Annotated in this window: 51 protein-coding genes (2 of these 51 running past the window's edge); 28 read left to right on the top strand and 23 right to left on the bottom strand. The window is 72.0% G+C overall.

Translation table 11 applies throughout. The features are described 5' to 3' along the window. Positions 1-196: the 3' end of a VOC family protein gene (locus KY5_RS32260; RefSeq protein WP_098245517.1), read on the top strand. The gene continues 257 nt to the left of window position 1, outside the view; only the last 196 of its 453 coding nucleotides appear in the window; its start codon lies off the left edge, out of view; it ends in the stop codon at positions 194-196. Here the strand turns inward: KY5_RS32260 and KY5_RS32255 are convergent. Together KY5_RS32255 and KY5_RS32250 are read right to left on the bottom strand one after the other, a co-directional pair. Beyond that, positions 152-907, bottom strand: coding sequence for a DUF6597 domain-containing transcriptional factor (locus KY5_RS32255; protein ID WP_098247600.1), 756 nt, complete (start codon positions 905-907; stop codon positions 152-154). The genes KY5_RS32260 and KY5_RS32255 overlap by 45 nt on opposite strands. A gap of 10 nt (positions 908-917) precedes the next feature. Continuing rightward, on the bottom strand, positions 918-1,856 hold the full coding sequence (locus KY5_RS32250; protein ID WP_098245516.1) for an AraC family transcriptional regulator: 939 nt from the start codon (positions 1,854-1,856) through the stop codon (positions 918-920). Between the two features lie 80 nt (positions 1,857-1,936). Between KY5_RS32250 and KY5_RS32245 the strand changes: the two genes are divergently transcribed. Further along, positions 1,937-2,785, top strand: a complete 849-nt coding sequence (locus KY5_RS32245; protein WP_098247599.1) for an NAD(P)H-binding protein — start codon at positions 1,937-1,939, stop codon at positions 2,783-2,785. A 61-nt stretch (positions 2,786-2,846) separates the two neighbouring features. Here the strand turns inward: KY5_RS32245 and KY5_RS32240 are convergent, their stop codons facing one another. Next, positions 2,847-3,995 (bottom strand): YihY/virulence factor BrkB family protein, encoded by a 1,149-nt coding sequence (locus KY5_RS32240; protein ID WP_098245515.1) that lies wholly within the window; start codon positions 3,993-3,995, stop codon positions 2,847-2,849. A gap of 17 nt (positions 3,996-4,012) precedes the next feature. Between KY5_RS32240 and KY5_RS32235 the strand changes: the two genes are divergently transcribed. The 16 genes from KY5_RS32235 (at position 4,013) to KY5_RS32165 (ending at position 19,034) form a co-directional block, all read left to right on the top strand. Beyond that, a complete protein-coding gene (locus tag KY5_RS32235) occupies positions 4,013-5,647 on the top strand; it encodes an acyl-CoA dehydrogenase family protein (RefSeq protein WP_098245514.1) in 1,635 nt (544 codons plus the stop codon). A 327-nt stretch (positions 5,648-5,974) separates the two neighbouring features. Beyond that, entirely contained in the window at positions 5,975-7,231 is a 1,257-nt protein-coding gene (locus KY5_RS32230; RefSeq protein ID WP_098247598.1) for a GAF domain-containing protein, read from the top strand. Positions 7,232-7,313: 82 nt separating this feature from the next. Continuing rightward, positions 7,314-7,901 carry a GNAT family N-acetyltransferase gene (locus KY5_RS32225; protein ID WP_098245513.1) on the top strand — a complete coding sequence of 196 codons (588 nt, stop codon included), beginning with the start codon at positions 7,314-7,316 and terminating at the stop codon, positions 7,899-7,901. Positions 7,902-8,013: 112 nt separating this feature from the next. Continuing rightward, positions 8,014-8,097, top strand: a complete 84-nt coding sequence (locus tag KY5_RS43120; RefSeq protein WP_324965836.1) for a putative leader peptide — start codon at positions 8,014-8,016, stop codon at positions 8,095-8,097. 137 nt (positions 8,098-8,234) lie between these two features. After that, positions 8,235-9,932 (top strand): nitrite/sulfite reductase, encoded by a 1,698-nt coding sequence (locus KY5_RS32220; protein ID WP_098245512.1) that lies wholly within the window; start codon positions 8,235-8,237, stop codon positions 9,930-9,932. After that, the gene (locus KY5_RS32215; RefSeq protein WP_098245511.1) at positions 9,929-10,108 is read left to right on the top strand and encodes a hypothetical protein; all 180 of its coding nucleotides are present in this window, start codon (positions 9,929-9,931) and stop codon (positions 10,106-10,108) included. The genes KY5_RS32220 and KY5_RS32215 overlap by 4 nt, the downstream gene beginning before the upstream one ends. Next, complete coding sequence (locus tag KY5_RS32210; protein WP_098245510.1) at positions 10,105-10,818, top strand: phosphoadenylyl-sulfate reductase; 714 nt, start codon at positions 10,105-10,107, stop codon at positions 10,816-10,818. Before KY5_RS32215 ends, KY5_RS32210 begins: the two co-directional genes overlap by 4 nt. Then, positions 10,818-11,390 carry an adenylyl-sulfate kinase gene (gene cysC / locus KY5_RS32205; protein ID WP_098245509.1) on the top strand — a complete coding sequence of 191 codons (573 nt, stop codon included), beginning with the start codon at positions 10,818-10,820 and terminating at the stop codon, positions 11,388-11,390. The genes KY5_RS32210 and cysC overlap by 1 nt, the downstream gene beginning before the upstream one ends. Further along, positions 11,387-12,322, top strand: coding sequence for a sulfate adenylyltransferase subunit CysD (gene cysD, locus KY5_RS32200; RefSeq protein ID WP_098245508.1), 936 nt, complete (start codon positions 11,387-11,389; stop codon positions 12,320-12,322). The genes cysC and cysD overlap by 4 nt, the downstream gene beginning before the upstream one ends. Positions 12,323-12,324: 2 nt before the next feature. Next, the gene (locus KY5_RS32195) at positions 12,325-13,701 is read left to right on the top strand and encodes a sulfate adenylyltransferase subunit 1 (RefSeq protein WP_098245507.1); all 1,377 of its coding nucleotides are present in this window, start codon (positions 12,325-12,327) and stop codon (positions 13,699-13,701) included. Positions 13,702-13,928: 227 nt separating this feature from the next. Next, entirely contained in the window at positions 13,929-15,032 is a 1,104-nt protein-coding gene (locus KY5_RS32190; protein ID WP_098245506.1) for an aliphatic sulfonate ABC transporter substrate-binding protein, read from the top strand. 36 nt (positions 15,033-15,068) lie between these two features. After that, positions 15,069-15,860 carry an ABC transporter ATP-binding protein gene (locus KY5_RS32185; protein ID WP_098245505.1) on the top strand — a complete coding sequence of 264 codons (792 nt, stop codon included), beginning with the start codon at positions 15,069-15,071 and terminating at the stop codon, positions 15,858-15,860. Then, positions 15,847-16,764, top strand: a complete 918-nt coding sequence (locus KY5_RS32180) for an ABC transporter permease (RefSeq protein WP_098245504.1) — start codon at positions 15,847-15,849, stop codon at positions 16,762-16,764. Before KY5_RS32185 ends, KY5_RS32180 begins: the two co-directional genes overlap by 14 nt. 6 nt (positions 16,765-16,770) lie before the next feature. Further along, the gene (locus KY5_RS32175) at positions 16,771-17,559 is read left to right on the top strand and encodes a sirohydrochlorin chelatase (protein WP_098245503.1); all 789 of its coding nucleotides are present in this window, start codon (positions 16,771-16,773) and stop codon (positions 17,557-17,559) included. An 11-nt stretch (positions 17,560-17,570) separates the two neighbouring features. Next, positions 17,571-18,428 (top strand): SCO6745 family protein, encoded by an 858-nt coding sequence (locus KY5_RS32170; protein WP_098245502.1) that lies wholly within the window; start codon positions 17,571-17,573, stop codon positions 18,426-18,428. 78 nt (positions 18,429-18,506) lie between these two features. Then, positions 18,507-19,034 carry a GNAT family N-acetyltransferase gene (locus KY5_RS32165; protein ID WP_098245501.1) on the top strand — a complete coding sequence of 176 codons (528 nt, stop codon included), beginning with the start codon at positions 18,507-18,509 and terminating at the stop codon, positions 19,032-19,034. 21 nt (positions 19,035-19,055) lie between these two features. On the opposite strand, the gene KY5_RS32160 is transcribed toward KY5_RS32165, so the two are convergent. The 4 genes from KY5_RS32160 to KY5_RS32145 form a co-directional block, all read right to left on the bottom strand. Then, entirely contained in the window at positions 19,056-19,706 is a 651-nt protein-coding gene (locus KY5_RS32160) for a DsbA family protein (RefSeq protein WP_098245500.1), read from the bottom strand. Between the two features lie 79 nt (positions 19,707-19,785). Beyond that, complete coding sequence (locus KY5_RS32155; RefSeq protein WP_098245499.1) at positions 19,786-20,157, bottom strand: DUF4440 domain-containing protein; 372 nt, start codon at positions 20,155-20,157, stop codon at positions 19,786-19,788. Continuing rightward, positions 20,150-20,698 (bottom strand): DUF1697 domain-containing protein, encoded by a 549-nt coding sequence (locus tag KY5_RS32150; protein WP_098245498.1) that lies wholly within the window; start codon positions 20,696-20,698, stop codon positions 20,150-20,152. Before KY5_RS32150 ends, KY5_RS32155 begins: the two co-directional genes overlap by 8 nt. Positions 20,699-20,771: 73 nt before the next feature. After that, a complete protein-coding gene (locus tag KY5_RS32145) occupies positions 20,772-21,980 on the bottom strand; it encodes a S8 family peptidase (RefSeq protein ID WP_098245497.1) in 1,209 nt (402 codons plus the stop codon). A 409-nt stretch (positions 21,981-22,389) separates the two neighbouring features. Here KY5_RS32145 and KY5_RS32140 point away from each other — a divergent pair, with 409 nt between their 5' ends. Next, the gene (locus KY5_RS32140; protein WP_098245496.1) at positions 22,390-24,642 is read left to right on the top strand and encodes an MMPL family transporter; all 2,253 of its coding nucleotides are present in this window, start codon (positions 22,390-22,392) and stop codon (positions 24,640-24,642) included. Between the two features lie 71 nt (positions 24,643-24,713). Here KY5_RS32140 and KY5_RS32135 read toward each other — a convergent pair whose 3' ends face one another. The 3 genes from KY5_RS32135 to KY5_RS32125 all read right to left on the bottom strand — a co-directional run bounded on the left by KY5_RS32135 (position 24,714) and on the right by KY5_RS32125 (position 27,734). After that, the gene (locus tag KY5_RS32135; protein ID WP_098245495.1) at positions 24,714-25,721 is read right to left on the bottom strand and encodes a CDP-alcohol phosphatidyltransferase family protein; all 1,008 of its coding nucleotides are present in this window, start codon (positions 25,719-25,721) and stop codon (positions 24,714-24,716) included. A gap of 250 nt (positions 25,722-25,971) precedes the next feature. Continuing rightward, positions 25,972-27,189: a macrolide-inactivating glycosyltransferase gene (mgt, locus tag KY5_RS32130; RefSeq protein ID WP_098245494.1), complete on the bottom strand. Its 1,218-nt coding sequence runs from the start codon at positions 27,187-27,189 to the stop codon at positions 25,972-25,974. A gap of 59 nt (positions 27,190-27,248) precedes the next feature. Beyond that, positions 27,249-27,734 (bottom strand): MarR family transcriptional regulator, encoded by a 486-nt coding sequence (locus KY5_RS32125; protein WP_098245493.1) that lies wholly within the window; start codon positions 27,732-27,734, stop codon positions 27,249-27,251. Between the two features lie 55 nt (positions 27,735-27,789). On the opposite strand from KY5_RS32125, the gene KY5_RS32120 reads away from it, so the two are divergent. Beyond that, complete coding sequence (locus KY5_RS32120) at positions 27,790-28,833, top strand: hypothetical protein (RefSeq protein ID WP_199843340.1); 1,044 nt, start codon at positions 27,790-27,792, stop codon at positions 28,831-28,833. A gap of 122 nt (positions 28,834-28,955) precedes the next feature. Here KY5_RS32120 and KY5_RS32115 read toward each other — a convergent pair whose 3' ends face one another. Continuing rightward, positions 28,956-30,341, bottom strand: a complete 1,386-nt coding sequence (locus KY5_RS32115) for an MFS transporter (RefSeq protein ID WP_098245492.1) — start codon at positions 30,339-30,341, stop codon at positions 28,956-28,958. A 129-nt stretch (positions 30,342-30,470) separates the two neighbouring features. Between KY5_RS32115 and KY5_RS32110 the strand changes: the two genes are divergently transcribed. Beyond that, positions 30,471-31,328 carry a helix-turn-helix domain-containing protein gene (locus KY5_RS32110; RefSeq protein WP_098245491.1) on the top strand — a complete coding sequence of 286 codons (858 nt, stop codon included), beginning with the start codon at positions 30,471-30,473 and terminating at the stop codon, positions 31,326-31,328. Here KY5_RS32110 and KY5_RS32105 read toward each other — a convergent pair. Both KY5_RS32105 and KY5_RS32100 read right to left on the bottom strand, forming a co-directional pair. Then, the gene (locus tag KY5_RS32105) at positions 31,325-32,947 is read right to left on the bottom strand and encodes an alpha/beta hydrolase (RefSeq protein ID WP_098245490.1); all 1,623 of its coding nucleotides are present in this window, start codon (positions 32,945-32,947) and stop codon (positions 31,325-31,327) included. The genes KY5_RS32110 and KY5_RS32105 overlap by 4 nt on opposite strands. 59 nt (positions 32,948-33,006) lie before the next feature. Beyond that, positions 33,007-35,232, bottom strand: coding sequence for an MMPL family transporter (locus tag KY5_RS32100; RefSeq protein ID WP_098245489.1), 2,226 nt, complete (start codon positions 35,230-35,232; stop codon positions 33,007-33,009). Positions 35,233-35,460: 228 nt separating this feature from the next. Here KY5_RS32100 and KY5_RS32095 point away from each other — a divergent pair, with 228 nt between their 5' ends. Continuing rightward, complete coding sequence (locus KY5_RS32095; RefSeq protein WP_098245488.1) at positions 35,461-36,780, top strand: sensor histidine kinase; 1,320 nt, start codon at positions 35,461-35,463, stop codon at positions 36,778-36,780. Continuing rightward, entirely contained in the window at positions 36,777-37,508 is a 732-nt protein-coding gene (locus tag KY5_RS32090; protein ID WP_098245487.1) for a response regulator, read from the top strand. Before KY5_RS32095 ends, KY5_RS32090 begins: the two co-directional genes overlap by 4 nt. Before the next feature lie 85 nt (positions 37,509-37,593). Here KY5_RS32090 and KY5_RS32085 read toward each other — a convergent pair whose 3' ends face one another. From KY5_RS32085 to KY5_RS32075, 3 genes are read right to left on the bottom strand one after another with little or no spacing between them, the layout of a single operon-like run. Beyond that, positions 37,594-38,907, bottom strand: coding sequence for an ABC transporter substrate-binding protein (locus tag KY5_RS32085; RefSeq protein WP_098245486.1), 1,314 nt, complete (start codon positions 38,905-38,907; stop codon positions 37,594-37,596). Continuing rightward, positions 38,907-39,743, bottom strand: a complete 837-nt coding sequence (locus KY5_RS32080) for a carbohydrate ABC transporter permease (RefSeq protein ID WP_098245485.1) — start codon at positions 39,741-39,743, stop codon at positions 38,907-38,909. The genes KY5_RS32085 and KY5_RS32080 overlap by 1 nt, the downstream gene beginning before the upstream one ends. After that, positions 39,740-40,663 (bottom strand): carbohydrate ABC transporter permease, encoded by a 924-nt coding sequence (locus KY5_RS32075; RefSeq protein ID WP_098245484.1) that lies wholly within the window; start codon positions 40,661-40,663, stop codon positions 39,740-39,742. Before KY5_RS32075 ends, KY5_RS32080 begins: the two co-directional genes overlap by 4 nt. Before the next feature lie 183 nt (positions 40,664-40,846). Here KY5_RS32075 and KY5_RS32070 point away from each other — a divergent pair, with 183 nt between their 5' ends. After that, positions 40,847-41,710 carry a phosphotransferase enzyme family protein gene (locus tag KY5_RS32070; RefSeq protein ID WP_098245483.1) on the top strand — a complete coding sequence of 288 codons (864 nt, stop codon included), beginning with the start codon at positions 40,847-40,849 and terminating at the stop codon, positions 41,708-41,710. 162 nt (positions 41,711-41,872) lie between these two features. Here KY5_RS32070 and KY5_RS32065 read toward each other — a convergent pair whose 3' ends face one another. The 4 genes from KY5_RS32065 to KY5_RS32050 all read right to left on the bottom strand — a co-directional run bounded on the left by KY5_RS32065 (position 41,873) and on the right by KY5_RS32050 (position 46,175). Continuing rightward, on the bottom strand, positions 41,873-42,583 hold the full coding sequence (locus KY5_RS32065) for a 3'-5' exonuclease (protein WP_098245482.1): 711 nt from the start codon (positions 42,581-42,583) through the stop codon (positions 41,873-41,875). Between the two features lie 78 nt (positions 42,584-42,661). Further along, the gene (locus tag KY5_RS32060; RefSeq protein ID WP_098245481.1) at positions 42,662-43,903 is read right to left on the bottom strand and encodes an SAV2148 family HEPN domain-containing protein; all 1,242 of its coding nucleotides are present in this window, start codon (positions 43,901-43,903) and stop codon (positions 42,662-42,664) included. Positions 43,904-44,006: 103 nt separating this feature from the next. Then, the gene (locus KY5_RS32055) at positions 44,007-45,326 is read right to left on the bottom strand and encodes a copper amine oxidase (RefSeq protein WP_098245480.1); all 1,320 of its coding nucleotides are present in this window, start codon (positions 45,324-45,326) and stop codon (positions 44,007-44,009) included. A gap of 63 nt (positions 45,327-45,389) precedes the next feature. Continuing rightward, on the bottom strand, positions 45,390-46,175 hold the full coding sequence (locus KY5_RS32050) for a Tat pathway signal sequence domain protein (RefSeq protein WP_199843338.1): 786 nt from the start codon (positions 46,173-46,175) through the stop codon (positions 45,390-45,392). A 158-nt stretch (positions 46,176-46,333) separates the two neighbouring features. On the opposite strand from KY5_RS32050, the gene glgX reads away from it, so the two are divergent. Continuing rightward, entirely contained in the window at positions 46,334-48,442 is a 2,109-nt protein-coding gene (glgX, locus tag KY5_RS32045) for a glycogen debranching protein GlgX (protein WP_098245478.1), read from the top strand. On the opposite strand, the gene KY5_RS32040 is transcribed toward glgX, so the two are convergent. Further along, positions 48,417-49,694, bottom strand: a complete 1,278-nt coding sequence (locus KY5_RS32040; RefSeq protein WP_098245477.1) for an MFS transporter — start codon at positions 49,692-49,694, stop codon at positions 48,417-48,419. The two genes, glgX and KY5_RS32040, sit on opposite strands and share 26 nt — an antisense overlap. Positions 49,695-49,775: 81 nt before the next feature. Here KY5_RS32040 and treY point away from each other — a divergent pair, with 81 nt between their 5' ends. After that, positions 49,776-52,208 carry a malto-oligosyltrehalose synthase gene (gene treY / locus KY5_RS32035; protein ID WP_098245476.1) on the top strand — a complete coding sequence of 811 codons (2,433 nt, stop codon included), beginning with the start codon at positions 49,776-49,778 and terminating at the stop codon, positions 52,206-52,208. A 21-nt stretch (positions 52,209-52,229) separates the two neighbouring features. On the opposite strand, the gene KY5_RS32030 is transcribed toward treY, so the two are convergent. Beyond that, entirely contained in the window at positions 52,230-53,408 is a 1,179-nt protein-coding gene (locus KY5_RS32030; RefSeq protein ID WP_234362959.1) for a cytochrome P450, read from the bottom strand. Between the two features lie 363 nt (positions 53,409-53,771). Between KY5_RS32030 and KY5_RS32025 the strand changes: the two genes are divergently transcribed. Next, positions 53,772-55,043, top strand: a complete 1,272-nt coding sequence (locus KY5_RS32025; RefSeq protein ID WP_418952833.1) for a M14 family zinc carboxypeptidase — start codon at positions 53,772-53,774, stop codon at positions 55,041-55,043. Between the two features lie 31 nt (positions 55,044-55,074). On the opposite strand, the gene KY5_RS32020 is transcribed toward KY5_RS32025, so the two are convergent. Then, the gene (locus tag KY5_RS32020; RefSeq protein ID WP_098245475.1) at positions 55,075-55,626 is read right to left on the bottom strand and encodes a DUF1707 and FHA domain-containing protein; all 552 of its coding nucleotides are present in this window, start codon (positions 55,624-55,626) and stop codon (positions 55,075-55,077) included. Positions 55,627-55,770: 144 nt separating this feature from the next. Between KY5_RS32020 and treZ the strand changes: the two genes are divergently transcribed. After that, on the top strand, positions 55,771-56,119 hold the start of the coding sequence (gene treZ / locus KY5_RS32015; RefSeq protein WP_098245474.1) for a malto-oligosyltrehalose trehalohydrolase. The gene runs 1,397 nt beyond the window's last position; 349 of the gene's 1,746 nt are visible here — the first part of the coding sequence; its start codon is at positions 55,771-55,773; the stop codon falls past the right edge of the window.

Below are 56,119 nucleotides of genomic sequence, written 5' to 3'. Positions count from 1 at the left end.
CTGCGACACGGCCGCCGGGGTCGACGCGGTCCACACCGCGCTGGTGGACGCCGGACACAAGAGCGAGCTGGCCCCGTGGGACGCGCCCTGGGGCCAGCGGTACGCCGTCGTGCTCGACCCGGACGGGAACGGCGTCGACCTCTTCGCCCCGCTAGCTCCCGGAGCCCCCGGAGCCCCCGGAGCCCCCGCCGAGTAGCGCGGTCAGCGGCAGCCCGGTCAGCTCCTTGACGTCGCGGGCGAGATGGGCCTGGTCGGCGAAGCCCGCGGCGGCGGCCGTGGCCGCGTACGGCGTGCCCGCGCGGGCGAGCGCGAGCGCCCGCTGCAACCGCAGGACGCGACCGAGCGTCTTGGGCCCGTAGCCGAAGGCGGGCAGTGAACGCCGGTGCAGCAGCCGGGCGTTGACGCCCGCGGCGGCCGCGGTCGCGGCGACCGAGCGGCCCGCCGCGAGGGATCTGACGACGTGCGCGATGAGCGGGTCGGGCGCCTGCACGCCCGAAGCACGCTCGGCGGCGAGCGACTCCAGGGCGGCCATCGGGTCGGGCGCGGCGTCCACCCGCTCGACCAGCCGCCGCGCCTCGGCGCCGGTCCACAGGTCGGCGAGCTCCACGCGCCGGTCGCGCAGCTCGTCGGCGGGCACGCCGAGGAAGGCGGGCGCGGTGCCGGGGTAGAAACGGACGCCCACGTACCGCCCCGATGCGCCGCCGGGATCGTACGCATGGGTGTCCGGACCCGCGACGAACAGCCTGCCCTCGGTCCACAGGAGGTCCATGCAGCCGTCCGGCAGCACGGGTCGGGCGTCGACCGGGCCGTCCGTCGCCAGCCGGGTCCACACGACCGCGCCGGGCAGCAGGGGTGAAGGCCGCTCCCGGTAGGCCACGGCGTCACCGGACGCGCTCTCCTCGGTCACGGTCAAAAGGCTACGCCGCGCGCGTGCGATGCTCCTGCGGGCTGACGCCGTAGACCCGTTTGAAGGCGCTGGACAGGGCGAACGAACTGCCGTAACCGACCCTGCGGGCTATCGAGCCGATCGTCAGCTCGCTGTCGCGCAGCAGGTCGGCGGCGAGCGCGAGCCGCCAGTTCGTCAGGTACGTCATCGGGGGCTCCCCCACGAGGTCCGCGAACCTGCGGGCCAGCGCGGCCCGCGAGACGCCCGACTTCGCGGCGAGGCCGGCGATGGTCCAGGGGTGCGCGGGGTCGTCCTGGAGCAGGCGCAGGGCGTGGCCGACGACCGGGTCGCCCATCGCCCGGTACCAGGCGGGGGCGGCCGCCTCGGGGCGGGAGAACCACGCGCGCAGCGCGGCGATGAGCAGCAGGTCGAGCAGGCGGTCGAGCACGACCTCCTGGCCCGGCTCGTCCCTGTTCATCTCGTCGGCGAGCAGCGGGGTCAGCGGGCAGTCCCACACCCGCGTGGGCAGCACGAGCAGCGCGGGCAGCGCGTCGAGCAGTCGGCCCGTGAGCTCGCCCTGCATCTGGTAGGTGCCGATCAGCATCTCCACGGAACTGCCGGTCGACTCGCCCCAGGCGCGCACGCCGAGCTCCTGGTACCTGGCCACCGGCGCGCCGTCCAGCGGTACGCAGCGCTGGCCCGGCCGGACCTCGGCGAACGGGGCGGTGCCCACGTCGTCGGCGCAGGTGTAGTGGTCGGGCCCGCGCGCGATGGCGAGGTCGCCGGGGCCGATGAGCTGGGGCCGGGTGCCGTCCTCGGGGACGATCCAGGCGCTGCCGCGCACCATGATCATGACCGACAGGGGCGCCTCGTCCGCGATGCGGACGGACCAGGGCGGCTCGAAGAGCGCGCGGATCATGAAGGCTCCCCGCGCGCGGGGGCCCTCCAGGAGTCCTGCGAGTACGTCCATGACGGCAGCGTAGACGCACGCACATGCCCCTGAGCTCCTCGGCGATGGCTCCCGTGCTCGCCCGGCAGTTCACTGAAGTCATGACAACGAACGCAGTGAACATGACGGTGTTGGTGACGGGCGCGACCGGCCGGGTGGGCCGCAGGGTCGTGGAATCAGCCGAGGCGGCCGGGCTCACGGTGCGGGCGGCCTCGCGCTCCGGCGCGGTGCGGTTCGACTGGGCGGACAGGTCGACCTGGGCGGACGCCCTGCGGGGCGCGGACGCGGCGCACATCGCCTACCTGCCGGACGTCGGCGCCCCCGGCGCGGCCGAAACGGTCGGCGCCTTCGCGCGGCAGGCGGTCGAACTCGGCGTACGGCGCCTCACCCTGCTCTCGGCGCGCGGCGAGCACCAGGCACACGCCACGGAGCAGGCGGTACGGGACGCGGGCGCCGAGTGGACCGTGGTGCGGGCCAGCTGGTTCGCCCAGAACCTCAGCGAGGGGCCGTTCCTGGAGGGGATGCTGGACGGCGAACTCGTCTTCCCCGGCGGTGAGGTGCTCGAACCGTTCATCGACGCTCGGGACATCGCGGACGTGGTGGTCGCGGCGCTGACCGGCGGCGACCGCCTCACAGGCCGCACCCTCGACCTCACGGGCCCCCGCCTCCTCACCTTCCGGCAGGCCGTCGCGGAGGTCTCCAAGGCGGCGGGCAGGGACATCGCGTACCTCCCGGTGACCGCCCGCGAATACGGGGCCGCGCTCGCCGAGTTCGGCATCCCTGCCGAGGAGGTGGAGTTCCTGATCGAACTGTTCGAGACGAACCTCGACGGGCGCAACGCGAAGCTCTCCGACGGGGTGCGGGAGGTACTCGGCCGCGAGCCGAGGGACTTCGCCGACTTCGCCCGTGAGTGCGCCGAGGAGGGCGTTTTCAACCCTGCCACCGCATGAGGGGGCAATGTCAGCCCCTCCGGCGTTTGAGGAGCGGGGTCCGGGGCGGAGCCCCGAGACCTCACTCCGGAGGGGTCTCACCATTCGCATGACGCTTGGCGTGTGTCCGTAGCCGCGAGGTCACGTCGTCCGGCGGCAGGAACCGCGACCAGCGTTCGGGGAATTCGGACGGCATCTCGGGGTCGTCCGGATCGTCCGGATCCGCCGGCACCTCGCGGGCGGCGGCCGCGCGGGCGACCACCTCGGCGGCCTGCGCGGTCCTTATGCGGTCGTTCGCCGCGCGCGCCGCCGCCGTCGCGACGGACGGCCAGACCCGGTCGATCGCCGCGTTCACCGCGGCGCCGACCAGGACGGCGAACGCCGATACGCCGATCCAGAGCAGGACGGCGACCGGCGCGGCGAGCGAACCGTAGATGGTGGGGCCCTCCACCGTGCTGGTCAGGTAGATGCGCAGCAGGAAGCTGCCGAGCACCCACATGGCGAGCGCGATGAGGGCGCCCGGCATGTCCTCGACCCACGGCGAACGCACCGGCACGGACACGTGGTAGAGCGTGGTCAGGAAGACCACGGAGAGGATCACGACGACCGGCCAGTACAGGATCTGGACGACCGTCGTGGACCCCGGAAGCAGCTTCACCACCGCGTCGGGCCCCGCCACCATCAGCGGCAGCGCCACCGAACCGATCAGGAGCGCCACCAGGAACAGGCCGAAGGCGAGGATGCGGGTCTTGACGATGCCGCGGACCCCGTCCAGGCCGTACATCACGGTGATGGTGTCGATGAAGACGTTCACGGCGCGCGAGCCCGACCACAGCGCGAAGAGGAAGCCGATGGAGATGATGTCGGGCCTGCTGACCCGCATCACGTCCTCCAGTATCGGCTGCGCGATCTGGCTGACGCCCCGGTCGGAGAGGACCGTGCGGGACGCCTCCAGGATGTTGTTCTCGACGCTGGCGATCGTGTTGGCGCCGGTCCACCGGTCCACGTAGGCGAGCAGGCCGATGAGGCTCAGGAGCAGCGGCGGCACGGAGAGCAGCGTGAAGAACGCCGCCTCGGCCGCGAGCCCCAGGATGCGGTACTCCATGCAAGAGTTGACGGTGTCCTTGAGCAGCAGCCAGGCGGTCCTGCGCTTGGAGACGTTGCTGTAGAGAGCGCGGGCCCGGTTCCAGCGTCCCGAAGGGCGCCCGGGTGTTTCTTTTGCCTGGTGCACCTCCTTACCGTAGCGGCATGGCAGCCACCACCCACACAGTGACCAACCAGGCTCCGCCCCTGGTGGGATATGACGTATTCACGTCCGACCGGGCCCTCGTGGAGGGCGTCGAGCGGCACCTGGATCCGGCGCTCCTGGATTCCGCTCACGAGGAACTCTCCTTGCTCGGCCGCACCGCGGGATCCGCCCAGGCGCAGCACTGGGGGGTGCAGGCCAATGAGAATCCGCCCGTTCTGCACACGCATGACCGGTACGGGAACCGGATCGACGAGGTCGAGTTCCACCCGGCGTGGCACCGGCTGCTCGGCAAGGCCGTCGCCTCGGGGCTGACCGGTGCCTGGTCGCGTCCCGGCGGGCACGTGCGGCGGGCCGCGGGGTTCCTGGTGTGGACCCAGGCCGAGGGTGGGCACGGATGTCCGATTTCGATGACGCACGCCGCGGTGCCCGCGCTGCGCGCCGATCCCGCGCTCGCCGCCGAGTGGGAGCCCCGGCTCACCTCCGCCGTGTACGACGAGGGGCTGCGTCCCGCGTCGCAGAAGGCCGGTGTCCTCTTCGGGATGGGCATGACGGAGAAGCAGGGCGGCAGCGACGTACGGGCCAACACCACGCGGGCGCGCGCGCTCGCGGAGGAGGGGACGTACGAACTCACCGGGCACAAGTGGTTCTGCTCGGCGCCGATGTCGGACGGCTTCCTGGTGCTCGCGCAGGCCGAGCAGGGTCTCACCTGCTTCCTGGTGCCGCGTGTCCTGGAGGACGACTCGCGCAACGCCTTCGCCATCCAGCGGCTCAAGGACAAGCTGGGCAACAAGTCCAACGCGTCGAGCGAGGTGGAGTTCGACGGGACCTGGGCGCGCCGGGTCGGCGACGAGGGGCGCGGGGTGCGCACCATCATCGAGATGGTCGCGGCGACCCGGCTCGACTGCGTGATCGGTTCGGCGGCGCTGATGCGGCAGGCGGTGGCGCAGGCGACGCACCACGCCACCTACCGCGAGGCGTTCGGCGGCAGGCTCGTCGACAAGCCGCTGATGCGCAACGTGCTGGCCGATCTGGCCCTGGAGTCGGAGGCGGCGACGACGCTCGCGATGCGGCTCGCCTCGGCGTACGACGACGGCGGCGAGCAGGAGCAGGCGTTCCTGCGGCTCGCGGTGCCCGCCGCCAAGTACTGGGTGACCAAGCGGTGTACGCCGATGGTCGGCGAGGCCCTGGAGTGCCTGGGCGGCAACGGCTACGTCGAGGAGTCGGGCATGCCGCGGCTGCTGCGCGAGGCGCCGCTCAACTCCATCTGGGAGGGCTCGGGGAACGTCCAGGCCCTTGACGTCCTGCGGGCGCTGCAACGCGAGCCCGAGGCGCTCAACGCGTTCCTCCAGGAGGTGGGCGCGGCGCGCGGCGCCGACCACCGGCTGGACGGCGCGATCAAGGGCCTGCTCACCGAACTGGCCGACCTGGAGGGCATCGAGGCCAGGGCGCGGCGCCTGGTGGAACGGATGGCGCTGGTGCTCCAGGGCTCGCTGCTCGTGCGGTACGCGCCCCCGGAGGTGGCCGACGCGTTCTGCGCCTCGCGGCTCGGCGGGGACTGGGGCGCGGCGTTCGGCACGCTGCCGCACAGTCTGGATCTGGCCTCGGTGGTGGAGCGGGCGACCCCTCGGCTCTAGAGCGGGGATCAGTTCCAGCCGGATGCGAAGCTGACACGGGGGTGGTGCTGCGCCGACACGGCACCACCCCCGCCTTTCAGGCCCCTTGAGGAGCGTGAACGCCGCACGGGCGGCGTGGGGTACAGATTCCGGCCCCACACGGCTGTTCGCCAGGGTTGCATGAGGTTGCAACTCGTCGGGGCGGCCGCATGATTCATCGTCCGGGGCGGCGCCCCGCGCTGCCCCAAGGGGCACGATGAGGGGCAACCCGCACGCTTTGTTCTGACCGGAAAGGACCCTGTGGTGACGAACGCGACCTCGACGATCGACCTCGCGCGGATCTCCGACATGGACCTCGCGCACGCGGCGCGGCTCCTCAAAGGGGTCCGTGACGCGACACTCTCCGGGCAGCGCCCGCGTGTCCTGCCCCGGCCGGTGATCGGCGACTCCTGGGGGCGGATGATGCTGCGCGGCGTCGATCCCGACCACGACATCAGGTCCCGGCTGCTGACCGAGGAGGAACTGGCGGAGCGCCGCCACGGTTCGCCCCTGGTGGACATACTGCCGGTCCTGCGCGACGCCCTGGTCTCGGTGGCGGACGCCGCGCACCACATCATGGTCGTCTGCGACGCGGACGGCCGTGTGCTGTGGCGCGAGGGCAGCTCCGCGGTGCTGCGCAAGGCGGACTCGCTCGGTTTCGAGGTGGGCGCGGACTGGGGCGAGGGCGTCGTCGGCACCAACGGCGTGGGCACCCCGCTGGTGGTGCGCCGCCCCGTGCAGGTCTTCTCCGCCGAGCACTTCGTGCAGACCCACCACCCCTGGACCTGCACGGGCGCCCCCGTGACCGATCCGCGCGACGGCAGACTCCTCGGCGTGGTGGACGTCAGTGGCCCGCTGCAGACCATGCACCCGGCCACCCTCGCCCTGGTCGACTCGGTGGCCAAGCTCGCCGAGGCGCGCCTCCGGGACCGGCACGTCACGGCGCTCGACCGGCTGCGCGCGGTGGCCGCGCCGGTTCTCGCCCGCCTGGAGGGCCGGGCCGTCGCGGTGGACGCGCACGGCTGGACGGCCGCGGTGACGGGCATGCCGCCCGTGGACCGCGTCACGCTCCCCAAGGCGCTCGCCGCGGGCCGCACCTGGCTGCCCTCCCTCGGCACCTGCCTCGCGGAGCCGCTGCCCGGCGGCTGGCTGCTTCGCCCGGACGACCCCAGGGACGGCCCCGAGCCGCTCGCCGCGACCCGGCTCGTCCTGGACGTGAGCAGTCCTCGGCACTGGACCCTCGCGGTGCTCGGCGGCGCCCGTGACTGGACCCACGACCTGAGTCCGCGCCATGCCGAGCTGCTCTTCCTGCTCGCCACGCACCGCGGCGGGCGCAGCGCTTCGGGTCTGGCCGACGACATGTTCGGCGACCCGGCCCGCACGGTGACGGTCCGCGCCGAACTCTCCCGGGTCCGGCGCTACTTGGGCGGCCTGCTCGCCCACCGCCCCTACCGCTTCCACGAGGACGTGGACGTACGGGTGGTCCTGCCCGCCATCCCGGAGGACCTGCTTCCGCACTCACTGGCCCCGGCGATACGGCGGGCGAGGAGCGTGGCGGAACCTTGAGCTCCACCACCCGGCGCACGGCCCGCCCGCACCCGCTCCCCCGGCTGCGCCGTGGCGCGCCGGCCGTGATTCGCTGAGCCGCATGAGCATCACTGTCACCACCTGGTCCCTTGAGCAGCGGTCCCCCAGCGACCTGCTGCCCGCCGCGGCCCCCGAAGGCGACGTACGGATCGTGCGCGCCGAGGTGCCCTCGCCCGAGTTCAGCCGGTTCCTCTACGCGTCGGTCGGCGGGGACATCCGCTGGATCGACCGGCTGCCCATGACGTACGCCGAGTGGCACAAGCTGCTCGACCGTCCCGGTGTCGAGACCTGGGTCGCGTACGAGAAGGGGACGCCCGCCGGGTACGTGGAGCTCGCGGCGCGCGGTGAGCGGGGCGACGGCCCCGACGGCGTCGTCGAGATCGTCTACTTCGGGCTGCTGCCCGCCTTCCGCGGACGGCGCATCGGCGGCCACCTCCTGTCGTACGTCACCGCGCGCGCCTGGGATCTGGCCGAGCGCTGGCCGGGCCTCGCGCCGACCGAGCGGGTCTGGCTGCACACCTGCTCCAAGGACGGCGAGCACGCCATGGACAACTACCTGCGGCGCGGCTTCACGCTCTTCGACACCAAGGTCGAGCAGGAGGCCGAAGGGCCGAACCCGGGTCCGTGGCCGGGGGCCGCGCGCGACTGACCCCTTCAGGACCACTGTGACCGACGACACCTCTGTCCACGATACGGGACAGAGGTGTCCGCATTTTGGATAATGCTGGACTGGGTCGAAAGTCCCGTGACACGCTTCCGTCATGGATCGCACTGGAACTGCCTTGGTGAGTCGGCGTCACGTCGACCTCGGCCGCATGTCCAGCGCCATGTGTCGGGCTTGCTGAGCTCCTCAGCGCCACCGCACATCTGAGCACCGCTCCCCCTTTTCCCCCTCCCTGCGCAGCGCCGCGCGCACATACCCGCATGTGCCCATACCCGCAGGTCAGAGCCGCTTTTCCGCTGCCCCGAAGGACGTAGAGCCATGGCCACTTCCCCCGACACGCCCCCAGCCGCCACGCCTCGCCGCAAGCCGAGCCGGCACCGCGGTGAAGGACAGTGGGCCAAGGGTCACTTCACGCCGCTCAACGGGAACGAGCAGTTCAAGAAGGACGACGACGGTCTCAATGTGCGGACACGCATTGAGACGATCTACTCGAAGCGCGGTTTCGACTCCATCGACCCCAACGACCTCCGCGGCCGGATGCGCTGGTGGGGCCTCTACACCCAGCGCAAGCCCGGCATCGACGGCGGCAAGACCGCGGTCCTGGAGCCGGAGGAGCTGGACGACGAGTACTTCATGCTCCGGGTGCGCGTCGACGGCGGGCGCCTGACCACCGAGCAGCTGCGCGTCATCGGCGAGGTCTCCCAGGAGTTCGCGCGCGGCACCGCCGACCTCACCGACCGGCAGAACATCCAGTACCACTGGATCCGCATCGAGGACGTCCCCGAGATCTGGCGTCGCCTGGAGGCCGTGGGGCTCTCCACCACCGAGGCGTGCGGCGACACGCCCCGCGTGATCCTCGGCTCGCCCGTCGCGGGCATCGCCGAGAACGAGATCATCGACGGCTCCTCCGCCATCGACGAGATCCAGCGCCGCTTCATCGGCAACCCCGACTTCTCGAACCTGCCCCGCAAGTTCAAGACCGCGATCTCGGGGTCGCCGCAGCTCGACGTGGCGCACGAGATCAACGACGTCGCCTTCGTCGGCGTGCACCACCCCGAGCACGGCCCCGGCTTCGACCTCTGGGTCGGCGGCGGCCTCTCCACCAACCCCAAGCTGGGCGTGCGGCTCGGCGCCTGGGTGCCGCTCGACGAGGTGCCCGACGTCTTCGGCGGCGTCATCGGCATCTTCCGCGACTACGGCTACCGCCGCCTGCGCACCCGCGCCCGCCTGAAGTTCCTCGTCGCCGACTGGGGTCCGGAGAAGTTCCGGCAGATCCTGGAGGACGAGTACCTCCAGCGGAAGCTGACCGACGGCCCCCCGCCCGAGCAGCCCACCGGCACCTGGCGCGACCACCTCGGCGTCCACCGGCAGCAGGACGGCCGCTTCTACGTCGGCTTCGCGCCCCGCGTGGGCCGGGTGGACGGCACCACCCTCACCAAGATCGCCGAGGTCGCGGACGCGCACGGCTCGGGCCGTCTGCGCACCACCGCCGAGCAGAAGATGATCGTGCTCGACGTGACGGAGGACCAGGTCGAATCGCTGGTCTCCGCCCTGGAGGCGCTCGACCTGCGGGTCAACCCCTCGCCCTTCAGGCGCGGCACGATGGCCTGCACCGGCATCGAGTTCTGCAAGCTCGCCATCGTCGAGACCAAGGCGCGCGGCGCCTCCCTCATCGACGAACTGGAGCGCCGCATCCCGGAGTTCGACCAGCCGATCACCATCAACATCAACGGCTGCCCGAACGCCTGCGCCCGCATCCAGGTCGCCGACATCGGCCTCAAGGGCCAGCTGGTCCTGGACGGCGAGGGCAACCAGGTCGAGGGGTACCAGGTGCACCTGGGCGGCGCGCTCGGTCTGGAGGCCGGGTTCGGCCGCAAGGTCCGCGGCCTGAAGGTCACCGCGACCGAACTGCCCGACTACATCGAGCGGGTCATCAAGCGCTTCGAGGCGGAGCGCGCCGACGGCGAGCGCTTCGCCACCTGGGCGGCCCGCGCCGACGAGGAGGCCCTCAAATGAGCGAGCGAGCCGCCCCCTTCTACTGCCCCTACTGCGGCGACGAGGACCTGCGTCCCAACGAGACCGGTCACGGCGCCTGGGAATGCGCGGCGTGCAACCGCGCATTCCAGCTGAAGTTCCTCGGGCTGCTCGCCCGGGGCGTTCAGCACACCAGCGCCGGAGGGGACCAGACATGACGACCACTCAGGACCAGGAGAGCCGTACCGACGAGGAGTTGAAGGCGCTCGCCGAGCAGGCGGGGCGCGACCTGGAGGACGCGTCCGCCCTGGAGATACTCCGGTGGGCCGCCGACACCTTCGGCGCGCGCTTCTGCGTGACCTCCTCGATGGAGGACGCGGTCGTCGCGCACCTCGCCTCGCGGGCCAGGCCCGGCGTGGACGTGGTGTTCCTCGACACCGGCTACCACTTCCCCGAGACCATCGGCACCCGCGACGCCGTCGAGGCCGTGATGGACGTGACCGTCCTGACCTTGACGCCGCGTCAGACGGTGGCCGAGCAGGACGCCGAGTACGGCCCGGGGCTGCACGACCGCGACCCCGACCTGTGCTGCAAGCTGCGCAAGGTGCAGCCCCTCGAAGAGGGCCTGACCGGCTACGCCGCCTGGGCCACCGGCCTGCGCCGCGACGAGTCGCCGACCCGCGCGAACACCCCGGTCGTCGGCTGGGACGAGAAGCGCCGCAAGGTCAAGGTCTCGCCGATCGCCCGCTGGACGCAGGACGACGTGGACGCCTACGTCGCCGAGCACGGGGTGCTCACCAACCCGCTCCTGATGGACGGCTACGGCTCCGTGGGCTGCGCCCCGTGCACCCGCCGCCTCCTGGAGGGCGAGGACGCGCGGGCCGGACGCTGGGCCGGGAACAACAAGACCGAGTGCGGGATCCACTGATGGCCGCGCCGCAGGAAGACACTCAGGAGAACCACGTGACGACCGGAGCCACCGTCTGGCTCACCGGCCTGCCAAGTGCCGGCAAGACCACCATCGCGTACGAACTGGCGGGCCTCCTGCGCGCGGAGGGCCGCCGCGTCGAGGTGCTCGACGGCGACGAGATCCGCGAGTTCCTCTCGGCGGGCCTCGGCTTCAGCCGCGAGGACCGGCACACCAACGTGCAGCGCATCGGCTTCGTCGCCGAACTCCTCGCCCGCAACGGCGTGTTGGCGCTCGTCCCGGTCATCGCGCCGTTCGCGGACAGCCGCGAGGCGGTGCGCAAGCGCCACCAGACGGGCGGCACCGCGTACCTGGAGGTGCACGTGGCCACGCCGGTCGAGGTGTGCTCCGTACGCGATGTGAAGGGCCTGTACGCCAAGCAGGCGGCGGGCGAGATATCCGGGCTCACCGGGGTCGACGACCCCTACGAGGCACCGGACTCCCCCGATCTGCGCATCGAGTCGCAGGACCAGACCGTGCAGGAGTCGGCGGCGGCCCTCAAGGCGCTGCTCACCGAGAGGGGTCTCGCATGACGACCGTCGCGACCGTGACCGAGGGCACCGACAGCCCCTACGCGCTCAGCCACCTGGACGCCCTGGAGTCCGAGGCGGTGCACATCTTCCGCGAGGTGGCGGGCGAGTTCGAGCGGCCGGTGATCCTCTTCTCCGGCGGCAAGGACTCCATCGTCATGCTGCACCTGGCACTGAAGGCGTTCGCCCCGGCCTCGGTCCCCTTCTCCCTGCTGCACGTCGACACCGGGCACAACTTCCCCGAGGTCATCGAGTACCGCGACCGCGTGGTCGCCGAGCACGGGCTTCGGCTGCACGTCGCCTCCGTGCAGGAGTACATCGACGCGGGCACGCTGCGCGAGCGGCCCGACGGGACGCGCAACCCGCTGCAGACCGTGCCGCTCACCGAGAAGATCCAGCGCGAGAAGTTCGACGCGGTCTTCGGCGGCGGGCGCCGCGACGAGGAGAAGGCCCGCGCCAAGGAACGGGTCTTCAGCCTGCGCGACGAGTTCTCGCAGTGGGACCCGCGCCGCCAGCGCCCCGAGCTGTGGCAGCTCTACAACGGCCGCCACGCGCCCGGCGAGCACGTCCGCGTCTTCCCGCTGAGCAACTGGACCGAGCTGGACGTGTGGCAGTACATCGCCCGCGAGGGGATCGAGCTGCCGCAGATCTACTTCGCGCACGAGCGGGACGTCTTCCAGCGCTCCGGGATGTGGCTGACCGCGGGTGACTGGGGCGGCCCCAAGGAGGACGAGGAGGTCGTCACGCGCCTCGTCCGCTACCGCACGGTGGGCGACATGTCCTGCACCGGCGCCGTCGACTCGGACGCGACGACGCTGGACGCCGTCATCGCCGAGATCGCCGCGTCCCGCCTCACCGAGCGCGGCGCGACCAGGGCCGACGACAAGCTCTCCGAGGCCGCGATGGAAGACCGCAAGCGCGAGGGGTACTTCTAACCATGAGCAACAGCACCACTGAGCCGGTCCAGCCGCTCTCCACCGAGCAGTTGTCGGCCACCACCCTGCTGCGGTTCGCCACCGCCGGATCCGTCGACGACGGCAAGTCCACCCTGGTGGGCCGCCTGCTCCACGACTCCAAGTCGGTCCTCACCGACCAGCTGGAGGCCGTGGAGCGCGTCTCGGCGAGCCGCGGCGCCGAGGCCCCCGACCTGGCGCTCCTCACGGACGGCCTGCGGGCCGAGCGCGAGCAGGGCATCACCATCGACGTCGCCTACCGCTACTTCGCCACGGCCCGGCGCCGGTTCATCCTCGCCGACACCCCGGGGCACGTGCAGTACACCCGGAACATGGTCACCGGCGCCTCCACCGCCGACCTCGCCGTCGTCCTCGTCGACGCCCGCAACGGCGTCATCGAGCAGACCCGCAGGCACGCCGCGGTCGCCGCGCTCCTTCGCGTCCCGCACGTCGTGCTCGCGGTGAACAAGATGGACCTGGTCTCCTACGAGGAGTCGGTCTTCGCCCGGATCGCCGAGGAGTTCACCGCGTACGCAAGCGAGTTGGGAGTCCCGGAGATCACCGCGATACCGATCTCGGCCCTTGCGGGCGACAACGTCGTCGAGCCGTCGTCGAACATGGACTGGTACGGCGGCCCCACCGTCCTGGAACACCTGGAGACGGTGCCGGTCAGCCACGACCTGACCTCCTGCCACGCGCGGCTCCCCGTGCAGTACGTGATCCGCCCGCAGACCGCCGAGCACCCCGACTACCGCGGCTACGCGGGCCAGATCGCGGCGGGCACCTTCCGGGTCGGCGAGTCCGTCACCGTGCTGCCCTCGGGACGCACCTCGAAGGTCGCCGGGATCGACCTGCTCGGCACGGCGGTCGACGTGGCGTGGACGCCGCAGTCGATCACTCTCCTGCTCGAGGACGACATCGACATCTCGCGCGGCGACCTGATCGTGCCGAGCGGCGACGTCCCCGAGGCCACGCAGGACATCGAGGCGACGGTCTGCCACGTCGCGGACACCGCGCTCGCCGTCGGCCAGCGGGTGCTGCTCAAGCACACCACCCGTACGGTCAAGGCGATCGTCAAGGAGATCCCCTCCCGGCTCACCCTGGACGACCTCTCCCAGCACCCGGAGCCCGGCCGACTGGTCGCCAACGACATCGGCCGCGTCCTGGTCCGCACCGCGGAGCCGCTCGCGCTCGACGCCTACGCCGATTCCCGGCGCACCGGCTCGTTCCTGCTCATCGACCCGGCGGACGGCACGACGCTCGCCGCGGGCATGGTGGGCGCGGCCTTCGCCGCGTCCGCCGAGACGGACGCCGACGCCGAGGCCGCCGCGGACGGCGACGACGACGGCTGGGACTTCTGACCATGACCTACGTCGACGTGTTCGCGACGTTCGCGAAGGAGGGCGGCCGCATCGGCAGCGGCGCCCTCGGCAGCGGGCAGGGCGGGGTGGCGCGATGTGCGCGATGACGTACGCGCACTGCCCGCGCGCCCACGCACCGTCCCCGACACGACGACGACGAAGACCTGCCGACCTCCCGGCCACGCCCTGACGGCGTGCGACCGGGCCCAACGAGAGGACCACCTCCCGTGCCTGCTCCACGCACCCGAATCGCCGCCGTCGCGGCACTGCCCCTGCTGGCCCTGGCGCTCTCCGCCTGCGGCTACGGCTCCGATGCCGACAAGAACGACGACAAGTCCAAGGTCGCCGCGGGCGCCAAGAAGATCGACGACCTGGACAGCGTGAAGATCGGGTACTTCCCGAACCTCACCCACGCCACCGCTCTCGTGGGCAGCCAACAGGGCCTGTTCCAGAAGGAACTGGGCGGCACGGAGGCGAAGTACTCACAGTTCAACGCGGGCCCCTCGGAGATCGAGGCGCTGAACGCAGGATCGATCGACATCGGCTGGATCGGCCCGTCGCCCGCCATCAACGGCTACACCAAGTCCCAGGGCAAGAACCTGCGCATCATCGGCGGTTCGGCCTCCGGCGGCGTGAAGCTCGTGGTGAACCCCAAGAAGATCAAGTCCCTGGACGACGTCAAGGGCAAGAAGATCGCGACGCCGCAGCTCGGCAACACCCAGGACGTGGCCTTCCTCAACTGGATCGCCGAGAAGGGCTGGAAGGTCGACGCGCAGAGCGGCAAGGGCGACGTGTCGGTGGTCCGCACCGACAACAAGATCACCCCGGACGCCTACAAGTCAGGATCCATCGACGGCGCCTGGGTGCCCGAGCCGACCGCGTCCAAGCTGGTCGCCGAGGGCGGCAAGGTCATCCTCGACGAGTCCGACCTGTGGCCCGACAAGAAGTTCGTGATCACGAACATCATCGTGAAGCAGAGTTTCCTGAAGGACCACCCGAAGGTCGTCGAGGCCGTGCTGCGCGGCGCGGTGAAGACCAACGCGTGGATCAAGGCGAACCCCGACAAGGCGAAGGCCGCCGCCAACGCCCAGCTGAAGGCGGACTCCGGCAAGCCGCTGCCCGCCGAGGTGCTCGACCCGGCGTGGAAGTCCATCCAGACGACCAACGACCCGCTGGCCGCCACGCTCGACGCGGAGGCGGACCACGCGGTCAAGGCCGGACTCCTGGAGAAGCCCGACCTCAAGGGCATCTACGACCTCGGTCCGCTGAACAAGGTCCTCAAGGCCGCGGGCGAGTCCCCGGTCGACGACGCCGGTCTCGGCGTCAAGTAGCCCCACCCGACGACCAGTTCCCAGGAGGTGACGACCATGGCAAGCACCCTCGCCAAGGCCGCGGAGGACACCCGCCCCACGGCCGAGCACGCCGCCAGGATCGAGCACGTCTCGAAGTCCTTCGGCGGTCCCGCGGGATCGCAGCTCGTCCTCGACGACATCACGCTCGATGTCGCGCCCGGCGAGTTCGTCACCCTCCTGGGAGCCTCGGGCTGCGGCAAGTCGACGCTGCTGAACCTGGTCGCCGGGCTCGACGAGCCGTCCGCGGGCAGCATCGTGACCGACGGCCGCCCCGCCCTGATGTTCCAGGAGCACGCGCTCTTCCCGTGGCTGACGGCGGGCAAGAACATCGAGCTCGCCCTGAAGCTGCGCGGCATCCCGAAGGCGGAGCGCCGGGCGCGGGCCGAGGAGCTGCTCGAACTCGTGCGGCTGCACGGGGCGTACGGCAAGCGCGTGCACGAGCTGTCCGGCGGCATGCGCCAGCGGGTCGCGCTCGCCCGCGCGCTCGCCCAGGACAGCAAGATCCTGCTGATGGACGAGCCGTTCGCGGCGCTCGACGCGATCACCAGGGACGTGCTGCACGACGAGCTGACCCGCGTCTGGCGCGAGACGAACGTCTCCGTCCTCTTCGTCACGCACAACGTGCGCGAGGCCGTGCGGCTCGCGCAGCGCGTGGTGCTCCTCTCGTCGCGTCCCGGCCGGGTGGCGCACGAGTGGCGGGTCGACATCCCGCACCCGCGCCGCATCGAGGACACCGCCGTGGCGGAACTGTCCGTCGAGATCACCGAACAACTGCGTGGGGAGATCCGCCGCCATGGCCAGCACTGAGACGACCGGGAAGACCGGTCAGGTCAAGGAGGCCGGGGACGGCCAGGACCTCGCGGGCCTGGAGGCGGGACTCGACGCCCTGGAGTCCGGCGCGGGCCCCACGCGCACGCCGGTGCGCCAGGTCCTGGTCCAGAAGGTGGTGCCGCCGCTGACCGCGGTGGTGCTCGTGCTGCTCGTGTGGCAGGCGCTCGTCTCCTTCGAGATCGTCGACGATCCCACCAAGCTGCCCTCGCCGTCCGCGGTCTGGGACGAGGTGACCGAGGCGTGGAAGCAGGGCACGCTCCTCGACTTCATCTGGACGTCCGTGTCGCGCGGGCTGCTCGGCTTCCTCTTCGCCCTGGCGATCGGCACGCCGCTCGGTCTGATCGTCGCCCGGGTCCGGTTCGTCAGGGCCGCGATCGGCCCGATCCTCTCCGGCCTCCAGTCGCTGCCCTCGGTCGCCTGGGTGCCGCCGGCCGTGCTCTGGCTCGGCCTGAACAACCAGATGATGTACGCGGTGATCCTGCTCGGCGCCGTGCCCTCCATCGCCAACGGCCTCGTCTCGGGCGTCGACCAGGTGCCGCCGCTGTTCCTGCGCGCGGGCCGCACGCTCGGCGCGACGGGCCTGCGGCACACCTGGCACATCGTGCTCCCCGCCGCGCTGCCCGGCTATCTCGCGGGCCTCAAGCAGGGCTGGGCGTTCTCCTGGCGCTCGCTGATGGCCGCGGAGATCATCGCGTCGTCGCCCGACCTCGGCGTGGGCCTCGGCCAGCTCCTGGAGAACGGCCGCAACGCCAGCTCCATGCCCATGATCTTCCTGGCCATCTTCCTCATCCTGATCGTCGGCATCGCCATCGACCTGCTGATCTTCAGCCCCCTTGAGCGGCGCGTGCTGCGCGGCCGCGGTCTTCTCGTGAAGAGCTGAACTCCCATGCACCGAGCGACACTTCCCGCCACGTCCCGTCCCGTACTCCTGGTCATCGCGCACGGCAGCCGCGACCCCCGGCACGCCGAGACCGTGCACGCCCTGGTGCGCGCGGTGCGCTCGCTGCGCCCGGGACTGCGGGTGGAGACGGGCTTCCTCGACTTCAACGCGCCCACGGTCTCCGGGGTGTTGGAGCGCCTCGCGGCCGAGGGCGTGCGCGACGTGGTGGCCCTGCCGCTCCTGCTCACGCGCGCGTTCCACGCGAAGGCCGACATCCCCGCGGTGCTGCGCGCGGCGCCCGCGCGCCTGCGCATCCGGCAGGCCGCGGTCCTCGGCCCTTCCCCGCTGCTGCTCACCGCGCTCGAACAGCGGCTCCACGAGGCGGGGTTGACCCCCGCCGACAAGTCCTCGACCGGGGTCGTCCTGGCCTCGGCGGGGTCCTCCGACCCGGAGGCGATCGCAGTGATCGCTGAAATCGCGCGGGAGTGGCGGCTCACCGGTTGGTGTGCCGTGCGGCCTGCGTTCGCCTCCGCATCCCTGCCGCGCACGCAGGACGTCGTGCGCGAACTGCGGGACGTGCCGGGGGTGCGCCGCGTCGCGGTGGCGCCCTATGTGCTGGCCCCCGGCTTCCTGCCGGACCGCATCGCGCGGGGCGCCGACGAGGCCGATGTGCTGGCCGATGTCCTCGGTCCCGCGCCCTCGGTGGCCAGGCTCCTGGTGCGGCGCTACGAAGAGGCGTACGTACGGGGCGACTCTCCGGTAGCTCCCCTGGCGCGGATTCCCGCACTGGCCTAGTTTGTGGTGGCATGACCCCGACCCGATCCCGCACGCTGTGGCTGCGGACCGAACCCTTGCACGCGGTGATCTACTTCGACGAGCGCTGCCGTGGCCTCGGCAGGGCGGTGGGGCTCAAGGGCTTCTGGATGGGGTACTTCGCCGCGCGTACGGCGCCGATGGGCCGGGTCGGGTCCGCGGTGGCCACGGCGGCGCTCGGCGTCTTCGCGCCCGGCATGGTGGCCCGCGCACTGCCGTCGGCCTGGGAGTACGCGTCGCCCGACCGGGTCCTCGAGGAGCGGGCCCGGCTCACCGCCCGCGCGCTGCGTCAACTGATCCCCGGCGTGGACGCGTTGGCGTCCGTCGTCAATCCGCTCCTGGCCACCGTCGTCGAGGACGCGCCGCCACTGGCCCGCCCGCTGTTCGCCGCCAACCGCGATCTGTACGACCGGGCCGATCCCGTCGAGCGGTTGTGGCATCTGACCACCTGCGTACGGGAGTTCAGGGGCGACGCGCACGTGGCCGCGCTCGCCGACCACGGCCTGGACGCCCGCGAGGCGCTCGCCCTCGCCGCGGCCACCGGCCGGGTGAGCGCGGACGGCATCCGGCGGGACCGGGGCTGGAGCGAGGAGGAGTGGGCGGCCACCGCCGATGCGATGCGCGGCCGCGGACTGCTCGACGCGGCGGGCGTGGCCACCGAACAGGGGCGTACGGAGCGGCAATTGATCGAGTCCGCCACCGACAGGCTTGCGGGGCGCCTGCTGCGCCCGCTCGCCGAGAGCGAGACGGACGGACTCCTCGCGGCCCTGGAACCGGCGACGCGACGGATCCTCGATCTGGACGTCGTCCCCTTCCCGAATCCGATCGGACTGCCGCGCACCGTGAGCTGACAGCGGCCGGATGTGGTGCCCGAACAGGTGCGTGAATCTGCTTGCAGCGGGACGCCTCCCGCCCTTAGCGTCTCGCGGATGACACCCGAACTGCGGTCCGAACGCCTGGTCCTCTCCCCCTATGCCGAGACCGACGAGGCAGACTTCGTGTCCCTGTTCCAGGACGAGGCTGTGGGCCGCTGGTTCGGGGACGGCATGCAGACCGCGGCGGAGGACCGGGCGCTGTTCCACCGGATCTTCAGCTACGTCTACGCGGAGAACCGCTTCCCCGTCTGGGCGGTGCGGCACGAGGGGCGCTACGTCGGGCACGCCGAGGTCAAGCCCTCGCCCGAGTCCTGGCTCGACGGTCACGAGATCGTCTACGGCCTGACCAGGGCGAGCTGGGGCCTCGGCCTCGGCACGGAGCTCGCGCGGCTGCTCACCACCTACGGCCACGAGACGCTGGGCCTCGCCGAGGTGCACGCGACCGTGGACTCGGAGAACACCGCGTCCCTCACGGTCCTCAAGCGCCTCGGCTTCACGCAGGGCCGCGAGGTGCCGGAGGAGAACGGCGGGATCACCCTGCTGCTCACCTCGCGGCTGCCCGCGCCGCCCGTCGCGGGCTGACCCGAGGACCGCGCTCCGGCGTCAGCCGACGTCGAGGCCCCCGGTCCTGGTCCGCTTCAGCTCGAAGAAGTCCGGGTACCCGGCGAGGACGCGGAAGCTGTCGAACAGCCGCGCCGCCTCCTCGCCGCGCGGGATCGCGCGCAGCACGGGGCCGAACCAGACCGTGCCGTCCACGTGGATCGTCGGCGTGCCGACGTAGCCCTCGGCCGCCGGGTCCGTGCCGCCGTCGTGGCTGCGGCGCAGCACCTCGTCGTACGCGGGGTCCTGCCCGGCGGCGGCGAGCGACGCGGGCAGTCCGAGCTCGGCGAGCGCCTGGCGCCCGACCTCGTCGAAGTCCTCGTTCTTCTCCTGGTGGACGCGGGTGCCGAGCGCCGTGTAGAGGTCGCGGAGGACCTCCTCGCCGTGCTGGTCGGCGGCGGCCGCGGCGATCCGCGTCAGGGTGAGGGAGCGGTCCACGAGGTCCCGGTACCAGTCGGGGAGTTCGTTGCCCTCGTTGTGGAAGTACAGGCTCATCACGTGGAAGCGGAGGTCGAGGTCGCGGTGGCGCTCGACCTCCAGGATCCAGCGCGAGGTGATCCAGGCGAAGGGGCAGGCCGGGTCGAAGTAGAAGTCGATGCGGGTCCTGGTGGGGGCGTCGTGCGCGCCGTCCGTCGTCGTCTTACGCGTCGTCATACGCAGAGACTATGCGGCAGGTGGCACACCCCTCCGGGCCAATGACGCGCGCTCGGGGTGGGCCAATTTCCCGGCCGGTTCAGCTCCCTGCGGTGAAGGGCGTGGCCTGGTGGAACCAGATCCGCCAGCCGTCCTCCGTGCGCCGCCACAGCGAGCTGCGGTGCGCGCGGCGTCCGTTGTCGTCGGTGTCGAAGGTCAGGTGCACCACGTCGTCGGCGAGCTGGACGCCGCGCATGCCGGATGTCGTGGTGGGGCGGCTGCCGGGGTCGGGGGCTGCCATCAGGGCCCGCATGATCGACGCGCGGTCCCACCGCGTCCCCGACGACCCGAACTCGGTGAACTCCGGGTGCATCAGCGCCCCGAAGAGCTCCGGCGAGGCACGCACCTCGGGGTCGAGCAGGCGCAGTTCGCCCTCGATCGCGGCCTGCACGGCGGGGGTGCGGTCAGTCATGGGTCATCTCCACGAGCCGGGTGACGGTGTTCCAGTTGCGGCTGGTGGCGATCATGCCCCGGTTCAGGGCGGGCGTCGACAGCTTTGCCCCGAGCTTGGAGCGTCCGAGGCCGTCGGGGGCGTAGAGGTAGAGGACCCGGTCGCCGAGCTGGAAATCCTCGGGCAGGAAGGCGGCGCGGTCGACGGCGGCGAAGCGCGCCGCGTCGACGGGCGCGGAGAAGTAGGTGACGTGGAGCTGCTTGGGCTCCAGGTCGGCGGCGGGGAACGGACAGGCGTCGGCCACGGCCTTCAGATACGCCGCGTCGCGCACGAGCACGTCGACGGCGAAGCCGAACTCCTTCTCGATGGCCTGCTCGATGGCGGCCGCGTGCGTGCCCTCGTTGCCCCCGTCGGCCGCGAACACCGCGTTGCCGCTCTGCAGATGGGTGCGTACCCCGTCGTAACCGAGCCCTTCGAGGAGCGCGCGGAGCCGCGCCATCGGCACCTTCTTGTGGCCGCCGACGTTGATGCCGCGCAGCAGCGCCGCGTATCTGTTCGCCATGCGCCCACGATAAAGCGGCCGCCGTGCCCCGTGGGGGTGGGCACGACGGCCGCGGCTCAGCAGGCGCGGAGGATTACTCGACGACCTTGAGGAGCTTGTTGGGCGTGCCCTCGCTGGGGTTCGAGATCTTGTCCGCGGTGGCGCCGTCGGTCAGCGCCTTGGCGACGTCCGCGGGCTTGGCGTCCGGGTGGGCGGCGACGTACACGGCGGCGGCGCCCACGACGTGCGGGGTGGCCATCGAGGTGCCGGAGATCGTGTTGGTGGCGTCGTCACCGGTGTTCCAGTCGGACGTGATGTCCGAGCCCGGGGCGTAGATGTCCACGACGGAGCCGTAGTTGGAGAAGTCCGACTGCTCGTCGTCCTTGGTGGAGGAGGCGACCGTGATGGCCTCCTTCACGCGGGCCGGGGAGCCCTGCGAGGCGTCGGTCGACTCGTTGCCCGCCGCGACCGCGAAGGTGACGCCCGCGTCGATCGACTTCTTGACGGCCGCGTCGAGCGCTTCGTCGGCTCCGCCGCCGAGGCTCATGTTGGCTACCGAGGGACCCTTGTGGTTCTTGGTGACCCAGTCGATGCCCGCGACGACCTGCTCGGTGGTGCCGGAGCCCTGGTCGTCCAGGACGCGCACGGCGACGATCTTCGCCTTCTTGGCGACGCCGTGCGCGTCACCGGCGATGGTGCCCGCGACGTGCGTGCCGTGGCCGTTGCCGTCGTCGGCGTTGTCGTCGTTGTCCACGGCGTCGAAGCCGGAGGTGGCGCGGCCGCCGAAGTCCTTGTGGCTGACGCGGACACCGGTGTCGATGACGTACGCGGTGGCGCCCTCACCCGCGGTGTCGGGGTAGGTGTACTTCTTGTCGCCCTTGGTGTCCGCCTGGTCGATGCGGTCCAGGCCCCACGACGGCGGGTCGTCCTGGGTGGCGTCGATGGAGAACTTCTTGGACTGGACGACCTTGCCGACGGCCGGGTCGGCGGCCAGGCGCTTGGCGTCGGTCTCGCTCAGGCCCTTGGCCGAGAAGCCGTTGATGGCCGAGGAGTAGTTGTGCTTCAGCTGGCCGCCGTACTCCTTGGCGAGGTCGGACTTGGTGTCCTTGCTGGCCTTCTCGTCGAGCATGACGATGTAGCTGCCGGCGACGGCGCCCTTGGCGTCCAGGCCGTAGACCTTGCCCTCGGCGGGGGTGGACGCACCGGCGAACGAGGTCGCGAAGATCGTCACACCGGCCGCGGTGGCGACGGTGGCTATCGCGGCGGTGAGCTTCACCTTGCGGGCACGCTTGTGAGTTGCCATGAAGAGGGGTCTCCTCAGTGCTGTGTGGGGGGATTGTGGGGGGTATTCAGCTGTTCAGCCGTCCTCAAAAGGTTCGCCTCGGCAACAACTTCGCCGGGACAGGCCCTGAGGCCCGGAAGATCTCCGGGTGTTGGGACGAAACCCTGTCTGATTGACGCGCGCAGATCAATACCTACATACAGCTGTGACTTGTTCAACAAGGCTCTGTAATAACAAACAGGATCTGTCACATCGGATCGGACATCACGGGCCTCGGGACCCCCCCAACTCGCGGTAACTGTAAGGGGCTTGTAAATCCCCCCTCCTTCCTGACGCGGAGAGGGCACCGGCCCCAGGGACGAGAGCGCGCGCCCCGGAGTCACCGGCCAGCACGACGAGGACTCCCCCGGTGCCGCCCTACTTTCGAGCCATGGGAAACCGAACTGCACGGGCACGGGGGCTCGCCGCGAGGGCGGGCGCGTGGAGCGCACGGCACCGCTGGGCGGCCGTCGGCATCTGGATCCTCTTCGTCGTCGTCGCGATGGGCGTCGGCTCGGCGACGGGCCGCACCGACGCCGGGGACGGCGATCTCAAGGGCGAGATCAATCAGGCACAGTCGATCATCGACGAGGCCGGCATCGAGGAACCCGCGGGCGAGAGCGTCCTGATCCAGGCCGGGTCGACGGACGGCGCCGCGCTCAAGGCGACCGACGCGCGCTTCAAGGCGGCCGTCGACGACGTGATGAAGGCGGTCGAGGCCACCGGCGAGGTGACGGCCGTGACCTCGCCGTACCAGAGCGACTCGATATCCAAGGACGGCCGCAGCGCGCTCGTGCAGTTCGACATGCGCGGCGACGCGGACACCGCGGGCGACCGGGTCGCACCGGTCCTGAAGGCCGTCGACCGCGTCGAGAAGGCGCACCAAGGGCTGCGGATCGAGCAGATCGGCTCCGCCAGCATGCAGAAGACGTTCGACGACGCCTTCGGCAACGACTTCCAGCAGGCCGAGTACTCGGCGGTGCCGGTCGCGTTCGGCATCCTCCTGGTCGCCTTCGGCGCACTGGTGGCCGCGCTGCTCCCCGTCCTGCTCGCCCTCTCCGCGATCCTGGCGACGACCGGCCTGATGGCGGTGGTCAGCCACGTCCAGCCGATGAGCGACACCGCCAACTCCGTGATGCTCCTGGTGGGACTCGCGGTCGGCGTCGACTACTGCCTCTTCTATCTGCGGCGCGAACGCGAGGAACGCGCCAAGGGCCGCGATCCGGGGACCGCGCTCAGGATCGCGGCGGCCACCAGCGGCCGCGCCGTGGTCGTCTCCGGCGTCACGGTGTGCGTGGCGATGGCGGGCATGCTGTTCACCGGCATCGCGGAGTTCCAGGCGATGGGCCTCGCCTCGCTGATGGTGGTCGCGGTGGCGATGGTCGGCTCGGTCACCGTCCTGCCCGCGCTGCTCTCGCTGCTCGGCGAGCGGGTGGAGAAGGGCCGCCTGCCGTTCCTGCGGCGGCGCGCACGCGGTGGCGTACCGAGCGAGAGCAGGCTGTGGCGCGCGGTCGTCGGCCGGGTCCTCAAGCGCCCCGGCGTCTCGGTGGCGATCGCCGCGGGACTGCTCGCGGCGATCGCCCTGCCCGCCATCGGGATGAAGACCCAACAGCTCACCCTTGACCAGGAGTTCGGCGACTCACTGCCGATCGTGGCGACCTACGACCGGGTCAACGAGGCGTTCCCCGGGGGCGCCGAACCGGCCGAGGTCGTGGTGAAGGCCGACGACATCGACGCCGCGCCCGTGCGGAAGGCGATCGCCGACTTCCGGGCCCGGGCGGTCAGTTCGGGTGCGTCCAAGGGACCCGTCGAGATGACCGTGCACAAGGACGGCGACGTCGCGGTCCTCTCGGTGCCGCTGATCGGCGGCTCCGACCAGGGCAGGGCCGAGAAGAGCCTCGGGCTCCTGCGGGACGAGGTGCGCCCCGCGACGCTGGGCAAGGTGGACGGCGTCGAGGCGCCGGTGACCGGGCAGGTCGCGGGCTCCAAGGACTTCAACGACCAGCTCGGCTCCTCGGTGCCGCCGGTCTTCGCCTTCGTGGTGGCCTTCGCGTTCCTGCTGATGCTGCTGTCGTTCCGGTCGCTGACGATCGCGCTGACCTCGATCGTGCTCAACCTGCTCTCGGTGGGCGCCGCCTACGGAATCCTGGTCATGGTCTTCCAGCACGGCTGGGGCGCCTCCCTGGTGGGGGCGGAGGGCGTCGGGGCGATCGTGGCGTGGCTGCCGCTGTTCCTCTTCGTGATCCTCTTCGGACTCTCCATGGACTACCACGTGTTCGTGGTCTCCCGGATCCGCGAGGCGCGCCTCCAGGGGCGCCCGACCAAGGACGCGATCGCGCACGGCGTGATCACCACGGCGGGGGTGGTGACGAGCGCGGCGGTCATCATGGTCGCGGTCTTCGCCATCTTCGGCACGCTGTCGATGCAGTCCATGAAGCAGATGGGGGTGGGCCTGGCCGCGGCGGTCCTGATCGACGCGACGGTGATCCGCGGCGTACTGCTCCCCGCGGTCATGGCGGCACTCGGCGAGCGGAACTGGTACCTGCCGAAGTGGCTCCGCTGGTTGCCGGACATGACCCACGACGAGTCGGGCCCCGAGGCCGTGACGCCACCCGCCGCCGCGGGCGAGAAAGTCGGGGTCTGACGCGGGGCTCCGCCCCGGACCCCGGTCCTCGAACGCCGGACGGGCTGAATCATCAGCCCGTCCGGCGTTCGTCACACGGTGGTGAGGACCTTCTGCTCCTCGAAGGAGTCGATCGTCCGCGTGAAGTCCCGCGTCGAGAGCAACAGCTTGTAGATGATGGCGAGTTCGAAGACGAGCAGCAGCGCGCCCGAGATGATCGTCGCCGGGACGACCGCGTCGAAGAGCGGGCCGATCATGAAGACGCCCATCTGGAACTCGATGCCGCTGATCAGGTGCGCGCGGATGCGGTGCCGCAGCAGGAAGGAGCGGGCCCGCAGGTACGCGGGGAACTTCCGCCGGAACTCCTGGTGCAGGTCGATCACCTGGGGCTTGGGCTTCGGCGCCGTCTCCCCTTCGGCACCGGCCTCCCCGGCCTCCCCGGCCTCCCCGGCCTCCGGCTGGTCGTACGCGGCCTCGCCCGCGGCCCGCTGCAGGTCCTGCTCGATGTCCGCCGAGGGGTTCTCCCTCAGCAGGTCCTCCATGAAGGCGAGCTCCGCCTCGTTCTGCGCGCGCCGCGCGGCCCGCATGCGCGACTTGATCTGCTTGCGCATGGAGTGGCGGATCTTGAAGATCTCCAGGGAGTTGATGTACCGCAGGGTGTCGAGAGCCACGACGACGAGCGCGAGCCAGATGTAGAGGGTGTCGCCGGTGCGCTCGTACTGGCCGCCCATCAGGGCGACGCCGCACACCATGACGCGGATCCGGTCGAAGACGAAGTCGAGCCAGGCGCCGAAGACCGAGCCCTGCCCGGTGAGCCGGGCGACCTTCCCGTCCATGCAGTCGAGGATGAAGCTGAAGTGGTAGACGACCGCGCCGAGGGCGAGCCACTGCCAGTCCCCGAACGCGAAGCACGCCGCCGAGCCGAGCCCCAGAAGGAACGCGCCCCACGTGATCTGGTTGGGCGTGATGTTCGTCCGCATCGCGGTGAACCGCACGAGCGGCGTGGCGACCGGGTCGACGAGCAACACCGTCCACCACGCGTCGCGCTTCTTCTCGGTGATGCGGCGCACCTCGGCGAGGGGCGGTATGTCTCGACGCATGGGGGTCAACTTCCTGGCGTTCGGCGAAAGTTCACCCCACGCTAGGAAGGTGTTGGCGCAAGGAACAAGATCTGCTGCGTGCAACCTTTGGCCCGGGGTAACGGTCAACCCTTCGGGACGAGTCAATGGCCATCCCAGGATGGTGCCGCGTTACCTGAGCGTTACCCAATGACCTGGGCGTTACCGAAACGCGTTACCGGGCGTTACATCGGCCGCGTCCCCCGCACCCCGAGTCCGGCCCGCCCACACCTCAACCCCGTTCCGCCCGCGCCGCGTCCAGCTCCGCCTCGATCAGGTCGGCCGCCCTCCGGGTGCCGCCCTCGGCCACCATCGCGGCGCTGATCTCCCCGAGCCTGCGGGCCACCTCCGGGTCCTCCACCAGCGCGACGACCGCCTCACGCAGCGCCTGGGCGGTGGCCTCCTCCATCGGCAGGTGCCGGGCGACGCCGAGCGCCTGGAGCATGTCGGCGTTGCCGAACTGGTCGACGGCCTGCGGCACGGCCACCATCGGCGTCGCAGTGGCGAGCCCCTCCTGGCTGCCGCCCGCACCGGCGTGCGTGATGAAGGCGTCGGCCTTCCTGAGGACCGCGAGCTGCGGCACCCACGGGTGCACCTCCACGGTGGCGGGCACCTCGCCGAGATCGGCGGCGCTGACGTGCTTGCCGACCTGGAGCACGACGTGCCAGCCGGGCAGGTCGCCGAACGCCTCGACGCATGCCCGGTAGAAGGCGGGCTGCTTGGTGAAGGACGAGCCGAGCGAGACGAGCAGCACCTTCTCCGCGCCCTCGGGCCGCTCCCAGTCGCCCTGGGACGCGCGGTCTCCCTGGCAGGCACCGACGAAGGTGTGCACGGACTCGTCGACCCGGTCGGCGTGCGGCTGGAGCGCCTTCGGGATCAGTACGAGGGAGCGGGGCGGGCGCCCGACGAAGGGGTCGGGGTGCTGGCTGACGCCGTTCTCCGCCAGCCAGGCGTGGAAGCGCGCGTAGTACGCCTGGCCGCGCTCGGTCTCCTTCAGCTCCGCGTACATCGGCTCGGCGACCTCCTCCTCGTACCCCTCCCAGGCGACGAGGTTGGGCGAGAGCGAGATCTCGGGGACGCCCCAGCGGCGGGCGAGGACGCGGGCCGGATAGGAGGTGATGTCGTGCAGGACGAGGTCCGGTTCGTCGCCCTCGTAGGCACGGGCCAGCTCGGGCAGGACCGTGATCGCGTCGTGCAGGAACGGCTCGATGTTGTCGATCAGTTCGGTGCCCCACTCCTCCGGGTCGTCGTCCGGCGAGGGCAGCGTCGTCGTGTAGAGCCGGGGCTCGGCGCCGGTCTCCGCGACCTTCTCCTCGAAGGCGTGCGGGATGGCGTACGTGACGCGGTGGCCACGGGCGACGAGCTCGCGGATGACTTCGAGGCTCGGGTTGACGTGTCCGTGCGCGGCGATCGAGAACATGGCGATGTGGGCAGGCCGGGATGAGGTCATGCGCCGACCTTAAGCGAGACGAGACGTCTCGTGCAATCAGCTTCCCGGGTCCGCCTCCCCTACTCGACACCCGCGTCGGCACCCGACGCGGCCGCGTTGTAGCGCAGCAGGTACTCGGCGAACCGCTCCAGGTCCGGGCCGCTCCACTCCGCGAGCCGCTCCTGGAAGGCGACCCTGCGGGCGTCGCCGACCTGCGCGAGGACCTCGATCCCCCGCTCCGTGAGGTGCAGGACGTGCACCCGGTGGTCGGCCGGATCGAGCCGCCGCTCGACGAGCCCGGCCCTCTCCAGCGCCCCGACCTGCCTGCTGATCGTGGACTTGTCGAGGGTGTAGTGCGCGGCCAGGTCCGTGGCCCGGCAGCCGCCCTGGAATTCCAGGTGGGCGAGGAGCGTGAAGGACACGAGCGACAGCTCGGGGTGCATCCGGGCCGCGGTGGCGCGGGCGCGGCGGGCGAACGCGGTCATCTCCCGCTGAATGGTCTCGATGGACTCGACTCGGTCGGTCACGATTTCTCCCTCTCCCTGGATGGTTGTAGAGTACAACATTGCACACGGTTGTATATGCCAACCATCCATGGAACACCGAGTACCGGAGACACCCATGTCCGCCACCGCGGAACCCGCCCCCCGACTGCGCGACGCGCTGCGCCACGTCCTCCTCCACCTGGTCACGCCCCTGCTGATGTGCCTGGGCATGGGCCTCGCCTACATGGGCGCGTTCGTCACGCCCGCACCCCACGAGATGCCCGTCGCCGTCGTCGGCTCGGGCGCGCAGGCCCAGGTGCTCGCGCAGAGCGTCAAGGACAAGGCGGGCGACGCGCTCGACGTCCGCACCGTCGCCACGCGCGAGCAGGCCGTCGACGCGCTCAAGTCCCTCGACATAGCGGGCGCGTACGTCCCCGGCGCCAAGTCTCCCGAGCTGATCGTGGCCTCCGCGGGCTCCGACATGAGCGCCATGGCCGTCCAGAAGGTCTTCACGCCGGTCGCGACCGGGCAGGGCGTGCCGCTGAAGGTCACCGACGTGGCGCCGCCGGTCTCCGACGACCCCACGGGCCAGGGCCTGTTCTTCCTGCTGGTCGCCGTGAGCATCGGCTCGTACGCGTCGGTCGCGGTGCTCGGCGCGGCGGGCGCGGGCCTGCGGATGCGGGTGCGCGCCGGGCTCGTCGTCGGGGTGTCGTTCGCCGTCAGCCTGATCGGCGCGGCGCTCGCGGGCCCCGTCTTCCACCTGGTGCACCAGGGGCTGTGGGGCGTGTGGGCGATGTCCTGGCTGTACGCGGCGGGGATCCTCTTCATCGGCCTGGGACTGCACACGTTCCTGAAGCGCTGGACCACGCTGGCGATGATGGTCCTCTTCGTGATGCTCAACTTCACCTCATCCGGCGGTCTCTTCCGTCCCGAACTCCAGAACGGCTTCTTCGGCTCCCTGCACGCCTTCTGGAACGGCGCGGGCTTCGTCGAGGGCATCCGCAGCCACCTCTACTTCGGCGGCTACGAACTCGGCGGCCACGTCTGGACGTTGACCGCGTGGCTGGTCGCGGGCCTGGCACTCGTCACCGTCGCGGGCCTGTGGGAGCGCCGGTCCGCACCGGCTTCGCCCGCCGAGGAGGAGACCGAGGAGGAGATGGAGGAGTCAGTGGCGGTGTGAGGGGACCGGGCCCCGAAGGGGCGCGGGGAACCGCGCACCCAGCGGTGTGGGGCAGCGCCCCGAAGGGGGCGCGGGGAACTGCGCGACCAGCCACGACGGCGCCGCACACGCCCAACGCCCCGTCACCAGGCCCTACGCACCCCCACGACAACGCCCCCGGCGAGAAACACCACTCCCGCCGCCGCGGCGAACGCGACATGCTGCCCCGCCAGCACCGAAGAGCCCGCCACCGACGCCGCCCCGGCCAGGACCGCGGGACCGAGTCCGCTGCCGATCTGAAGGGCCGTCGCGGTCACCGCGGAGGCCGCGCCCTGCCGGGCCTGCGGGACACCCCGCAGGCCCAGCACCGTGAGCGCGGGGAACGCCAGGCCCTGCCCGACACCGGTCACCACGAGACCGGCGAACACGGGCCACCAGTAAGGGCTCTGAGCACCCGTCAGGCACCACATCGACACGCCGCCCCCGGTCAGCAGCAGCCCCGCCGTGAGAACCGCCCGCGCGCCGACCCGCTCCAGCAGGCGCCCGGCGAGCAGCGCCGTGACCGTCACCGCCGCGCTCACCGGAAGCACCGCGAGCCCCGACGCGGCAGGGGACATCCCGCGTACGTCCTGGAGATACAGCGGCACGAAGAAGAGCGAGCCGTTCACGCAGAAGTAGAACGCCACCGCCGTGGCCGCCGACGTCCGCACCGCCGCGATCCGCAGCAGCGCCCGGTCGAGCAGCGCGTCGCCGCCGCGCCGCCACCACAGCGCCCCCGCACCGGCCGCCCCGGCCAGCGCGGTGACGGCGAAGAGGCGTCCCGCGCCCCGGTGGGAGAGCAGATCGGCCCCGAGGACGAGCAGTACGACCGTGGCCACCAGGGCCGCGCCGCCGACGGGGTCGACGCGGCGGCCCCTGTCCGGCGCCCCGAGCGGCAGCGCGCGCACCGCGGCGAGCGCGGTGAGCAGGGCGGCCGCGCCCTGCACCGCGAAGACGAGCCGCCAGCCCGCCGCCCCGGTGAGCACTCCGCCGAGCACCAGGCCCGCGCCGTAACTGCCCGCCTGCGCCGAGGCGAAGACCCCGAGGGCGCGCGAGCGCGCGGGCCCCGCCGGGTGGAGGTCGGCGACCAGCGCGGTCGCCGCCGGGATGGTGATCGCGGCGCCCGCGCCTTGCAGGACCCGGCCCGCGGCGACCATCCAGAAGTCGGTCGCGGCCACGGCGGGCAGGGCGCCGAAGGCCAGCGCGAGCAGCCCTGCGGTCAGGACGCGGCGGCGCGGGAAGCGGTCGGCGAGGGCTCCCCCGGCGAGCAGCAGCCCCGCGAAGGCGAGGGCGTAACCGCTGACGGCCCAGGACAGCGTCCGCGGCGGCGCGCCGAACTCCGTGCCGAGGGCGGGCAGCGCGCTGTTCAGTACGGCGACGCTCCCCGCGTCGAGTCCGGCGGCCGCGCTCAGGACGAGCAACGCGAGCGGCGTCGGGCGCGGCGGCGGTGCGATGCGCGCCCGGGGCGTACGAGATGCGGAAGTGCTCATGACCGGCAGCCTCCGCGCGCCCGCGCCGCGCCACCAGACACCGGTGGGGGCGCTCCCCGGCGGGGGTGGCCCCGCGAGGGCCACCCCCGGGGCTGGCCCCGGCCGATCACCGGCACGGACACTGGTCCCATGACGGCACAGCGGACACCGGCCTCCCCACCGACGACCGGCTCCTCCTCCCGGCCGACCGAGTTGGCCGGTTTCCTGCGGACCCGGCGCGCGCGGCTCACCCCCGAGTGCGTCGGGCTGCCGAGGACCCCGGGCCGACGCCTCGCGGGGCTGCGCCGCTCCGAGGTGGCGGCGCTCGCCGGGATCAGTCCGGAGTACTACACGCGGCTCGAACAGGGCAGGCAGCGCCACCCCTCACCGGAGGTGCTCGACGCACTGGCCACCGCCCTGCGCCTGGACGCGGACGGCCGCGGCCATCTGCACCGGATCACGGCCAGGCCCGCGCCCTCGGCACCGCCCGGCCCGCCCGAGGCACCACGAACCGCGCTCGATCTGCTGCGGGCCCTGCCGGTGTGGCCCGCCTACCTGGTCAGTCCGATGCGTTCCGTGCTCGCCTGGAACGACGCGGCGGCCTGGCTCCTGACGGACTTCGGCGCGCTCCCGCCGCACCGCCGCAACCTCGCGTGGTTCGCCCTCTGCGACCCGAGGGCCCGGGAGCTGTACGCGGACTGGGAGGCGGTGGCGCGCGGCAACGTCCACCGCCTCCGCAACGCCCTCGCGGGGCGCGCGGGCGAGGAGCCACTCCTGGCCGAACTGGCCGCGCACGGCGGCCGGTTGTTCACCGACGCCTGGAACGAACACGAGGTGCGGGGCCCGAACACCGGCCACAAGCGGCTGAACCATCCGGAGGCGGGCCCGCTGACCCTCGCGTACACCGGCTATCTGCTGCCGGGACCCCAGCGGCTCGAACTGGTGGTGATGACCGCCCCGGAGGACAGTCCCGAACACGCCGTCCTGCACCGGCACTTCGGCGCCTAGCGCCCCTCCTTGCCCTTGCCCTCGTCCCGCGCGCACGTGTAGTCCTCGCGCGGCAACTCACCCGTCAGGAGGTAGTCGTTGACGGCCTTGTCGGCGCAGGCGTTGGCGCAGCCCGTGTACACCGCGTGCGTGCGCACGGGGACCGTCACCAGCTTGGAGCCGCGCATCGCCTTGTGCATGCCGAGGCCCTGTTCGTAGGTGGTGCGGGTGTCGCCGGTGGCCTGGATCTGGAGCACCGGGCGATCGTTGTCGATCTTGGTGGGCGGTTCGCTCGGCTTCTGCTTCCACCAGCCGCACGGCATCGGCGCGTTGTGGAAGGGACCGAAGACCGGCTGCTTCGCCCTGGCCTTCTCGATGGCCTTGCGGTACCACTCGGCGTCACCCGGCGCGGTGGTGTCCGCGCACAGGATGGCGAGGGTGTTCGCGTAGTCCCTGCCGGTGCCCGTCTGGTCGGGTCCGGTGCGGAACATCGCGCCGAGGAGCCCGGCGAGCCGCTCCGAAGGCTCGACCGCCTTGCCCGCCTCCGCGTCCAGGAACAGCCGCACCGTACGCGCGTACTCGGCGTTGTCGACGTCGTCCGTGCCGAGGAAGTAGAGGACGAACGGCAGCGTCTCCTGGTCGAGCCGGTCGCCGCCGATCTCGATCGGCCGCTGCGCGGACCGCCGCACCAGGCCCTCGACGGTGGCCCGCACGGCGGCGGGCGTCTTGCCCAGGCGGTACGTCGCGTCGCGCGGCGCCGCCCAGCGGGCCACGTCGTCCAGGGCCTTCTCGTTGGCCGGGCCCATGGCCTGGAACATCTTCAGGCCGTAGTCGCGGGGGTTCATGGCGCTGTCCAGGACGATCCTGTCCAGCCGGCCGGGGAACATCTGCGCGTAGACGGCGCCGAGGTACGTGCCGTAGGACTGGCCGAACCAGGACGTCCTGCGCTCACCGAGCGCGCCGCGCACGACGTCCACGTCACGGGCGATGTTGCGGGTCGAGTAGTGCGCGAGCCGGTCGCCGTACTTCGCCTCGCACTTGCGCGCGTCGTCGGCCGACTTCTTCGCCACCCGGTCGAACGAGGCCCGGTCGAAGCCCGCGCCGCGGAACCAGGAGATGCTGTCGAGCCCGCAGTCGAGCGGCGAACTCTCCCCGAGCCCACGGGTGTCCATGCCGATGACGTCGTACGCGGCGGCCACCTCCGGCGTCATCTTGGCGCGCAACTGGACGGGCATCCCGAGGCCGTGGCCGCCGGGTCCTCCCGGGTTGGTCTGGATGATGCCGCGCCGTTCGCTCTTGGCTCCGGTGGCCTTCAGCCGGGAGATGGTGAGCGAGAGGGTGGGGCCCTTGGGCGCGGCGTAGTCGAGCGGGACGATGACCTTCGCGCAGCGCGTGCCGCTCTCGGCGAGGGCGGGGTCCTTGCACGGGCCCCAGTCCAGACGCTGCCGGTAGAAGCGGTCGAGGCCCTTCGTGGCGGCCTCCCGCGTCACGGTGGTCTCCTGCGTCACGGTGGTCTCTCGTGCCGACGCGGGCTTCTCCGCCCCCGCCGAGGAGCTGTCCTGCGCCGCGCATCCGGCCGCGCCGGCGGCCAGGGCGAGGGTCAGGCCGATCGCGCTCAGGGGCCCGGTGGTCGTCTTCATGTGGTTCCTTCGCTTCTCACGCTTCCGCGGCTCTTCTTGTGGGTCGGTTCGTGGGTCGGTCACCGGGCCGCCTCGTGCTCGGGCCGGTACGCGGTCGCGACCTCGTACGGCTGGTGGTGGCCGGGGGCGGGCGGCGCCCCGGCGGCGTGGTGGCGCCCCGTCCGGCCCGACCTGCGCGGCCACCACAGGCCGCGGCCGAGGAGCGCGGCGAGCGCGGGCACCAGGACGAGGGAGAGCACGAGCGAGGAGAGGATGATCCCGAGTCCGGTGGCGAAGCCGAGTTCCTGGGTGACGGGGCTCGCGGCGAGCGCCGCGAAGGAGCCCGCGAGCACGACGCCCGCCGTGGCGACGGCGGGCGCGGTGTGCCGCACCGCCTCGGCCACCGCGTGCCGCGCGGGCCCCGGCTTCGCCATCTCCTCCCTGATCCGGTCGGTGATCAGGATGTTGTAGTCGGTGCCGAGGGCGACGACGAAGAGGAAGAGGACCAGGGGCAGGGTGAACGAGATGCCGGGCCGGTCGAGGGTGTGCTGGAAGAGCAGCGTGCTCGCCCCGAGGGTGGCGACGAAGCCGAGACCGACGGCGAGCATCAGGACGACGGGGGCCAGCACCGAGCGCAGCAGCAGGAAGAGGATCACGGCGATGAGCAGGGCCGCGACGGGGAACACCAGGCGCAGGTCCTTCTCCACCGCCGTGGAGATGTCGGCGAAGACGGCGGCCGTGCCCGTCACGTACGCCTTGGTGCCCTCGGGCGCGGTGCGCGCCGCGGTGTCCCTGATGGGGCCCGAGACCAGGTCACGCGCGTGCTGCGTATCGGACTTGACGCTCAGGAGCAGATCGACGCGAGCGGCCGTGCGGTCCTTGCTGAGCACCGGCTCGCCGACCTTTCCGACGCCCTCCTCCTTGGCGAGCGCCCGGCTCATGCCGGTCAGCGAACTCGCCTTGAGGTCCCTGCCGTCGGTGCTGCTGACGTACACCGTGTGCGGGTCGGAGACGCCCGCGGGCAGGCTCCGGGCGATCTGTTCGGCCGTTCTGACCGCGGCGGTCTCGGGCAGGCCCTGCTGGTCGTAGCTCATCTTCATGCCGACCGCACCGGCGCCGAGCGCGCCGAGCAGCACCAGGCTCCCGAGGGCGTACCGCACGGGGCGGGCGCTCACCGCGTGCCCCAGGCGTGCGCTGATCCCGCCGGTGCGCTCCTTCTTCCAGGCGCGCGCGGGCCAGAACATGGCGCGGCCGAGCAGGGCGAGCAGCGCGGGCATCAGCGTGAGGCTGGCGACGAGCATCACGAGTACGGAGATCGCGATCGCGGGGCCGAGGACCCTGAACTGTCCGAAGCTCGCGAGGCCCAGGGTCGCGAAGGCGGCCACGATCGTCAGCGCGGCCGAGGTGATCGCGCCGCCCACCCGCCGGGTCGTCTCCACCGCGGCCGTCCGCGCGTCCTGCCCCGGGTGGTTCCGCAGCTGCTCCCTGAACCGGAACATCAGGAAGAGGAAGTAGTCGACGCCGATGCCGAGAAGGACGACACCGATCAGCGAGGGAGTGGACGGGTCGAGGTCGATCCCGAAGAGCTTCGCCGCGCCGACCACGGCGCCGGACGCGACACCACCGATCAGCGCCACCGCGATCAGCGGGACGAGCGCGGCGAGAACACTGCGGAAGACGAGGACGTTCAACAGGACGATGAGGCCCATCGTCAGGCTGCTGACGACTTTGCCCGTGGTCTCCTCGGCGTCCAGATTGTCGACCGTGGAGGCGATGCCGCCGGTGAATCCGACGCGCAGGTCCTCGTGGGCGAATTCCCGCTCCGCGATGTCACGGAACTTCTTGTAGACGTCCTGCACTCCGGGGTCCTGGGGATTTCCGTCCAGCGAGACCGTCAGGAGCCGGAAACTCCTGTCGGGCGCCACGGCTCCCGGCGATACCCGAGGGATCTGGGAATGGTCCTTCATCAGCGGTTCGGGCGCGGGCGCCGCGATCCGCTCCCGGCCGAGACCGGCCGCGGTGCCGGTGATCCGCCGCTCGTCGGCCGCGGTGAGCTTCCCGCCGTCGTCCCTGGCCACGAGCACGGTCAGCGCGTTCGGGTCGGGTGCGGCGCCGAACTCGTCCTCGGCGATGCGCAGCGCGACGGCCGAGTCGTACTGCTGGGGAAGGAAGTCGCCCGACTGGGAATCGGTGACGTCGTACATCATCGCCTTGCCCACAAAACTCAGGCCCGCGCCGAGCACGGTCCATATGACGACCATCATCCATCGATGTCGGGTGGAGAATGAGGTCAGTTTGTGGATCATGATTCCCTTTTCCCTGCGGAGTTCCTGAAGCTCCTAACAGGTCATCACGCGGACCCAGTGGAAAACGTCGGCCGCCGGAAGGGGAAGCGACCGGGACCCCGGTCCGGTACCGGGGCGCGGGCAGTACCCGGGTACTGGGTGAAAGCCCCGACCCCGCGCGGATCCGCGGCGCCGTCGGCCGGGATGTAATGGTGCGGAAAGCGCAGCACTCGGCTAGGAGGCGCCCGAATGGGCCGCGACTATTTCCCCCCGGTACCGCCCGAGGGCAGGACACGGCCCTCTCGGGGGGACGTGGTGCTCGCCGTCGCCGCGACGGCGGTGGAGGTGCTCGCGTACCTCTTCCCCGGCCCCGCGGGCCCGACCATCTCCACCGGGCCCGGCGGCGCGGGATCGCGCGTGACCGTGTTCGGTGTCGTCCTGGTCGCCCTCTTCGTGGTGCCGCTGCTGGTGCGGCGCCTGCACCCCGTACCGGTGCTCGGCGCGGTCCTCGCCCTGCAACTGGCCGTCAACCTGGGCGTCGCCGCCGATCCCGGCACCCCCATGACGCACAGCTACGGCGCCGCCACCGCCATCGCCCTGTACACCGCGGCCAGGTACGCGGGCCCGCGCGCCGTGGCCATCGGCGCCGCCGCGTGCGTGCCCGTGCAGTGGGTGCGGGACGCGCAGGGCGCCGAGCCGTTCGCGATGACGGCCACCCTCGACGCGGTGTTCACCGCCGCCATCGTCGCGCTGGGTCTGGGCGTACGGCAGTGGAAACTGCAGCTGGACATCAACCGCAGGCTCCTGGCCGATCACGCGGTCGCCGAGGAACGGCGCCGCATCGCGCGCGAGCTCCACGACATTGTGGCCCACCACATCACCACCATGTACCTGATGTCGGGCGGCGCCAGAGCCACCCTGGACCGCGCCCCCGAGACGGCGCGTGACGCGCTCCTCACTCTGGAGGAGTCGGGCCGCACGGCGCTGCACGAGATGCGCCAACTCCTCGGCGTGCTGCGCAGCACGGACACGCCCGAGGAGACCCCGTCGGAGCCGCAGCCCGGGGTGGACGGCATCGAACGGCTCGTCGCCGACGCGGGCGCCGCGGGCCTGCCCACCGAACTGCACGTCACCGGGCGGCCGCGACCGCTGCCGATGACGGTCGGCCTCACCCTCTACCGCATCGTCCAGGAGGCGCTGACCAACGCCCGCAAGCACGCGGGGCCCGCCCGCGCCACGGTCCGGCTCGCCTATCTGGAGGGCCGGGTCACCGTCGAGGTGACCGATGACGGCGCCGGTGCCGGTTCCGGTACCGGTTCCGCGAGGGCGCCCGGCGGACTCGGTGGCGGGGCGGCCGCGGGCGGTGGATACGGTCTCCTCGGCATGCGGGAACGCATCGCCCTGCACGACGGCACCCTGCGCGTCGGCAGCCGCGCGGAAGGCGGGTTCGAGGTGGCCGCGAGCGTGCCGCTGCCCGTCGGCACCTACGAGGGTGACGCACACGAGAGCGGCAGGCACGAGGCCGACGCGCACGACAGCGCCACGCACGAGAAGGACGGGACCCGATGACCTCCCCCACTCCCCCACCCGCCCCCGCGGAATCTGCCGCCGACGCGGCGCCCGAGCGGATCACCGTGCTCATCGCGGACGACCAGCCCCTGGTGCGCAGGGGCCTCTCGCTCGTCCTGCTCTCCGATCCCGCCATCGAGGTCGTCGGCGAGGTGGGCGACGGCGAGCAGGCCGTCGCCGCCGCCCACGAGCTCCGCCCGGACGTCGTCCTGATGGACATCCGCATGCCGGTGCTCGACGGCGTCAGGGCCACCGAACGGCTCACCGCCGAGCTGCCCCGGTGCCGGGTCCTCGCGCTCAGCACCTTCGACATGGACGAACACGTGGTCGGCGCCCTGCGGGCGGGCGCCGCCGGGTTCCTGCCCAAGGACGTCTCGCCCGAGGAACTGGTGGCCGCGCTGCGCACCGTCCACCGCGGCGAGGCCGTCGTCGCGCCCCGGCTGCTCACCCGGCTGCTCGCCACGTTCGTCACCCCGCCGCCCACCTCGCGCCCACCGGTCTCCGAACTCTCCGGGCTCACCCCGCGCGAGGTCGAGGTGCTCCGCCTGATCGCCACGGGCCTCGACAACGCCGAGATCGCGCGACAGATGGAGATCGGCGTCCAGACCGTGAAGAACCACGCCACGGGCATCTTCACCAAACTGGGCGTCCGCGACCGCGCGCAGGCGGTGATCGCGGCGTACGAGACGGGGCTCGTGCGGGCGGGCCAGGGAAATCGCGCCCCTTGAGGGGCGCGGGGAACTGCGTGACGAGCCACATCCGCCCCGGACCGAAAGGACGACCTCACCAGCCCCGGCCCAGTGCAGCCCAGCGCTACCGCTGATACCGCGCAAGCACCAGATTCCCGTCATCGACGAGCCGTTTGCGCAGCTCGTCGAGGCCGATCGCCCCGCTGTAGTACTCCTGGAACGCGGGCGTCGCCACCTTGTCCTTCCACTCCGGATACCCCCGCACGCTCTGCGCGGGCGCCGGACGCAGATGCTCGGCGAGAGCCGTGCCCACCGCCCAGTCGTCCTTCTCCGTGCGCAGGGCGGGATCCTTCAGGGCCTCCGCGCCAGTCGGCAGCATCCAGTCGCCGCGCGCCAGCTTCACCATGTTGTCCGGCTGGAGGAAGAAGTCGATGAACGCGGCCGCCTCCTTCTTGTGCGGGCTGTCCTCGGAGACGGACAGGGTCTGCGGGCTGACTCCCTGCGCGAGCCCGTCCGCCCCGGCCGGGGCGGGCAGGACCTGCCAGTCGAAGCCCTTGGGCGCCTGCTGGACGATCTGTTGGCGGTAGGAGAAGCCGAGGGGCACCATCGCGTACTTCCCGCCGAAGAAGCCGGGCAGCGTGTCGGACCCGCCCATGCCGAGGGTCGTGCCCGACGCGCTCCCGTCGCCGTTGACCTGGTCGTGGACGGTCCGCGGCATGATCTGGTCGGCCGCGTCGAAGCGGACGTCGACCTTGCCGTCCGCGCCGCGGTGGAACATCTTCCCGCCGGTCGAGAGCGAGAGGTTCAGCGTCGCGGAGACCGGCTCCTTGAGCGGCCAGGCGACGCCGTACTTCCCGTCCTTGCCGTCGCCGAGCTCCTTGGTGACCGACCTGAACTCCGCCCAGCTCCAGGGCTTCTCGGGCGTGGGGATCCGTACGCCCGACTTCTTCAGCCACGTGGCGTTGGCGATCAGGACGCGCGGCTCCTGGAGGAACGGCACCCCGTAGACCTTGCCCCCGAAGGTCGCCGTCTCCCAGCTGCGCTCGGGAATGTCGGACGTGAGCCGCTCGGGCAGGAGGTCGCCGATGTCCGCGAGGTATCCGCCGTACGCGAAGTCGGCGAGGTCGTCGGATGCGTCATGGATGATGTCCGGCGCCTCGCCGCCCTCGAAGGAGGTGAGGAGCTGGTCGTGGACGCTGTCCCAACTGCCCTGCACGTAGTTGACCTTGACGTCGGGGTGGGTGGCGTTCCACTCGTCGACGAGCGCCTTGTTGGCGTCGACGGACTCCTTCTGCCAGGCCAGGGACTGGAACTGGAGGGTGATCTTCCCGTCGTCGTCACCCGAGTCGCCGCTGCACCCGGTGAGCAGCAGCGCGAGGGCGGCGCCCGCGGCGGTCAGGAGCCTGGGCGTCGGGCGCCTGCGGCGAGAGGTGCGCATCAGGCCTTCACCGCCCCCGCCAGCATGCCGCCCGTGATCCGCTTCTGGATGATCGCGAAGATGACCAGCGAGGGGATGGTCGCGAGGAAGGCGGCGGCGGCGAGCGGCCCGAGGTCCGCGACGCCCTCGGTGCCGATGAAGCGGTTGAGGATGACCGGCAAGGTCTGCTTCTCCGGGGTCTTGAGCAGGACGAGCGCGAAGAAGAACTCGTTCCATGCGGTGATGAACGCGAACATCGCCGTGGCGACGATGCCGGGGGCGAGCAGCGGCGCGACGACCGAGACGAACGTCCGCACCTTGCTGGCGCCGTCCACCGCCGCCGCCTCCTCCAGCTCGGCGGGCACGGCGCGCACGTACCCGACGAGCATCCACAGCGCGAAGGGCAGCGACCACACCACGTAGACCATGATCAGACCGAGCAGCGAGTTGATCAGGTGCAGGTTCTTCAGGATCAGGAAGAGCGGGATGATGATCAGGACGAACGGGAACGCCTGACTGATCACCACCCAGCCCGTCGCCGCCTTCGACACGCGGTTGCGGTGCCTGGCCATGACGTACGCCATGGGGGTCGCGATGACGACCGCGATCAGGGACGCGCTGAGCGCCGCGATCAGTGAGTTGCCCGCGGCCCGCAGGAGCGGCTGCTCGTCGAAGGCCTGCCGGAAGTTGTCGAGGGTGGGGTCCTCGGGGATCCAGGTGGGGTGCAGGCTGCCCAGTTCCCGCGCGGGCTTGAAGGCCGTGGAGATCAGCCAGAGGAACGGGAAGGCGAGGAAGACGAGGTAGGCGGCGAGGGCCGCGTACTGCGCGGCGCGCGTCGACTTCTTCGTACGCGTCATGACTCGTCGCCTCCCTTCAGGCGGCCGACGAGGTAGCAGGCGAGGATCACGGAGATCACCGCGACCATCACGCAGCCCATGGCCGCGGCATAGCCGAACTGGCCGTAGCGGAATGCCTCTTCGTAGGCGAAGAGCATCGGAAGGCGGGTGCGGCCGCCGGGGCCGCCCTGGGTCAGGACGTAGACCAGGGCGAAGGAATTGAAGTTCCAGATGAAGTTGAGCGCGGTGATGGCGAGGGCGATCGGCTTGATCGCGGGCCAGGTGACGGTGGTGAAGCGGCGCCAGGCGCCCGCGCCGTCCATCGCGGCGGCCTCGTGCAGCTCCCGCGGGGTGTTCTGGAGCCCGGCGAGCAGCGCCACGGTCGTCTGCGGCATACCGGCCCAGACGCCGACGACGATCACGGCGAAGAGGGCGGTGGCCGTCCCCGTCAGCCAGTCCTTGCCCTCCCCCAGACCCAGGTGGGAGAGCGTCTCGTTGAGCACGCCCGCGTCCGGGTGGTAGACGAGCCGCCACATGATGCCGACCACCACCTCGGGCATCGCCCAGGGGATGATCGCGAGCGCGCGGGCCAGCCAGCGCATCCGCAGCGGCTGGTTGAGCAGCAGGGCGAGGCCGAGCGCCAGGAAGAACTGCGGCACGGTGACGCCGAACGCCCAGAGCAGGCCGATCCTGAACGAGTCCCAGAACAGCGTGTCGTGCAGCAGGTCCTGGAAGTTGAGCGCGCCGACCCACTGGGTGGGCTGGGTGCGGCCCGACTGGGAGTCGGTGAAGGCCAGCGCGATGCCGTAGAGCAGCGGGCCCACGCTCAGGACCAGGATCGGGATCAGCGCGGGCAGCACGAGGAACCACGCGCCGTGGTCCGTGGGTCTCTGCCCCGGCACGCCTCTCGCTGACCGCTTCGTCGCGGTCGCCAATGTCACGGAATCGGCTCCTTCGGGCGGCTCGTGCGGGTCTGGCCGCCCTGGCGGCCCCCGTCATCGTGCTGATGTGATCTTGATACGTCAAGCAGCTGCGCGGCCCGCACACACCTGTTGGCCTGTGCGAATGCGAGACTGTCGGGCGAACGGGACAACTGGCGGGGCAACGGGTGCGGGAGGCGGGCCATGGACGAGGCGCGGGCGCGGGAGGTACTGGACGCGGCGGGGCTCCCCGGCCCGGTGGCCGGGGCGAAGTTGCTCGCCCTCGGCGAGAACGCGGTGTTCGCCCTCGACGACCTGGTCGTCAAGGTCGGCCGTGCGGCGCCCGAACTGCTCGACCGGGCGCGGCGCGAGCTGGCCGTCGCCGACTGGCTGGAGCGGGCGGACGTCCCCGCGGTGCGGGCCGCCGAGTCCTCCCCTCTGCTGGTGGACGGGCATCCGGTGACGCTCTGGCACCGGCTCCCCGAAGCCGCGCGTCCCGCCGAGCCGCGCGATCTCGCCCTGCTCCTGCGCCAGGTGCACGCGCTGGAATCCCCCTCCTTCGCCCTGCCGCGCCGCGAGCTGCTCGGCGGTGTCGAGCGCTGGCTGCGGCTCGCGGGCGACGCGATCGATCCGGGTGACGCGGACTATCTGCGGGAGCGCAGGGACGGATTCGCTGCGGCGGCCGCCGCGTTGACTCCCCGGCTCGCGCCGGGCCCCCTCCACGGCGACGCGCTGCCGCGCAACGTCCTGGTCGGTCCCGAAGGCCCCGCCCTGGTGGACCTGGAGACGTTCTCCTCGGACCTGCGGGAGCACGACCTGGTCGTCATGGCACTCTCCCGTGACCGCTACGGGCTCTCGCCGGAGGCGTATGACGGGTTCGTGTCGGAGTACGGGTGGGATGTGCGGGAGTGGGAGGGCTGTGCGGTACTGCGCGGCGCCCGGGAAACAGCCAGCTGCGCGTGGGTCGCCCAGCACGCCCCCTCGAACCCGAAGGCACTCACCGAGTTCCGGCGCCGAGTGGCCTCTTTGCGAGACGGCGACGTGACGGTGCGTTGGTACCCGTTCTGAACGCCTGACGCACTGCCCCTCCGCGCCGTGGGCTGTGCCCACCCGTGCCGCCCAGCGGCACGATTGCCCACAGCAGTAGCGCCCCGTCAGGGGCGCGGGGAACTGCGCGACAAGCCCCCTGTGGCCCGCAGGCACAGGAACCGACCGGCACCGCGGGGCGCCCTAGCCCTCCGCACGGAAAGGCCACACCCCGTCCACGACCGCGTCGGCGTCCCCCTTCTTGCGGAGGAAGTTCTGGAAGTCCGCCGCCCACTCCGCATACCACGCGACCTGGCGGCGGTGGAGTTCCGCCGGGCCGATGCCCGCGACCTTGGGGTGGCGGTCGGCTATCGCCCCGGCGAGGCGCGCCGCGGCCTGCGCGTCCGCCGATGCGTTGTGGGCGGCTTCGAGCACCACCCCGTACTCCCTGCAGACCGCCTCCAGATTCCGCTTGCCCCTGCGGTAGCGGTCGACGGAGCGGTCGATCGTGTACGGATCGATGACGGGCCCCGGCTCGACGCCGCCGAGCCGGTCGCGCAGGGACGGCAGACCGTACCGCCGGAGCTCCGCGGAGAGCAGGCTCAGGTCGAAGACCGCGTTGTACGCGACGACCGGGACGCCGGACTGCCAGTAGGAGGTGAGGACGTCCGCGAGCGCGTCCGCCACCTCGGCGGCGGGTCGGCCCTCGGCCGCCGCGCGCTCGTTCGTGATGCCGTGCACCGCGACGGCGTCCGCCGGGATCGGGACCCCCGGATCCGCGAGCCACTCGCGGCGGCCCAGCGTCTCGCCGGCCTTGACCTCGATCACCGCGCCCGTGACGATGCGCGCCTCACCCGGATCCGTCCCCGTCGTCTCCAGGTCGAAACCGATCAGCAGCTCCCGGTGCCAGCCCATGGCCGCCCCCTTCTTCGTGGTGCTTTCCCCCAGTGACCACCACGATCCCACGGGCCACTGACAATCCGGGGTCCGCCCTCACGACACCGGGCGCGAGTCCGCCCAGGCCAGCTCGAACTCCTCGCGGTAGGTCGTGAAGAGCCCGCCGTCGCCGGGTTCGCCGGGCTTCACCACCCGGCCGCCGCCGCGCAGCACGAGCACCGGCGCCTCCATCCCGCGGGTCCTGCGCAGATACGACTGGACGACGGCGATGCCGTCCGCGCCGTCGCCGTCGACCAGGTACGCCGTGAACCGCGGCGTCTCGTCGAAGACCTGGATCTCGAAGGCGCCGGGGTCGCGCAGGGCGGCCCGCACCCGGCGCGAATGCAGAATGTTCATCTCGACCGAACGGCTCAACTCCCCCTTCTTCAGCCCCAGTTCACGCTCGCGGCGCTTGACGGCGCTGCTCGCGGGGTTCAGGAAGAGCAGCCGCACCCGGCAGCCGGACTCGGCAAGCCTGACCAGGCGGCGCCCGGAGAAGTTCTGCACGAGGAGGTTGAGGCCGATGCCGATCGCGTCGAGGCGGCGCGCGCCGCCGAAGATGTCCTCGGCGGGGAACTGCCGCAGCAGCCGCACCCGGTCCGAGTGCACGGCCACCACGTCCGCGTAGCGGTCACCGACCAGGTCCTCGACGGCGTCGACGGGCAGGCGCCGCGCGGAGGGCGTGTCGGTGCCCGCGCCGAGTATGTCCAGGAGCTTGGCCGAAGCGCGCTCGGCCTGGGCGAGGACCGTCTCGGACAGGGCACGGTTGCGGGAGACGACGTTCCTGGTGACTTCCAGTTCGTCCAGGGCCAGTTCGACGTCGCGCCGGTCGTCGAAGTACGGCTCGAAGCAGGGCCAGTGCTGCACCATCAGCTCGCGCAGCTGGGGCAGGGTGAGGAAGCTGAGGACGTTGTCGTCGGCCGGGTCGAGCAGATAGCCCTTGCGGCGGCTCACCTCGCGTACGGCGACGGCCCGCTGCACCCACTCCTGGCCCGCCGGGCCCGCCGCGGCCACCACCCAGTCGTCCGCGTGGACGGGTTCGTAGACGGGACGCAGAACAGCGGCCACGACCGCGCGCAGCCGCTGCTCCACCAGGTTCAGCCAGATGTAGGCACGACCGGCCCGCTGGGCGCGGGTACGGACCTCGCGCCAGGCGTCCGTGCCCCAGTCCAGTTCCGGTCCGATCTGGGATCCCGTCTCCATCGGCCGCGCCAAGGACACCGCTCCGGCGGGAACGTCCGCGGAGCCCCCCTCGTGACCCTCGTCACCAGGGGGCAGCTCCCGCCCACCCGAGCTCACCCGCGCACCGCCTTCCGCTCCCCCGAGCACTCCCCCAGTCAACGATCAAGGAAGGGTACTCCGGGAGCGGCGGGCGGTGCAGCCCGATGGGCAGGGTGGTTTCTCAACCGCCCAGCGGGGGCTGGCCGTTCTGGTTCGCCAGATCCTGCGGAGTGAGCGGGCTCATAGCGGTGACATCGCGTGCGGCCAGCGAGAAGCCCTGCCAGTGGACCGGCATCGGCTGCTGGTCCTCGTCACGCGCGATGTGGTGGAAGCCGATGTGGACCCAGGTGACGGGGTGGGTGAGGGTCTGTCCGTTCACCCACTTGTCGACGCTCGTCGGCACGCCGTTGGCGCACCCGGGGTTCTGGCTCGCGTACTGCTCGCACTTCTTGTACTCGGTGAAGTACACGTCGTGCTTGGTGTAGGGCCGCCCCGCGTGCTTGTTGCTGGGGCCCGGCACGATCTCGTACGAGCGCGGGTGGCCGTCCTTGTTCTTGCCCGCCCCGCTGACCACGCGCCACCAGCGCATGTCCTTGCGGTCGCCCGCGAGTTCCTTGGTGACCTTGGTGCGGGTGGTCTTGGTGGTGGGGCTGCCCTGCCCGGTGGGCGGGGTGACCTTGGAGTCGTACTGCTCGACCTTGGCCTTCGGGGAGCCGTCGAGGCCGAAGTTGAGCCGCCAGAAGACGTTGTGCGCGTGGCTCTCGGCCTTGGCCTGGTCGCCCTTGCCGATGGGCCAGCCGCGGTCGTCGCCGCCGTCGTAGTCGTACGGCGAGAGGCTGCCGGTCGCGCCGACCTGGGAGGTGATGGTGCCGTCCGAGGAGAAGCGCCACTCGGTGATGTACTCGTACCAGGAGGCCTTGTTGACGGTGTAGACCAGCAGGTCCTTGCCCTGGCCGGTGTAGACCTTGCCGGTGCCGCCGGTGCTCTGGTCGTCGTTGAGGCGGTACGCGTGCCCACGCGCGCGCGTGGTGGCGCACAGGCCCTTCACGTTGCCCCGCTGCGGGACCTTCACGGTCTTGATGGTGCCGCCGGGACACTCCCCGGGGTTGAGGTTCTGCAGGGCCTGGCCGAAGTCGGTGCCGGTGACGTCGTCGTACTCTGCCTGGCCGTCGTCGTAGGGCACGTGGACCTGCGCCAGGCGGGCGCTGGTCAGGACGGGTATGGGCTTGGGCTCGCCCTTGGGCTGGTAGCTGATCTTGTCGAGGATCAGACCGGACAGCGTGTTGTAGTGCCAGCACATGCGCCAGGTCGTGCCGCCGTCGACGGTCTGCTCGATCTTGTAGGCGTCACTGCAGTCGGCGGCGGCCGCGGGGGCGCTCGGCGGGGCCTGCGGGGCGGCCGACGCGGGCGAGGCCACCGTGGCGGCGCCGCCGATCAGCGCGGCGACCGCGAGGGCCATGGTGGCCTTCTTGCGGGCGCGCGAAAGTCTGTTGACGTGCATTGCGGTGTGAACTCCCTCGTACGAGGAGAAGCAGAAGGGTGGAGTCGTGCGCGGTGGCCGCGATCAGCCGAGGCGTCCCACGGAGCGGCTGCTCAGGTCGACGACGAGGGCCCTGGTGTCGATCCACGGGCCGTTCTTGACCTTGGTGACGACCTGGAGGCAGCGGTGCTTGCCGCACTCGGTGAGGTCGGACGGCACGCTCTTGATGGTCTCCTTGCGGAAGACCATGCCGCTCAGCTGGAGCTGGCCGGGACCGGTCAGCGTCTTGCCGGTGGCGTGCTTGAAGTCCTGCTTCAGGCCCTTGCCGAGGGGATCGGCGATCAGCAGCCTGGCGCCCTCGGCGAGCTCTTCCTGGCTGGGTGGCGGCTGGACGTTGCGCGTGGTGTTCGCGCTCTCCACCTTGCCGGTCTCCACGTTGACCGTCTTGGTGATGACCGCGTCCTGCTTGTAGTCGTAGTAGACGACCTCTGCCCTGCGCGGCGCGGCGGCGCCCGAGTCGGAGGGCTCCGGCTCGCTCAGGTTCGTCGAGAGGAGCTGCGGGCCGCGGTCGCCCTCGACGTCCCTCGCGCTGGAGCGCATCTGCCCCGAGACGGACGCCTTCTCCGCGCGCTCGATCTCGGCGTCGGTCAGCGGATCGCTGCCGATGCCCTTCTCGCCCTCCTTGGGTGCGGCCTGGACGACGCCGTCCTTGGCGATCGCGTCCTGCTTCGCGGCCGCGGCGTTGGTCTGACGGTCCCCCGACCCGTCCGACCCCGGCAGTGTGACGCCGACCAGCACGGCGGTGGCGGCAACCGCGACCGCGGAGCCCGCCACCACCTTCCCCAGGTGGCGTCTGACTAGCTCTCGCACTTACTCCCCTTTTCCCCCACGAGCCCCCACACGGGGCATACCGAGTATGTGGTCAGACCGTTAGACGGGTTCAACTCCTGGGTGGTTGCCCCACTTTCGGGCACACTCTGGCCGAAGTGGCCCCAACCGGAGGGCGCGTTAGTGGAAGAGTCTTCTTCATGCAGGTCTGGCCTGGGCAGGCGTACCCGTTAGGTGCCACATACGACGGAGCCGGTACAAACTTCGCGGTCTTCTCCGAGGCCGCAGAGCGCGTCGAGCTGTGCCTTCTGCACGACGACGGCTCGGAGACAGCCATCGAGCTGCGCGAGTCCGACGCCTTCGTGCGGCACGCGTACCTCCCCGGCATCATGCCGGGACAGCGGTACGGCTTCCGCGTGCACGGCCCCTACGCACCCGAGCAGGGGCACCGCTGCAACTCGGCGAAGCTGCTGCTCGATCCGTACGCGCGCGCCGTCAGCGGGCGCGTCGAGTGGGGCGAGGAGGTGTACGGCTATCACTTCGAGGACCCCGAGGAGCGCAACGACCTGGACTCGGCGCCGCACATGATGACGTCGGTCGTGGTCAATCCGTACTTCGACTGGGGCGACGACCGGCCGCCGCGCACTCCGTACCACCAAACCGTGATCTACGAGGCCCATGTGAAGGGCCTGACGATGCTCCATCCGGACCTGCCTGACGAGCTGCGCGGTTCGTACGCGGCCCTCGGGCATCCGGCGATCATCGAGCACCTCACCGAGCTGGGCGTCACGGCTCTGGAGCTGATGCCGGTCCACCAGTTCGTGAACGACCACCGCCTGGTGGACATGGGCCTCAACAACTACTGGGGCTACAACACCATCGGCTTCTTCGCCCCGCACAACGCGTACGCCTCCTGGGGCGACAGGGGCGAGCAGGTCCTGGAGTTCAAGCAGGCCGTCAAGGCGCTGCACGAGGCGGACATCGAGGTGATCCTCGACGTCGTCTACAACCACACGGCCGAGGGCAACCACCTGGGCCCCACGCTCTCCTTCAAGGGCCTGGACAACGCGTCGTACTACCGCCTCACCGACGACCCGCGCTACTACATGGACACCACGGGGACGGGCAACTCGCTCCTGATGCGGTCGCCGCACGTGCTCCAGATGATCATGGATTCGCTGCGGCACTGGGTCACGGACATGCATGTCGACGGGTTCCGCTTCGACCTCGCGGCCACGCTGGCGCGGCAGTTCCACGAGGTGGACCGGCTCTCGTCCTTCTTCGACCTGGTGCAGCAGGACCCGGTGGTGAGCCAGGTGAAGCTGATCGCCGAGCCCTGGGACGTCGGCGAGGGCGGCTATCAAGTGGGCAACTTCCCCGCGCTGTGGACCGAGTGGAACGGCATGTACCGCGACACGGTCCGCGACCTGTGGCGTGGCGAGCAGCGCACGCTCGCGGAGTTCGCCTCCCGGCTGACCGGCTCGTCCGACCTCTACCAGGACGACGGACGGCGTCCGCTCGCCTCGATCAACTTCACCACCTGCCACGACGGGTTCACGCTGCACGACCTCGTCTCCTACAACGACAAGCACAACGAGGCCAACGGCGAGGACAACCAGGACGGTGAGAGCCACAACCGGTCCTGGAACTGCGGCGCCGAGGGCGAGACGGACGATCCCGGGGTGCTCGCGCTGCGGGCGCGGCAGATGCGGAACTTCATCGCCACGCTGATGCTCTCCCAGGGCGTGCCGATGCTCAGCCACGGCGACGAGTTCGCGCGCACCCAGGGCGGCAACAACAACGCCTACTGCCAGGACAACGAGGTGGCGTGGGTGCGCTGGCCGGAGGGCGAGAGCTCGATGCTCGCCTTCACGCGCGCGATGGCCATGCTCCGGCGGGACCATCCGGTCTTCCGCAGGCGCCGGTTCTTCCACGGCAGGCCCGTACAGGGCACCCACGACGAGCTCTCGGACATCGCCTGGTTCACGCCGGAGGGCGACGAGATGACGGAGGACGACTGGGGCGCCTCGCAGGCACGGGCGCTGAGCGTCTTCCTGAACGGCAACGCGATCTCGGAGCCGGGGCCGCGCAACGAGCGGATCACCGACGATTCGTTCCTGCTGATGTTCAACGCGTCACCGGAGCCCCTGGAGTTCGTGGTGCCGGTCAACCACGGCCGTCAGTGGCAGGTCGTGGTGGACACGGCGCGGGAGGACGGGGTGCCGCCCGACACGGGCCGGAAGGTGCGGGCGGGCGACCGGATCACGCTGGCCGACCGGTGCCTCACGGTGCTCCAGCGTCCGGCGTGAGGGCCGCGGCCCCGAGCGGTTCCGCGGGCGTCTCCTGGGGTGGCCCAGGAGACGCCTCGTGGCGTGCGACCAGGGCGATGCCGAAGGCGACGGCCGCGGCCGCGCTCCCCAAGGCGAACGCCGCCCCCGCGCCGTGGGATTCCGCGATCCTGCCCGCCACCGCGAGGGTGACCGCCTGACCGCCGACGAAGGCGCTCGCCGCGAACGTCATGCCCTCGGCGAGGCGCTGCGGGGGCACGGCACGCTCGGTGAGCGCGAAGCCGGTGATGAGGTTCGGGGCATAGATCGCGCCGAAGAAGGTGACCACTACGTAGAGGCCCATCAGGCTGTCCGTCCACACCAGGGGCAGCGAGAGGAGCGCGGCGGCCGCCGTCGCCACGCGCCAGCGCGCGAGCAGCCCGAAGCGCTCGGGCAGCGCCGCCATCGAGAGACCCACGACGGCGCTCATGACCCCCATCGCGGCGTAGACGAGCCCGGCCTGCCCCGGCTGCCCCAACTCCTGGGTGAGCGCGGTGATCCCCGCCCCGCAGGCGCCGAGCAGCACGCCGAGGAAGACCAGACCGATCCGTACGACGTACACCGAGCGCGGCAGGCGCGGGCGCGGCCCCCGCGCGCGTGCCGGTCCCCCGGCGGCGGTCCTCGCGGTACGCCCCGTGGGGTGCAGCGCGAACGCCGTCCCGCAGAGGGCGACCAGAAGCGCGGCCGCCCCGAAGGCGTACGCCGGGTGGCCCGCCACCGACGCGAGGCCCACCAGGGCGGGGCCGAGCACGAAGGACAGCTCGTCCATCGTGCTCTCCAGGGACAGCACGGTGCCCGCGATCCTGTCGTCGCCGCCCTTGGCGCGGACCAGGGGCACGACGCGGGCCCTGGCGAGGGGGCCGATCCCCGGGATCGTCGCGCCCGCGAGGACACCCAGGGCCACGAGCGCCGGAGTCGGCAGGTCCGCCAGGGCGCCCAGGGTGTACGCCGCGATGGCCACGGCGTTGCCGAGCGAGCAGACGAGGACGACGCGGCGCTGCCCGTGCCGGTCCGCGAGGCGTCCGACGAACGGGCCCGCGCCCACCTGGCCGAGGGCGAGCGCACAGGCGACGATGCCGCCGGTGGCCAGCGATCCGCTGGTCTCGGTCACCAGGAGCACGCTGCCGAACTGGATCATGGCCACGGGGAGCCTGCCGAGGAACGACACCACCGGGAGCAGCGCCCCGGTCATCCCGATCACCTTGCGATACGCGTCCAGCGTGCTCCGAGCCATCGTCCGACGCTAACGACGCCGTAGGACAGACACGCATGGGCCGATGGCACGAAAGCCGTCCAGGCGGGTACGTACGTTCGCATGACGCCTGAGCGCCCACGGCCCGCGGTGCCGCCCGCACCGACCGCCACGTACCGGCTCCAGATGCAGCCCGACTTCCCCTTCGCCGCCGCCGAGGCGGCCGTCCCCTACCTGGCCTCGCTCGGGGTCTCGCACCTGCACCTGTCGCCGGTGCTGGAAGCGGTCCCGGGCTCCACGCACGGCTACGACGTGACCGACCACGCGTGCGTACGGGGCGAACTCGGCGGCGAGGCGGGCCTCCGGGCCCTCTCGCGCACCGCGCGGGGCGCCGGGCTCGGCCTCGTCGTGGACATCGTGCCCAACCACATGGCGGCCGTGCCGCGCCACAACCACGCCCTGTGGGAGGTGCTGCGCGAGGGCCCCGCCTCGCCCTACGCGCGCTGGTTCGACATCGACTGGGAGGCGCACGCAGGGCGCGTCCTGCTGCCCTTCCTCGGCGGCAGGATCGGCGACGAGCTCCCCCGGCTGCGGGTCGACGGGCGGATCCTGCGCTACCACGAGCACGCGTTCCCGATCCGCGAGGGCACCGAGGAGCTGCCGCTGCCCGCGCTCCTGGACGCGCAGTGGTACCGGCTCGCCTGGTGGCGACTGGCCCGTACCGAGCTCAACTACCGGCGCTTCTTCACCATTTCGGACCTCATAGGGGTGCGCGTCGAGGACCCCGAGGTGTTCGACGCGACCCATGCGACGGTGCTGCGGCTGCTGCGCGAAGGAGTCGTCGACGGACTGCGGATCGACCATCCCGACGGGCTCGCGGACCCCGGGGCGTACCTCCAGCGGCTGCACGAGGCCACCGAGGGGCGCTGGACGGTCGTCGAGAAGATCCTCGCCGACGGCGAACGGCTGCCCGCCGCCTGGCCGGTGGCGGGCACCACCGGCTACGACGCGCTGCGCCACGTCGACGGCGTCTTCACCGACCCGGCGGGCGCCGGTGAACTCCTGGGCCAGTACCGGCGCTTCGCCGCGCCGCCCGCCGACCGGGGCGGCGACTGGGGGCCGACGGTGCGCCGCGCCGCGTACAAGGTCGTCACGCACGAGCTGGCCGCCGAGGTGGACCGCCTCACGCGCGTGGCCGCGGCGATCTGCGCCGCGGACCCCGCCCTGGGCGACCACGCGCCGTGGGCGCTGCGCACCGCCCTCAGGGAGCTGCTCGTGCGGCTGCCCGTCTACCGGCCGTACGCCCGTGGGGGCGCGGACCCCGAGACGGTCCTCACCCCCGGGGCCGCCGATGAGGCCAGGACGGCCTTCAGTGTGCCCGAGGAGGCCGCGGCGGTCGATGTCGTGAGGGACTTGGCACTGGGGCGTGCCGGGGCCCTGGAGGGGCCTTCGGCGGCCGCGGTGGAGGAGTTCCGCGCGCGGTTCGCGCAGACGGCGTCCGCGCTGCGCGCCAAGGCGGTCGAGGACACGGCGTTCTACCGGCACGCCCCGCTGCTCTCGGCCGCGGAGGTGGGCGGCGCGCCGGAGCGGCCCGCGGTCTCCGTGGAGACCTTCCACGCGTACTGCGCGCGCGTGCAGCGCGACTGGCCCTACTCGAGCACGGTCCTCTCGACGCACGACACCAAGCGCAGCGCGGACGTGCGCGCGGGCATCGCCGTCCTCACGCAGTGCCCGCGGCGGTGGGCCGACCTGCTCGTCGAGCTGACCGAGCAGACCACGCGCGCGGGCGGGGCCTGCGCGCCCGATCCCCAACTGGCCTGGGCGGCCTGGCAGACCGCGGTCGGCTTCGGCTTCCCGTACGACTCGCGGCTGCAGAACGCGCTCCTCAAGCACGTGCGCGAGGCGGGCCTGCACACCAGTTGGACGGAGCCCGACGAGGCGTACGAGAAGGCGGTGACCGCGTTCGCCGACGCGGGTCCTTGCGGGCCCCCGCTGTACGCCGTCGCCTCCTTCGTGCGCGAACTGGCCCCCCACGTGCGGGCGATCGTCCTCGGCGCCGCGCTGACGCATCTGACGATGCCCGGGGTGCCCGACCTCTACCAGGGCACCGAGGGCGAGTACCGCGCCCTCGTCGACCCGGACAACCGCGGGCCCGCGCGGTTCCAGCCGCACGTCCTGGAGCGGCTCGACACCCAGCGGGAACGCTGGGACCTCTCGGAGGAGAAGCTCGCGCTCACCGCGGCGGCGCTGCGCCTGCGCGCGCGGCGGCACGAGCTGTTCGGGGGCGCGGCGACGTACGAGCCGCTGACCGCCGAGGGGCCCGGCGCGGCGCACTGTGTGGCGTACGCGCGCTCCGGAGAGGTCGTGGTGGCGGTGACGCGGCTTTCCCTGCGCCTGGAGGAGGCCGGGGGCTGGCGGGAGACGGAGCTGGCGCTGCCCGCGGGACGGTGGGCGGATGTGCTCGCTCCGGAGCGGGAGTTCGACGGGCACACGCGCGTGGCGGCGCTCTTCGCCGAGTCCCCCGTCGTGCTCCTCACCCGCCTCGCCGAGGAGTAGCGAGACCACCCGGGCGGTCGCTCACCCGTGGCGTACGAGGAGGGTGCGCGGCCCGCGCGTCAGGAGCCCCTCGGGCGCCGGTCGGAAGCCCGGCGCCCAGCGCAGGCCAGGCAGCGCGTCGAGCAGGGCCCGCAGGCCGTGCTCGGCGGTGAGCGCCGCGAGTTCGGCGCCCGGGCAGGCGTGGCGGCCCGCGCCGAACGCTACGCGGCCGGGATCCGCGCGGAAGATGTCGTACCGGTCCGGGTCGGCGAACCGCGCGGGGTCGCGGCCCGCCGAGCCGACCAGGCAGGCCACGACCGCCCCCGCGGGCAGCGGGACGCCCGCCACGGTGACAGGGCGGGCCGCGCGGCGCAGCACCACGTGGGCGGCCGGGTCGCGGCGCAGCGACTCCGCCCACGCCCCGGGTATCAGCTCGGGGCGCTCCCTGATGAGGGCCAACTGCCCCGGATGGTCGAGGAGATTGGCGAGGAACGAGCCGAGCGCGAGCGCCGCGGCCTCGCCCCCGCCGCCGAGCAGGGTCCCCGCGACGCCCATCACGGTCTCGTCGGACAGCGGGCGTCCGTCGATCTCGGCCGTGCACAGGACGGAGAGCAGGTCGTGGCCCGGGTGGGCCCTGCGGCGCGCCAGATGGGGCCGCAGACAGGCTTCGAGGTCCCGGTGGTGCGCGCCGCCGAGGTGGGCGAGCCCGCCGCGGCACAACTCCTGGACGCGGGCGGCGTCTTCGTAGGGCAGGCCGAGCGCGGCGACGGCCGCGGCGGTCGGCAGCCACTGACAGAACTCGGCGACGAGGTCGGCCTCCTGGCGTGCGGCGATGCGGCGGGCCAGGACGTAGGCGGTACGCGAGACGCCCGCGGCGAGCGCGGCCAGGGCGCGGCCGCGCAGCGCGGACGAGACGAGCGCGCGGTGCGCGAGGTGCGTGGGCCCCTCCATGTGCGCGAGGCCGCGCCCCGGCGGCGGCGCGACGAGCCGCGGCCTCGCGAGCGCGGCACACACATCCCGGTACCGACTGACCAGCCACGCGCCGGTCCCCTCGTCGCGCACGAGGGGACGCCGCTCCCGGAGCACCCGGTACAGCGGATACGGGTCGCGCGCCACGTCGGGCGACGTGGTCACCGGGACGGTGAGGGTGGGTATCTCCACGTCGGCCGAAGAGGCGGCGTGCGGGCCCGGCGCGGGTGCCTCCGCCGGGGGACGGGCCAAGGCACTACTCCCACCGTCCGCCGCCGACCCAGGCAACCCAGCCAGCCCAGGCAACCCCGCAGTGAAGCAGTCCAAGGCGTCGCGGCCGTCCACAGCCGAGGGGGCCTCAACGGTCCCGCGCTCCGGGAACGGGACGTGGGGCGGAACGTGAGGCGGGACGTGGGGCGGGAAGCAGCGCACCGCGGGGCTCCCACCTGTGCGTCGGTGCGGCGTGGCGCCGCGGAGGTGTGTCCAAGGACATCACCGGGGAGCGCGCGGCGCAGGCTCCGTACGCCCGTACGAGTGACGGGCGCCCGGCGCGCGGCGGGGCCGCAGGCGACCTTGACACCGCACGCGGGGCGTGGCGTACTGCGGATTGCGTCAGTGGCGGACCAGACGGGGGTGAGTCAACTGGCGGTGCAGCGCTACCCCACTGTTCCCGAACTCACCTCTTCCGCACAGCAGTTGGTCGCCCACCGCCCCGACCTGGGCACCCTGCGGCAGATCGGCGCGTCACGCGCGGGCAGGCCGCTGCATCTGCTCTCCGTGGGGCGCTCCGCCCGCGCCGTCCTCGTCGTCGCGGGGGCACACGCCAACGAACCGACCGGCGGCTCCACCCTCCTGCACCTCGCCGAGTGGACCCTGCGCGACCGACGGCTGCGCGCCGACACCTCCTGGCACTTCCTGCTCTGCGCGGACCCGGACGGCGCGCACCTGCACCGCACGCCCGCCCCGCGCACGCTCCTGGACTACCACCGGAACTTCTTCCGCCCGGCGGGTCCCGAGCAGCCCGAGTGGTCGCCCTCCGTACTGCCGCCGGACCTGCTGCCTCCCGAGACCCGCGCCCTGACCTCGGTCATCGACGAACTGCGGCCGTACTTGCAGGTGTCCCTGCACGGCACCGATCTGGGCGGCAGCTGGGTGCAGTTGACGAAGGACATCCCTGGGCTCGCCGAGCCGTTCGCCAAGTCGGCGGCCGAGCTGCACATCCCGGTCGAGGCGGGGGCGTCGGACGCGGCGGGCTGGCCGGCCTCCGGACCCGGCGTGCACATCCTGCCCGGACCCGGCGTTGACGCCGCCTACCCGAGCCTGCCGGAGGACGCCAGGCTCACCACCTGGCACCACGCCCACCGGTACGGCGGCCGCACCGCGATCGTCGAGGTGCCGATGTGGGCGAGCGACCTGGTCGACGACGCCGCGACGCACCCGTCCCCGGTGCGGGCGATGCGGATCCTGGCGCGGCGGCTGCGGCGGGACGCGGGCCTGGTCGAGGAGATCCTCGTCGAGGCGCTGCCGCGGCTCCCCGAGGGCGCCGAGGGACCGCTGCTGAGGGCCGCGCGCTGGGCCCTCGCCCTGGTTCCCGGGCTCGCCGACGACTGGGGACGGCTGCCGCCCGCGGGCACGAGCAGGGCGTACATCGGGAGCGTCGACGCCTTCGGCCGCCGGCTGCCGCTGCGCGCGGCCGCGATGCTGCTACGGGTCCTGGAGGACGCGGGGGACCGCGCGGCGCCCCGTCTCGAACAGCTCGTGACGCTCTGGAGCAACGCCTTCGCCGAGCGGTTCAGGGCCCGCTGGGTGCCGATGGAGGACCAGGTGGAGCACCAGTCGAGGACCACGCTCGCCGCCGCCCGCCACGCGCGCGTACCGGGCGACTGATCCTTCGCACCGGGTGATCCTTCGCACCGGGTCAGGTGACGGAGAGGCGGAAGGCCATCCGCCCGAAGCTCACCAGGTCGCCGTCCTGGACGACGGCCGCGCCGGTCACCCTGCGGCCGTTCACCGACGTGCCGTTGGTCGAGCCGAGGTCGCGCAGCACCCACATGCCGCCCTGCCTGCGCAGCTCGGCGTGGACGCGGGAGACGGTGTCGTGGCTGAGCCGCAGCCCGTTGGCCGGGTCGCGCCCGATGCGCAGCGGGTACGGGCTCTCCGGAGACGGCAGCATCAGCTTCGGCAGGCGCTCGGCCTGCCACGCCCTGCGCAGCTTCATCGTGAAACCGGAGACCGCCTCGACGCCGCCGAGCACCGCCCGCTGCCAGCGGCTCTCGGTGCGCAGATCGGCGGTGAGCACGGCCAGTTCGTCCGGCTTGCTGGCGGAGAGCACCAGCTCCATGCGCCGCAGGAACGTGTCGTGGGAGAGCCTGCCGAGCGCGGCGCCCTCCTTGAGTGCGTCCAGCGCCCGGTCGCGCTCGGCGTCCGTCACGCGCGCGGGGTATGTGGAGAACTCGAAGGAGGATGTCACCAGGCGATTGTCCGCCAAGCCCGGCCCGGGTGTCCAGATTGCGCGGAGGCCACGGCCGATCGTCGGCTTCTCCCGACAGGCCCACCGCTCCTGACGCACCATGGGACGCACGAGGTGACGGACGGCAGACGAGGGGAACCGTCGGTGAGGTTCGAGGTGTGGGCACCGCAGGCCGCGCAGGTCGCACTGGAGTGCGCGGGCGACACGCACGCGTTGGCGCGTGACGAGGAGCGCGCGGGGTGGTGGACGGTGGACGCGGAGGCCCGGGACGGCACGCGCTACGGCTTCTCGCTGGACGGCGGCCCCGTCCTGCCCGACCCGCGCTCGCGGCGCCAGCCGGACGGGCCCGACGGACTCAGCGCCGTCGTCGAGCACACCCGCCACGCGTGGCGCACGCCCTGGGCGGGGCGCGGCATCCGCGACGCGGTCCTGTACGAGCTGCACGTGGGGACGTACACGCGCGAGGGCACGCTCGACGCGGCGGCCGCCCGGC

Origin of the sequence: Streptomyces formicae (assembly GCF_002556545.1) — a bacterium.
GTDB classification, from domain to species: Bacteria; Actinomycetota; Actinomycetes; order Streptomycetales; family Streptomycetaceae; genus Streptomyces; species Streptomyces formicae_A.
Note: the sequence above shows the minus strand (reverse complement) of the source record. Positions and strands in the feature narration are given on the sequence as shown.

Bases quoted from the DNA above. Each gene is read 5' to 3' on its own strand.
- KY5_RS32085 (WP_098245486.1), bottom strand. From the start codon at position 38,907: ATGCGCACCTCTCGCCGCAGGCGCCCGACGCCCAGGCTCCTGACCGCC.
- treY (WP_098245476.1), top strand. From the start codon at position 49,776: ATGACGCCTGAGCGCCCACGGCCCGCGGTGCCGCCCGCACCGACCGCC.
- KY5_RS32155 (WP_098245499.1), bottom strand. From the start codon at position 20,157: ATGACTGACCGCACCCCCGCCGTGCAGGCCGCGATCGAGGGCGAACTG.
- KY5_RS32215 (WP_098245511.1), top strand. From the start codon at position 9,929: ATGAGCGAGCGAGCCGCCCCCTTCTACTGCCCCTACTGCGGCGACGAG.
- KY5_RS32055 (WP_098245480.1), bottom strand. From the start codon at position 45,326: ATGCACGTCAACAGACTTTCGCGCGCCCGCAAGAAGGCCACCATGGCC.
- KY5_RS32220 (WP_098245512.1), top strand. From the start codon at position 8,235: ATGGCCACTTCCCCCGACACGCCCCCAGCCGCCACGCCTCGCCGCAAG.
- cysC (WP_098245509.1), top strand. From the start codon at position 10,818: ATGGCCGCGCCGCAGGAAGACACTCAGGAGAACCACGTGACGACCGGA.
- KY5_RS32230 (WP_098247598.1), top strand. From the start codon at position 5,975: ATGGACCTCGCGCACGCGGCGCGGCTCCTCAAAGGGGTCCGTGACGCG.
- KY5_RS32125 (WP_098245493.1), bottom strand. From the start codon at position 27,734: ATGTTGTACTCTACAACCATCCAGGGAGAGGGAGAAATCGTGACCGAC.
- KY5_RS32225 (WP_098245513.1), top strand. From the start codon at position 7,314: ATGAGCATCACTGTCACCACCTGGTCCCTTGAGCAGCGGTCCCCCAGC.
- KY5_RS32245 (WP_098247599.1), top strand. From the start codon at position 1,937: ATGACAACGAACGCAGTGAACATGACGGTGTTGGTGACGGGCGCGACC.
- KY5_RS32145 (WP_098245497.1), bottom strand. From the start codon at position 21,980: ATGGCAACTCACAAGCGTGCCCGCAAGGTGAAGCTCACCGCCGCGATA.
- KY5_RS32110 (WP_098245491.1), top strand. From the start codon at position 30,471: ATGACGGCACAGCGGACACCGGCCTCCCCACCGACGACCGGCTCCTCC.
- KY5_RS32175 (WP_098245503.1), top strand. From the start codon at position 16,771: ATGCACCGAGCGACACTTCCCGCCACGTCCCGTCCCGTACTCCTGGTC.
- mgt (WP_098245494.1), bottom strand. From the start codon at position 27,189: ATGACCTCATCCCGGCCTGCCCACATCGCCATGTTCTCGATCGCCGCG.
- KY5_RS32160 (WP_098245500.1), bottom strand. From the start codon at position 19,706: ATGACGACGCGTAAGACGACGACGGACGGCGCGCACGACGCCCCCACC.
- KY5_RS32115 (WP_098245492.1), bottom strand. From the start codon at position 30,341: ATGAGCACTTCCGCATCTCGTACGCCCCGGGCGCGCATCGCACCGCCG.
- KY5_RS32195 (WP_098245507.1), top strand. From the start codon at position 12,325: ATGAGCAACAGCACCACTGAGCCGGTCCAGCCGCTCTCCACCGAGCAG.
- KY5_RS32210 (WP_098245510.1), top strand. From the start codon at position 10,105: ATGACGACCACTCAGGACCAGGAGAGCCGTACCGACGAGGAGTTGAAG.
- KY5_RS32250 (WP_098245516.1), bottom strand. From the start codon at position 1,856: ATGGACGTACTCGCAGGACTCCTGGAGGGCCCCCGCGCGCGGGGAGCC.
- KY5_RS32090 (WP_098245487.1), top strand. From the start codon at position 36,777: ATGACCTCCCCCACTCCCCCACCCGCCCCCGCGGAATCTGCCGCCGAC.
- KY5_RS32135 (WP_098245495.1), bottom strand. From the start codon at position 25,721: ATGCGTCGAGACATACCGCCCCTCGCCGAGGTGCGCCGCATCACCGAG.
- KY5_RS32235 (WP_098245514.1), top strand. From the start codon at position 4,013: ATGGCAGCCACCACCCACACAGTGACCAACCAGGCTCCGCCCCTGGTG.
- KY5_RS32170 (WP_098245502.1), top strand. From the start codon at position 17,571: ATGACCCCGACCCGATCCCGCACGCTGTGGCTGCGGACCGAACCCTTG.
- KY5_RS32100 (WP_098245489.1), bottom strand. From the start codon at position 35,232: ATGATCCACAAACTGACCTCATTCTCCACCCGACATCGATGGATGATG.
- KY5_RS32140 (WP_098245496.1), top strand. From the start codon at position 22,390: ATGGGAAACCGAACTGCACGGGCACGGGGGCTCGCCGCGAGGGCGGGC.
- KY5_RS32120 (WP_199843340.1), top strand. From the start codon at position 27,790: ATGTCCGCCACCGCGGAACCCGCCCCCCGACTGCGCGACGCGCTGCGC.
- KY5_RS32080 (WP_098245485.1), bottom strand. From the start codon at position 39,743: ATGACGCGTACGAAGAAGTCGACGCGCGCCGCGCAGTACGCGGCCCTC.
- KY5_RS32105 (WP_098245490.1), bottom strand. From the start codon at position 32,947: ATGAAGACGACCACCGGGCCCCTGAGCGCGATCGGCCTGACCCTCGCC.
- KY5_RS43120 (WP_324965836.1), top strand. From the start codon at position 8,014: ATGGATCGCACTGGAACTGCCTTGGTGAGTCGGCGTCACGTCGACCTC.
- cysD (WP_098245508.1), top strand. From the start codon at position 11,387: ATGACGACCGTCGCGACCGTGACCGAGGGCACCGACAGCCCCTACGCG.
- KY5_RS32185 (WP_098245505.1), top strand. From the start codon at position 15,069: ATGGCAAGCACCCTCGCCAAGGCCGCGGAGGACACCCGCCCCACGGCC.
- KY5_RS32095 (WP_098245488.1), top strand. From the start codon at position 35,461: ATGGGCCGCGACTATTTCCCCCCGGTACCGCCCGAGGGCAGGACACGG.
- glgX (WP_098245478.1), top strand. From the start codon at position 46,334: ATGCAGGTCTGGCCTGGGCAGGCGTACCCGTTAGGTGCCACATACGAC.
- KY5_RS32165 (WP_098245501.1), top strand. From the start codon at position 18,507: ATGACACCCGAACTGCGGTCCGAACGCCTGGTCCTCTCCCCCTATGCC.
- KY5_RS32040 (WP_098245477.1), bottom strand. From the start codon at position 49,694: ATGGCTCGGAGCACGCTGGACGCGTATCGCAAGGTGATCGGGATGACC.
- KY5_RS32180 (WP_098245504.1), top strand. From the start codon at position 15,847: ATGGCCAGCACTGAGACGACCGGGAAGACCGGTCAGGTCAAGGAGGCC.
- KY5_RS32065 (WP_098245482.1), bottom strand. From the start codon at position 42,583: ATGGGCTGGCACCGGGAGCTGCTGATCGGTTTCGACCTGGAGACGACG.
- KY5_RS32070 (WP_098245483.1), top strand. From the start codon at position 40,847: ATGGACGAGGCGCGGGCGCGGGAGGTACTGGACGCGGCGGGGCTCCCC.
- KY5_RS32150 (WP_098245498.1), bottom strand. From the start codon at position 20,698: ATGGCGAACAGATACGCGGCGCTGCTGCGCGGCATCAACGTCGGCGGC.